Here is a 57,671-nt window from a genome sequence, read left to right as displayed (position 1 = left end):
TGAGGTTCAATATTGTCAAAAGGCAGATAGTTGTTCACGAACGACAGGGCTTTCACGACCAAAGGGTGTTCGAACAGAGTTTGAATGCCGCCGTGTGTTACCCATTGGTAGGTGTTCTGAGAGAACAGAGAACCTTGCTGCACAATAGCTGCAAACACCGCCAACAAAGGGATAACGATAATAAAGGTTAAGATGACACAAGAAAGCAGGGAGACCACGTTTTCTTTATTCGGTATCTTCTTTTCAAGCCACTCATGGATCGGGAACATTAAAAGTGAAATGATAAAGGCCATCACAATCGAGTTAACGTATGGTTCGATAAGCAGGTAACAAGCATAAGCCGCCGCAAGCAGGGCAATGATGATCACCCAGTGGCTGGAATTGATTTTGATTTTTTCTGACACGGTAATGGTCTCTATATTTGCGTTCTGAGTTTATAATGGCTGCAAAACAGAGAGTTAGCAATGAGGAGTTTTGATTATGGGATGCTGTGATAAAGATAAGAAATGCCAAGACGAACAACAGCAAACAAAAAAAGAGATCCCTTGGTTCAGAATGTTCCTTGGTACACTGATGTTGTTGGTTTTCCTTTTCTGGGAACGTTAGACGCTTTTCGTTAAATTTTCGAACAGATTGACGGGTAATCTAAGCGGAAATACTCGAGTTTAATTTAGTCGATGCATTAAAAAGGGCTGCGTTAATGCAGCCCTAAATTCAATCGGTTAGCGACTTATAAAGTGCTTTCGATTATTTGCTTTCAGCAGCAATGATAGCAAGAGAACGGTCAGCGGCTTCTAGTGTCGCATCCAGCTCTTTTGAACCATGAGCAAGAGAAGTAAAGCTTGCTTCGAATGCTGAAGGAGCAAGGTAAACACCGTGATCCAACATTAGGTGGAAGAAGCGCTTGAAGCGTTCTACATCACACTTAGTTACATCTTCGTAGCACGTTACAGTTTCTTGGTTTGTGAAGAAGAAACCAAACATACCGCCAACTTGGTGTACTAGCATCGGGATACCGTGCTTGTCAGCAAGTTGCTTAAAGCCATTCGCTAGCTGCTTAGTTTTTGAAGCTAGACGCTTTTCGTTGCCTTCTTCACGTAGAAGGTTCAAACATGCGTAGCCAGCAGCCATTGCAACAGGGTTACCAGAAAGCGTACCTGCTTGGTAAACTGGGCCAGTTGGTGCGATGTATTGCATTACTTCTTTACGACCACCAAAAGCACCCACAGGCATACCGCCGCCGATAACTTTACCAAGACACGTTAGGTCTGGTTTGATGTTGTAGTAAGCCTGCGCACAGCCTTCAGCAACGCGGAAACCTGTCATTACTTCATCAAAGATCAGCAATGCACCTTCTTGGTCACAGATTTCACGTAGACCTTCGTGGAAGCCTTCTACTGGTGGGATACAGTTCATGTTGCCCGCAACTGGCTCAACGATGATGCAAGAGATCTCGCCTTTATTCGCTGCGAATAGCTCACGTACTGAATCTAGATTGTTGAAGGTTGCAGTCAGCGTGTGCTTAGCAAAATCAGCTGGAACGCCTGGAGAGCTAGGTTGACCTAGAGTTAGCGCACCAGAACCTGCTTTTACAAGTAGGCTGTCTGCGTGGCCGTGGTAACAGCCTTCAAACTTAAGAATTTTGTCACGACCAGTGAAGCCACGAGCAAGACGAATCGCACTCATTGTTGCTTCGGTGCCTGAGCTAACCATACGTAGCTGTTCCATTGATGGAACCATCTCTGATACAAGCTCGGCCATTTTGATTTCAGTTTCGGTTGGAGCGCCGAAGCTAAGGCCGCGTTGAGCTGCTTCAATAACCGCATCACGGATAACAACGTGGTTGTGACCAAGGATCATTGGACCCCAAGAGCCAACGTAATCGATATATGCTTTACCATCAGCATCAAAAATAAGTGGGCCATCAGCGCGTTCAACGAAGATTGGAGAACCACCTACGCCATTGAATGCACGAACTGGAGAGTTTACGCCACCAGGAATAGTTTGCTGTGCTTTTTCGTACAGCTCTGCTGATTTGGTCATTGATATATCCTCTTTTGACTGTCGGACCAATTGCCACGCATTGTACCTATCCCTAATCCAACTAGGAATGCTTTCGCCCAGATAATCACCCGAATCTGGTTGTTTTGTGTGGTTACACGTTTTAATTGCCAGATATTGACGAGTTTACAGCAGTAAAAGGAAGGATCCGGTGGTGAATACTTGAACGTTTCAGTCAGGTATTAGATAATCACCCGAATATAAGAAAATACTCAACAACACTGGTCTCGAATTAGATTTGTATCATGTTGTTTTTGACACAGGTAAGAGAGGTTGTCGTGAGCGAAGTAAATATCCCATTGTCTTTTTCTGATGCAGCAGCTACCCGCGTACAAACGCTAATCGCTGAAGAAGAAAACCCAGAACTAAAACTACGTGTATACATTACAGGTGGTGGTTGTAGTGGTTTCCAATACGGCTTCACATTTGATGAAAAAGTAAATGATGGCGACACTACGATTGTAAACAGCGGTGTAACGTTGGTTGTTGACCCAATGAGCCTACAATACCTTATGGGTGGCATGGTTGATTACACAGAAGGCCTAGAAGGCGCACGCTTCTTTGTGAACAACCCGAACGCTACAACAACATGTGGCTGTGGCGCATCATTCAGCGTATAGCTTGAAAGATAGCTAGAGTTAAAAGACAGCTTTAGCTGAAAGCTACAAAGATGGTTGTAAACGCCGAACTTATGTTCGGTGTTTTTGTTTTTATATCCCCAAATTTCTCTTCATAACAAAGCTCTATTCGAGCAAGGCTCTTGTTTTTCACGCAGCCTCAAAATTGCTAAGACACATTAAGTCATTGCTTTTAAAACCATTCCAACCTTCTATTTTGTCATTTTTAGTACACGGCATATTTTTTAAACTGTCGATAGCGTCCAACTTCGTTTGGTTTTGGTCTGTTAAGGTTACCTATGTGTATCAGGAAGTTGCACATGACAGTGTTAAGCCATTTAGCGCGTCTTAATCACATCGGACAAAAGGATTTGCTATGCCCACTCTATTTTCTAACTCATCACTTTTTCAGAAACTGAAACAGCCGTGGCTAGTGTCTCTGATTTTAGTGATGTTGTTGTCTATCTGGCTTGGCCTAGGAGTGGGGCAAGCAGAAGAGTCGCCAGAGAAAAAAGCGACAGAAATTCCGTTGGCCAAGGTCTCCTTTCAAATATTCACCTCATCACCTACCTTTAAAACCATTGATTTATATGGTCGCACGGCACCCGACAGGCATGCTCGGTTAGGGGCGGAAGTTGCGGGAAAGATTGTTCGCTTGAACGTTGTGAAGGGCGATGTGGTTAAAGCAGGGCAGGCTATTGCTCAGATAGATAAAGGTGATTTGGAAATACAGTTAGAGCGAGCATCGGCTCTGTATCGTTTGAAGCAGAAAGAGTTCAAAGCGGCGCAGTCACTGAAGAAAAGAGGTCTGCAAGGTGAGATCGCTTATACAACCGCAGAGGCGTCCTTAACCGAAGCTAAGGCCATGATGCGCAATGCGGAGTTGGCTTTAAAAAATACTGTAATTACCTCGCCTTTTTCGGGTGTGGTTCAGGATTTGATGGTTGAGTTGGGTGATTTCGTTGGTGTTGGCGATCCAGTCGCAGGCGTGATTGACCTTGATCCTCTGGTGATTGAAGCTGATGTCAGTGAGCGCCATATCCAACATCTGCTAGTCAATCAATCTGCTTTGGTTCGCTTGCTAGGAAGAGAAGAGGCGGAAGGGCGCTTGCGTTATGTGTCTCGAATTTCTTCGGCCTCAACCAATACTTTTCCAATCGAGATTGAAATCGATAACTCTGAAGGTCTATTACCTGCAGGGGTTAGCGCTGAAGTGAAACTCAACCTAGAAACAAGAGACGCAATCAAAGTCACACCTGCGATGTTGGCTTTGGATGAGGCCGGCAACCTTGGGGTAAAAACATTGGTTTCAGTCGATGACTCACCCATCGTGAAATTTGTCGGTATTCAGCTAGTAAAGGCAGAACAAGATGGGGTGTGGCTTACGGGTTTAGGTCAACGGGTGGATATCATCACTGTGGGGCAAGGGTTTGTGCGTGATGGTGATTCGGTGATCGCGGTTGAGCAAGGTGCTGAACTCTCAAACGTAACAACTGAGTAGGAGATAACTGATGTATTCAATTATTGATGCAGCTTTGTCTCGTGCTCGAACAATGCTCTCCCTTTTGGCGCTTATTCTGGTTGCAGGTGTTATTACTTATATCACGATCCCCAAAGAATCGAGCCCTGACATCACCATCCCGATTATCTACGTTTCCGTCGGGCACCAAGGGATCTCGCCAACTGATGCTGAACGTCTGTTAGTTCGACCTATAGAGCAAGAGCTGAGGTCGATTGAGGGCGTAAAGGAGATGACAGCCACCGCAGCAGAAGGACATGCCTCTGTGGTGTTGGAGTTTAACGTTGGAGTTGATCTTACCAAAGCGATGGCGGATGTTCGTGATGCCGTAGACCTTGCCAAACCAAAGTTACCAGAAGACAGTGATGAACCAACCGTAAATGAAGTTACACTCGCTTCTGAGCAACCAGTACTTTCTGTGGTGCTATTCGGTACTGTTCCTGAACGTACTATCGTACAAATTGCCCGAGAAGTGGGAGATAAACTCGAAAGCTATCGCCAGATATTAGAGGTTGATATTGCGGGTGATAGGGAAGACATCGTTGAAATCATCGTTGATCCTCTATTGATGGAGAGCTACAGCTTAGATCAAGCTGATATCTACAATCTGATCGCTTTGAACAACCGAGTGGTTGCCGCGGGTTTTGTCGATACGGGCTATGGTCGTTTCTCGGTCAAGGTTCCTTCGGTGTTTAATTCCTTAAAGGATGTGCTTGAGCTACCGATTAAAGTGGATGGCAAACAGGTGGTCACTTTTGGTGATGTGGCGACAGTTCGTCGAGCGTTTCGAGACCCTGAAAGTTTTGCGCGTTTAGATGGTAAATCTGCGGTGGTCTTGGACATCAAGAAGCGTGCAGGTGAGAACATCATCGAAACGGTTGAGCTAGTCAAAGCTGTAATGGCCGGGGCTCAGCAGCAAGCTGAATGGCCAAATAACCTGTTGGTTAAATACACTTGGGACGAATCCAAAGATGTGAAGATAATGCTCAACGATCTTCAAAACAATATTCTATCTGCCATCATTCTGGTGGTGATCGTTATCATCGCGATTCTTGGAGTTCGTACCGCGTTATTGGTGGGTATCTCAATTCCTGGTTCATTCCTGACGGGGCTATTGGTTCTGTCTGTATTCGGCTTAACCGTTAACATCGTGGTGTTGTTTTCTCTGATTATGGCGGTGGGGATGTTGGTTGACGGCGCTATTGTGGTGACTGAGTTTGCCGACCGGAGAATGCAAGAAGGAGAAGGGCGTAAAGCGGCCTATCGAGATGCAGCCAAGCGAATGGCATGGCCAATAACGGCATCAACAGCAACAACCTTGGCGGCGTTTGCTCCACTGCTGTTTTGGCCTGATGTGACGGGCGAATTCATGAAGTTCTTGCCGCTAACTCTGATCGCTACGTTAACTGCTTCATTGATTATGGCGTTGTTGTTTGTGCCAGTGTTGGGCGGCTTAATTGGCAAGCCGCAATACGTATCGTCTCATAGCCAAGCTCGAATGGTGGCTTTGCATAATGGTGATTTCTCACAGGCGACTGGCTTAACCAAGGCGTATTACCACACATTGTCGATTGCGATTAAGCACCCATTTAAGATTCTGTTCAGTGCGATATTACTCGCGGTTGCAGTTGGTTTCACCTATTCAAAAGCGGGACTCGGTGCCGAATTCTTCCCTGAAGTTGATCCACCATTCTTTAACGTTAAAGTTCGCTCGCACGGTGACCTTTCTATTCAAGAAAAAGATGACATCATACGCGATATTGAACAGATGATGCTGAATCATGACGAGTTTGATACGGTTTATACGCGTACTGGCGGTGACGACCAGATTGGTTTGATCTCGATTACACCTGTCGATTGGCAATACCGCCGTAGTGTTAAAGCGATTATTGATGAGTTAAAGGTGAAAACCGACCAATACGCTGGTGTCGAAATTGAATACAAATTCCCAGATGCTGGGCCTCCGGTTGAAAATGACTTGGTAATTGAGCTGTCGGCTAAAACACCTGAGCAACTCAATCAGGCGGCAAAGATCGTAAGAAGTTGGGCGGATGGCAATCAAGCACTAACCAATATTAGCGACACTGCAAGCAAAGACGGAATCGACTGGACGGTGGATATCCGTCGAGACGATGCCGCCCGTTTTGCAGCAGACGCGACCTTGGTCGGCAACACCGTTCAGTTTGTGACTAACGGACTAAAGATTGGGGATTATCTGCCCGATGACTCATCAGAAGAAGTCGATATCTTGGTGCGTTACCCGAATGATAAAAGGGATATTGGACGCTTTGACCAGCTGAGAGTGAAAACGCCAGCAGGCTTAGTACCAATCACAAACTTTGCTCAGATTGTTCCCGATCATAAGCAAGATACGATTAAGCGCCTCGATGGTAAGCGAGTCGTGAACATCATGGCGGATATGGAAGAGGGTTATAACCTTGCGCTCGAGCTGCCAAAGATCGAGCAAGCGTTGAGTGAGTTGGGACTACCGAGTATTGTTGAGTTTCGTATCCGCGGCCAAAACGAAGAACAAGAAAACTCTTCAGCCTTCTTACAAAGCGCGTTCTTGGTGGCTTTAGCGGTAATGGCTTTGATTCTGATAACTCAGTTCAATAGTTTCTATCAAGCGTTCTTAATTTTGAGTGCCGTGCTGTTTTCAACCGTTGGTGTGTTTGTTGGGCTGCTTATCTTCCAGCGCCCGTTTGGCATCGTGATGTCGGGTATCGGGGTCATCGCACTAGCAGGGATTGTGGTGAACAACAATATCGTACTGATTGATACCTATAATCAGCTAATTAAAAGAGGCTTGGACAAGCGAGATGCGATTCTGAGAACCGGTGTTCAGCGTTTAAGGCCAGTAATGCTCACTACGGTCACAACCATTTTAGGTTTGATGCCGATGGTGCTAGAGATGAATATCGATCTGATTAATCAAAAGATAGAGTTTGGCGCGCCAAGTACACAATGGTGGTCACAGCTAGCGACTGCTATTGCCGGTGGGCTAGCATTTGCCACGGTACTGACCTTGGTACTGACACCATGTCTATTGATGTTAGGTCGAGAAAAGAAGCCTGAAAAATAACAGAACATGTGGATTCAGCGAAAATAAAAAGAGCGCCCATCAAGGCGCTCTTTTTATTGTTTTATCGTGATTAGACTTTCAATCTAATTAGTTGCGAGCAACTGACCGTATCGCTCAAGGTTCCTGAGTCGAATCTCTGAATTCGCAATGAAAGTAGCTTTTGCTTTACCGGTTAACGACTTAGATTGTGGCAACTTCACGGTACGCGCATTCTTGTGAACGCCATTAACCAAGAATTCATAGTGTAAGTGCGGGCCAGTCACACGACCTGTGCCACCCAAAGTACCAATGGTTTGGCCTTGTTTTACTCGCTGACCTGTTTTCACCATGCGTCGCTTCATGTGCAAGTACTTGGTGATGTAGGTGTTGCTGTGGCGAATGAACACGTAGTTACCATTGAACTGGTTGTAACCCGACTTCTGAACGATACCATCACCCGCCGCCCAGATAGGCGTGCCAACAGGGGCTGCGTAGTCAGTACCACGGTGAGCACGAACCTTACCAGTTACTGGGTGCTTTCTGCGTGGGTTAAAGTTCGATGTTACACGACGGAAATCAATCGGAGAGCGCAGGAAGGCTTTCTTCATTGCTCGACCATTTTCATCGAAGTAGTTGCCGCTCTTGTCATCCAGTACCGCGGTAAATGAATCACCTTGGTTTTTGAACACCGCCGCCATGATCTTGCCGCGACCAATCACTTCGCCTTCAACCACTTTCTCTTGGTACAAGATCTTGAAACTGTCGTTCTTACGAATATCCAACGCAAAGTCGATATCCCAACCGAAGATCCCCGCCAATTCCATAATCTGGTTTGCAGTTAGGCCGGCACTGACACCTGCATTCCAGAAGTTAGAGGTGATGTTGGCTTCGGCATAGTTGTATTGGTAGGCCACTTCCTTCTTGTCGAAGCTAGAAGAAAATGAATCGCCAGATTTAGTGATCTTGAAGCTTTCAAAGGCACTAAGTTGTCGTTTTAACTGAATAAGGTCGTTGTTTTCATCAAAGCCGAATTGCAATACATCACCAGGTCTTAGGTTCGACAGCTGCTTCTTAATATCATTATTGGTATTGAGTAGCGTGATTAACAGACGGTATGAGAGGCCAATACGCTCGAATAAAACAGAGGTGCTTTCGCCAGAACGAACGGTGTATTTTTCCCAATTGAGTACTGCCGTTGGTGGTGCGTCACTTGAGCTAACAAGTGCAGATGCATCGATAGTCAGTGGATAATGTTTTCCCACCACTAAAGCTCCCGAGTCGTCACGCAAACTGTTGACGTCGGGGAGTAAGAAAATCGCGACGAAAATTACGGCACTAAAAAATGCGATAAAAGCCCGGTGCAAAATAGGAAGGCGTGCAAAAATAGACAACATGTTCCGGTTCGTTCTGTAAATATTATGAAAATCGACGACGGAATAGTGTAACTGGTTTCAAAATACATCGCTATTCAAGTAAGATGTCTAATTAATGTATTTTTGCCAAATCTGTGGGAGTGAACAAGAATGGCGAGTATTGAAGCTGCACTAGCCGAGATCAAACGTGGCGTAGAAGAACTGATTCCAGAAGACGGACTGATTGCTAAATTAAAAGAAGGTCGTCCTTTACGCATTAAGCTGGGTGCCGATCCAACAGCTCCAGATATCCACCTAGGCCATACGGTTATCTTTAACAAGCTTCGTGCTTTCCAAGAGCTTGGTCATGAAGTGACATTCCTTATCGGTGATTTCACTGCAATGGTTGGTGACCCATCAGGTAAAAACTCAACGCGTCCACCGCTAAGTCGTGAAGACGTATTGAAGAATGCTGAAACTTACAAAGAGCAAGTATTCAAGATTCTAGACCCTGCAAAAACGCAAATTCGTTTCAACTCTGAGTGGCTATCTGAACTTGGTGCTGAAGGCATGATTCGTCTTGCGTCTAACCAAACTGTTGCTCGTATGCTTGAGCGTGACGACTTTAAAAAGCGTTACGCTGGTGGTCAACCGATCGCTATCCACGAATTCATGTACCCACTTCTTCAAGGTCACGACTCTGTTGCACTAGAGAGCGACGTTGAGCTTGGCGGTACTGACCAGAAGTTTAACCTGCTAATGGGTCGTGAACTGCAAAAAGCAGCAGGTCAAAAACCACAAGCGGTACTGATGATGCCACTACTTGTTGGTCTAGATGGTGTGAAGAAGATGTCTAAGTCTGCGCACAACTACATCGGTATTAGCGAAGCACCAAGCGAGATGTTTGGCAAGATCATGTCTATCTCTGACGATCTAATGTGGAGTTACTACGAACTACTGTCTTTCCGCCCACTTGAAGAAGTTGCGGAACTGAAAGCTGGCGTTGATGCAGGTAAAAACCCGCGTGACGTGAAAGTGCTTCTAGCGAAAGAGATCATTGCTCGTTTCCACTCTGAAGCGGATGCTGATGCAGCTGAGCAAGAGTTCGTTAACCGTTTTGCTAAGAACCAAGTGCCAGATGATATGCCTGAATTCGAATTCGAAGCAGGCCTACCAATTGCTAACGTTCTAAAAGAAGCGGGTCTAGTAAACTCGACTTCTGATGCGATGCGTATGATCAAGCAAGGCGCAGCTAAGCTTGAAGGCGAGAAGATTGAAGACAGCAAATTTGTACCTGAAGCAGGTACTGCGGTTTACCAAGTAGGTAAGCGTAAGTTTGCTCGTATTACTATCAAGTAATAACGCTCATCAATAATTGAATAAAAGGCATCTACGGATGCCTTTTTTATTGACAGAAAGTTGACGAAACTTTGAAACGCCTATTGCTACACTATGCGCGCTGTCAAATTGACAGTAATTCTGGAGATTTTTATGAACAATACCGACCATCCTCCTAGTTTGAATGGAGAAGAATAAGCTGTCTCGGTATTGATCTATTGTCCTGCCGTTCAGGTAGGGTATCTTTGTTTTCCCCCTCATTCTTTTCCACACTCTAGATTCTAACAAGTAGACACGCCAGTAGTTTTCAGCTCTTGGTGAGACTAGTTATACGCTCTTGGTGCGCATGGCTACACCCTCTTGGTGCGCATGGCTACACCCTCCTGGGATAAAAGCTATATGCCCTTGGTGTATTAGCTCTAGGCTATTTGTTTTGATGGTCGTTACCTTTGCCAATCGGGAGATTCGCCATGACGGTAATGAACAACACTTTTTTATCTATTGAAGCTCTGTACTCAGAGCAAGACATCCAAGCTGTATCGAATGCATTTCAACAGTACGGACGTGAGCAACAAGTTAACCTTTTGAACCGCATGCCGCTTGAAGATGCGGTGCTAGTACTTGGGCAATGTTCTCTTAGTACGATTCAGACTTTACTTAGTGAGTTAGAAGAGCAGGGCTTTGAGAAGCGCTCTCGACATCTAGCTCACCAACTAGGGCTGATCTACTCAGAGGTTGAGCCTCAACAGGGTTACCTTTCAACTGGGGTGATGAGCCATGTTAGGCAGCGCATCGGGTGGATTATTGCCTTAGCATTACTAGGTATCGTTTCTGGGCTTATCATCGCTCAGTATGAAGACATCCTTAGCCAGTTAGTACTTCTAGCTATTTATATGCCGGTAATCGCTGCTGCGGGTGGTAATACAGGAACACAAGCTGCGACTCTAGTGATTAGAGCCTTAGCCACCGGCGAGTTGAAAAAACGCCAATGGGCTAATGTTCTGTGGAAAGAGTTTAGAGTTGCTATCTGTTTAGCTCTGGCGATTGCAGTGGTGATGATTGGACGGATCTTGTTGTTTAGCGAAAACCAATCAACTGGCGGTTATGACATCAACATGATTGCTTTAGCGATTGCCGTAGCACTGTTTATTCAGGTGACGATATCCACGGTGCTCGGTGGTGGGTTGCCGATCGTTGCTAGGCTATTCAAGCTGGATCCGGCTGTGTTAGTGAGCCCAGTACTTGCATCGATAGTCGATATCTCAGGAATGTGGATCTATTTCACAGTCGTGAACTCATTCCTCGGTATCGCTTAGTTCCTATAAAAATAACTAAAAACACCTTAGAAGCAAAAATGGCGCTGAAGATTCAAGATCTTCAGCGCCATTTTTCATGTTTAATTAACCACTTACAACAAACTGAACGCTACTGAGATTTGCCCTGTGTTTGACTAAACTCGACCACATCTTTATAGAAAGCGCGTTCGAACTGAGTGATCGGTGCTTCCACTGGTTTGTCAGGATCTGGCTTTGCAGGGAAATAATCACGAACAAACTGCACGAAGATCGAATTTGGATTACCTGATTTATCTAAACCAAACCCCGCCATATTGTAACTGCCGTATAGAGAACCACTCTTGGCAATGATGTTGCCTTTAATCGGCGCTTTTCGCATGCTTTGACGATACTTAAGCGTTCCATCAATGCCTGACGTTGGCATTGCATCAATTAGGTTGAGTTGTTGATCGTTTTCCCAGATATAACGAAGCACCTGTGCCATGGTCTGCGACGTCATTCGGTTATTTCTAGATAACCCTGAACCATCGACTAGCTGCGCTTTGCTGAGATCGATGTTGGCCTTAGTCAGTAAGATCTGCTTTATCGCTTCAGTGCCGTTATTGAAGCTGCCCGGTTGAACATAAAATGTCGCACCTAGCGTCTTGGTAAGGTTGTCAGCAATTAGGTTGTCTGATTTCTTCAGCATGATATCGAGCAGTTCGGGAAGCTTTTCAGAATGGTGACTAGCAACTAGTGTCGTTTTGTCTGCTGTCTCTTTTTTACCAAGGATCACATCACCCTTTACTTGGATTTTCAGCTCTTTAAGCAGTGAGGTCACGACTTGAGAAGTATAAAGCTCTGGATTTTGAATCGCAAATTTGAGTGGCAATGGTTTCTTACGCTCAACCAAGCAACCGGAGAGCTTGTAAGCGTTGTCTGGGGTAGTAATGAGCTCTAAGTCGCATTGTGTAGCCTTTTGCCCTGAGCGCGTTACGGTGGCAGCAGTGGTTGTCACGTCTATCGGATAATGTGCAGGGATATATACGCGTGTTGTCCCGTTATCTTTTGTATAAATAGAAGCTTGCGCGCAGTTGCTGTTTAACGTCATCGCACTCGAAGGCGCGCTGTAACAAACGCCTAGAATGTCCCAAGGCCAACCAACGGCACGTTGATAGCCCGTATAAGCCGAGTCATCGAGGTATAAGTTGCCTTTAATGGTTCTAGATTGCGACTTAGCGTATTGAGCTAAAAGGCTTTTTAGATCTTCTCGTTGTAGTGTTGGGTCACCGCTGAATGAGATCACAACATCCTTATTGGAACGGGCAATACTGGTTGTGTAGTGAAACTCATCTCCTAACTCCAATTTAGCCGCTAAAGCTGTAACCAGTTTTAAAGTGCTGGCTGGTGGATAAAAGCCATCACTGTTGGTATTCATTTCATTTGAACTGCCACTTAAAGATTCTAAGATCAGGCTTGTGTTACTGCCATCGGGCAGTTTATCTAAAGGGGCGTATGCGAAAGCGTTAATAGAGAAAACGCTAATGGAAAAACTACATAAAAGTAGAGTAGGTAGAAGGCGCATAGAAGGTTTTCTTGGATGGCTGATTTTTTCAGTATACAGATATAAAAAACGCCCGCTAGATAGCGGGCGTTTTGATTCTCAATTAACTAATTAATCAATTAGGTAACCAGAATTAGAAGTCGTAACGTAGACCTAGAGCTAGCTCGTCTTCAGCGTCTGCTTTAGATGCAGTACCGTTACCCAAACCTACAGTACCAATTGTGTCATTTTCACTGATTAGGTTGAAGTTGTACGAGATGTACGTACGGAAGTTCGGCTTGAAGTAGTAAGTCGCATCGATTGCAACGTTGTCAGCTGAAGTTTCACCGTCAGTTTCTGCGTTGTTGTACGTTAGTGTGAATGCAGTCTTGTCTAGTGTGTAAGCTGTCGCGAATTCGTAACCAGTGTAATCACCGTTTCTCTTCGCAAGCTCACCGTCTGTGAACGTACCAGCAAAGTATAGCGTTTCAGTGCGGTAAGATGCAGCAAGCATGTACTCGTTTTCTACGTCTTGATCAGCGTAGCCAGCACCTAGTTTAAAGCCAGTATCACCGATTGAGTAGATACCAGATAGAGAGTAGCCATCTTCGCTGTTGTCTGAGTAACCGCCGTCAACTGAATCTGTACGGTCTGCGAAGCGGTAGCTTGCTTTTACTGCTAGGTCTTGGAATTCGCCTTTGTAAGAAAGCATGTTGTCAGTACGGTCTGCTGCAGCAATTTTGTATGCTGCTGAGTTACCGTGGTAAGACATGATATCCGTGAAGTCTGTGATTACGCCTAGTGCGCCGTCGTTTTTACCGTAAGTAACTTCACCGAATGCACCGCCGATACCAGCGTAAGTGTAACGGTGATCAATATCGCTACCAGAAGTAGCTTCGCCGTCAACAACAACAGTGTTGTCAGCTGTAGTGTATTCACCTTCGTAGAAACCAACGCCGTATAGGCCGTCTTGGATTTCAACTTTACCTAGGAAGTTAAGACGTACACGAGAGTTGTCTTGTGCTTTACCGTCTTTTAGAGATAGACGAGCTTCAGCACGACCACCGATCTCTAGAGAAGTGCCGTTTGAGCTGTATACAGAAGTACCGTCGATACCACCAGCTTGTTTACCGTCCGCTGCCACTGCGTTAGTAGCAAGAGCTGCAGCAGATACAGCAAGCGCGATCATAGTCTTGTTCATGTTATTATTTCCTAATTACTGTCCATAGAAGTTTTATCAAGGATTTGAACCCTTTTGTGTATTGCCTGTATTAATCAGACTTCATAACCATGATTAGAACAGAAGTCTGAAAAATGCCAGTGCAATCCATGGGTTACTTTTTACCTCTAAAGTTCCATAGTCAGTTAGTAAAATGATATAAAACTAAAAAATGAACACTGTTTTATTACATTCTTTGTTATTTAAGTGTTTGTTTTTAAATGTATTTTATAAAAGTGTGATCTGCGTTTATTTTGTTTATTTTTTGTTTTTTTATGTATTTATTTGTCGTCTTATTGATTGAGTTGTAATTATTCATTTTTGTGATGTCTGTAATTTAGACCTAGATACAGCTTTTATAACGCAAAGTGGAATAAAGGTGATTTAGCCATAAAGTTTGTTTACACTAAGCCAAATCGTTTTGTTTCTACTACCCAATAAATACGTTGGGTGTATTTATGTTCGCCAAAGAAAGTTTTGGCATAGAGGTAAAAAATGGAAAAGGTTCCAATGACAGTACGTGGCGCTCAGCAGCTACGTGATGAATTAGATCGCCTACTTAAGCTGCGCCCTATTATTTCAGCAGCGATTGGTGAAGCACGTGAACTGGGCGACTTGAAAGAGAACGCAGAATACCACGCGGCTCGTGAAGAGCAGGGTATCTGTGAAGCTCAAATTCGAGATATCGAATACAAGCTATCACTTGCTCAGATCATCGACGTAACTCAGATGGATAACACTGGTAAGATTATCTTTGGTACGACAGTGACTTTGATTGATGTGGATACGGATGAAGAATTCCGCTACCAAATCGTTTCTGAAGATGAAGCTGACATCAAGACTGGCCGTATTTCTGTGAAATCGCCAATCGCTCGCGGTCTTATCGGTAAAATGGAAGGCGACGAAGTGATGATCTCTACCCCAGGTGGTGACAAAGACTTCGAGATCGACAAAGTAGAATATATCTAATTGAATTTTCTTTGTTTCTGATAAGTAAAAAGGTCGCTTAATGCGACCTTTTTCGTTTCTCACGCTACACTAAAAGATAAGCGCAGTGGCTTTCTCTTGGTGAAGTTAGCTTATATTAAGCTCTTATTTACGTGGAATCTCGATTTTACGTGCTTCTGACTGACGGAACAGTACTAGAACTTTACCGATAGTCTGTACTTTCTCAGCTTTAGTTTCACGTACAATTGCATCGATAATCAGTTGCTTAGTCTCACGGTCTTCTGATGCAACTTTAATCTTGATCAGTTCGTGGTGGTCTAGAGCTAATTCGATTTCCGCTAGAACAGCTTCAGTAAGTCCATTTGCGCCCATTAGCACTACAGGTTTTAAACTGTGAGCTAGGCCCTTTAGATGCTGCTTTTGTTTGGTACTTAGGTTCATTACGCGGCCAATTTTCTTTACTATTAGGGTTGAAAAAACCTATTTTAACGCCATCTAAAGCTGAAGACTATAATTTATTCAGCAATTAGTACTTTCCTCCAATTTAGGTATCCAATGAGCAAACAGAAACACTCGGCCAGTTCAGGCCGTTGGTTGAAGGAACACTTCGACGACAAGTATGCAAACGAAGCAAGAAAGAAAGGCTATCGTTCACGTGCTTATTTCAAAATGGAAGAGATTCAAACGAAAGATAAATTGCTGTCTCCTGGGATGACCATTGTGGATTTAGGTGCAGCGCCTGGCGGTTGGTCTCAATATGCTGCTAAGATTGTTGGAGACAACGGACAAATCATTGCGTGTGACTTGTTACCAATGGATCCGATTGCTGGCGTTAGCTTCTTACAAGGCGATTTTCGTGAAGACGCTGTGCTAGAAGCTCTATTGGAACGTATACAACCAAACATGGTTGATGTGGTGATGTCAGATATGGCGCCTAATATAGCAGGCAACAATTCTGTGGATCAGCCAAGAGCTATGTATTTAGTTGAATTAGCTTTGGATATGTGTCGACAAGTTCTAGCTACCAATGGTAGTTTTGTTGTAAAAGTATTCCAAGGCGAAGGCTTTGACCAATATGTTAAAGACGTCCGTGAGATGTTTAAAACAGTCAAAGTTAGAAAACCCGACTCTTCTCGTGCTCGATCTCGTGAAGTGTTCATCGTAGCCACTGGTTACAAAGGTTAACGATTCTCTTCCAAGAGTGAGAGTTAACAACATGGCTACAGGTTACAAACTGTAGTACCCTACCTTTAATTACAATTAGTTATCGAGAGGCTTACACCTTGAGTGACATGGCAAAAAATTTAATTCTGTGGCTTGTTATCGCGGTAGTGTTGATGTCGGTATTCCAGAGCTTCGGCCCTGGGGAAAGTAACGGCAGAGCAGTAGATTACACCACGTTTGTACAGGAAGTTGGCCAAGGCCAGATTCAAGACGCACAGTTCAATAACAGCGAAATCACTTTCACACGTCGTGGCGGTGGTTCTAAGTATGTAACTTACATGCCTGTTTATGATCAAAAGCTACTTGATGACTTAATTAATCAAAACGTAAAAGTTCAGGGTACACCACCTGAAGAGCAGAGCCTGCTTGGCACTATCTTCATCTCTTGGTTCCCAATGATCTTACTGATTGGTGTGTGGATTTTCTTCATGCGTCAAATGCAAGGCGGCGGCGGCGGTAAAGGCGCGATGTCTTTCGGTAAGAGTAAAGCTCGAATGATGAGCGAAGAACAAATCAAAACGTTGTTTGCGGATGTTGCTGGTTGTGACGAAGCAAAAGAAGACGTGAAAGAGCTTGTTGATTACCTTCGTGACCCAAGTCGTTTCCAAAAACTGGGTGGTAAGATCCCGACAGGTATCCTGTTGGTTGGTCCTCCTGGTACTGGTAAGACATTGCTTGCAAAAGCGATTGCTGGTGAAGCGAAAGTACCGTTCTTTACTATCTCAGGTTCTGACTTCGTTGAAATGTTTGTTGGTGTTGGTGCATCTCGTGTACGTGATATGTTCGAACAAGCGAAGAAAGCGGCTCCTTGTATCATCTTTATCGATGAAATCGATGCGGTAGGTCGTCAACGTGGCGCTGGTGTTGGTGGTGGTCACGATGAGCGTGAACAAACACTAAACCAAATGCTGGTTGAGATGGATGGTTTCGAAGGTAATGAAGGTATCATTGTTATCGCTGCGACGAACCGTCCAGACGTACTAGACCCAGCACTACTTCGTCCAGGTCGTTTCGACCGTCAAGTTGTGGTTGGTTTACCTGATGTACGTGGTCGTGAACAGATTCTTAAAGTACACATGCGTAAAGTTCCACTATCGGGCGATGTTGAACCATCTCTGATTGCTCGTGGTACTCCAGGTTTCTCTGGTGCAGACCTTGCGAACCTTGTGAACGAAGCGGCTCTATTTGCTGCTCGTGGTAACAAGCGCAATGTCTCTATGGTTGAGTTTGAACTTGCAAAAGATAAGATTATGATGGGTGCAGAGCGCCGTTCAATGGTTATGTCTGAAGAAGTGAAAGAGTCAACGGCTTACCATGAAGCAGGTCACGCGATTGTTGGTCGCTTGGTACCTGAACACGATCCAGTGTACAAGGTGTCAATCATTCCACGTGGTCGTGCACTTGGTGTGACTATGTATCTACCTGAGCAAGATCGCGTAAGCATGTCTCGTCAACATCTAGAATCAATGATTTCTAGCTTGTACGGTGGTCGTCTTGCTGAAGAGCTTATCTACGGTAAAGACAAAGTGTCGACTGGTGCGTCTAACGATATCGAACGTGCAACTGATATTGCTCGCAAGATGGTAACGCAGTGGGGCTTCTCTGAAAAACTGGGTCCTCTTCTTTATGCTGAAGAAGAAGGTGAAGTTTTCCTAGGTCGCGGCATGAGCCAAGCGAAGCACGTTTCTGACGATACAACTAAGCTGATCGATGAAGAAATTCGTATTCTAATCGACCGCAACTATGCTCGTGCGAAGCAAATTCTTGAAGAGAACATGGATATCATGCACTCGATGAAAGATGCGCTAATGAAGTTTGAAACGATCGATGCAGGTCAAATTGATGACTTGATGGAACGTAAAGACGACATTCGTGAGCCAGCTGGTTGGGGTGATCAGGCGAAAGCAGAACCTGCAAAGGAAGAAGCTAAACCTGAAGCTAAATCAGAAGAAGCTGCAGCCGAACCAAAAGCTGAAGAGTCGAAAGTTGAAGAAGTTAAATCTGAAACAGATGATGCTCAAAACAAAGATTCTTAATCGCTAAGTTATAAATTAAAACCCTGAGTACGCTCAGGGTTTTTCTGTTTATAGCTCAAGATGTTTTTACCTTTTAAGACCCGCCTTTCATGATATTAAAAGCACACAATAAAACACTCGTTCTAGATCGCCCACATGTGATGGGTATCCTTAATGTCACGCCTGATTCTTTCTCTGATGGCGGAAAATTTGATTCACTAGATAATGCATTACTGCAAGCAGAGCGTATGATTCAAGCTGGCGTGAGCATTATTGATATTGGCGGTGAATCGACTCGTCCCGGTGCTCCTGACGTTTCCCTAAAGGAAGAGTTAGCTCGAGTTATCCCTGCGATTAAAGCGATTCGCGCTAAGTTTGATGTTTGGATCTCTATTGATACCAGTAAAGCGGAAGTGATGCGTCAAGCTGTTGAAGCGGGTGCAGATTTGATCAATGATGTGCGCGCGTTACAAGAGCCCGGAGCTTTAGAAGCTGCCGCTGATGCGAAGGTTCCGGTTTGCCTGATGCATATGAAAGGCCAACCAAGAACCATGCAAGCAAATCCGAGTTACGACGATGTTCTAACAGATGTGGAAGCTTTCTTACAAGAAAGGGTTGAAGCTTGTGAGGCTGTGGGTATCTCAAAAGAACAGCTGATTCTAGACCCAGGTTTTGGTTTTGGTAAAACTATCGAGCACAATTACCACCTATTAGCGCACCTTGAGAAGTTTCATACGTTGGGCTTGCCTGTCTTGGCGGGAATGTCGAGAAAATCGATGATCTTTAAGCTACTAGACAAGGCGCCTGCAGATTGCATGGTGGCAAGTGTGACTTGCGCGACCATTGCTGCGATGAAAGGTGCACAAATTATTCGCGTTCACGATGTCGAAGATACATTAGAAGCGATGAAGATAATCGAAGTGATGAATAACAATCACTAATCATAATTAAGGAAATCAACATGTCTGATAAAAGACGTTACTTCGGCACAGATGGTGTGCGTGGCAAAGTAGGCCAGTACCCGATTACACCTGATTTTGTTCTGAAGCTTGGCTGGGCTGCAGGTCGTGTTCTTGCAAAACAGGGCACAAAGAAAGTGATCATTGGTAAAGATACTCGTATCTCTGGCTACATGCTTGAATCTGCTTTAGAAGCAGGCCTTGCTGCTGCTGGCCTTCAAGCTACATTTACTGGCCCAATGCCAACACCTGCAGTTGCATACCTGACACAGACATTCCGCGCAGAAGCGGGGATTGTTATCTCTGCATCGCATAACCCTTATTACGATAACGGCATCAAGTTTTTCTCTTCTGAAGGTACAAAACTTCCAGACGACATCGAGTTGGCGATTGAAGCTGAACTTGATAAAGACATTGAGTGCGTTGATTCTTCTGAGCTAGGTAAAGCAGTACGTTTAAACGATGCGGCTGGTCGTTACATTGAATTTTGTAAGAGCACATTCCCAAATCAGATGACGCTTGCTGGTATGAAGATTGTTGTCGATTGTGCGCACGGTGCAACTTATCATATCGCTCCTGCGGTATTTAAAGAGTTGGGCGCTGAAGTGATTGCTATGGGCGTTGAGCCAAACGGCACCAACATCAACCATGAAGTTGGCGCAACCGATGTGCGCGCTCTGCAAGCAAAAGTGGTTGAGGAGAAAGCAGCACTAGGACTTGGCTTTGATGGTGACGGCGACCGTATCATCATGGTTGATGAGCTAGGCAACAAAGTTGATGGTGACCAAATCGCTTACATCATTGCACGTGATGCACTGCGTCGTGGTGAGCTGAAAGGTGGTGTTGTTGGTACACTAATGACCAACCTGGGCATGGAAAACGGCCTTAAGCAGTTAGGCATTCCATTTGTGCGTGCCGCTGTTGGTGACCGTTACGTGATGGAGCAACTTCTAGCTAAAGGTTGGAAGATAGGTGCTGAAAACTCGGGTCACGTTATCTTGTTAGATAAAGTGACAACAGGTGATGCTATCGTTGCTGCGCTGCAAGTTTTGGCTTCGGTTGTAGACAGTGAAATGACACTGAACGAGCTTTCGCAAGGCATGACGCTATACCCTCAAGTTCTAGAAAATGTTCGTTTTAGCGGTGATTCAAACCCACTAGAAGCAGAAGCGGTGAAAGCTGCGGTTGTTGAAGTAGAAGCTGAGCTTGGTGAAAAAGGTCGTGTACTATTACGTAAATCTGGTACTGAGCCATTGCTACGTGTGATGGTTGAAGGTGAAGATGCCGATCTCGTTCAAGCATCTGCACTTAAGATTGCTGATGCAGTAAAAGCAAACTGCTAATTTAACCTTTTATTGAATAGGCGTAGTGAATAGCGCCTGTGATTTGAAGTGATTGACTTATATAACGGTCAAGAGATATAACGGTCAAAAGAGACGTAAATGAGTTTTGTGTCGCTTTTGACCTTTTTTTGACCATTCACTTGGTAAAGGCTTATTTTTTAGCAAATTCTCCTTGTCAGCCATCGTCGCATTCGCTAGTATTGCTCGGCCTTCAGTTAGGAGGTCGCTAGCCTTGTTCTTAAAAATAGTTTTTTGAACGGCGCTGGCTCAACAATTAGGAACATAGGTGGAAAAATGTTTACAGTTCTACTTGTGATTTACCTGTTGGCAGCGCTTGGTGTAATTGGCCTAGTGTTGATTCAACAAGGTAAAGGCGCAGATATGGGAGCCTCTTTCGGTGCTGGCGCTTCAAACACTGTGTTTGGTGCTGGTGGCTCAGGAAATTTCCTTACCCGAATGACTGCAATTTTTGCAACTACATTTTTTATCCTTAGCTTAGTGCTTGGTAATATGTCTACACATAAGACTGAGTCACAGTGGATTGATCCGACCCAAGGTCAGGTAATTCAGCAAGCTGATGATGCAGTGAGTGAAGTTCCATCGCAAGGCGATGAAATTCCACAATAATCTGTAAAGATTTGATGCCGAGATGGTGAAATTGGTAGACACGCTAGCATGAGGTGCTAGTGCCTTAGGGTGTGAGGGTTCGAGTCCCTCTCTCGGCACCATGTTTACAAACTTGTAAAACATCTTGTTGGGCGTATAATGCTCGCAAGTCGGACGCGGGATGGAGCAGCTTGGTAGCTCGTCGGGCTCATAACCCGAAGGTCGTCGGTTCAAATCCGGCTCCCGCAACCAATTTCAATGCTATTATATAGCTTGTATTGGTAGCAAGTTTGCACAGTGTGAACCTCACTGTGAGTTAAGTGCGATATCGAATGTGATGGCACTTAGCATATAAGGGTCCAGCAACAAAAACCCCGGCTTATACGGGGTTTTTTGTTATCTAAGCATTTGTAAATGTATTTAGATAATGTTTGCTTGGAATTTAAATTGGGCTTTGAGCCCTTTTTTTGTTTCTGGAGTGGTTAAATGACTGGTTTAGAAAGACAACTTACTGAAATGCTTGACGCTCCAGTAGCAGCATCAGGTTATGAGTTAGTTGGATTAGAATTTATTCGTGCTGGTGAGCATTCAACGCTACGTATTTACATCGATTCACCAAACGGTATCAATGTAGATGATTGCGCTGAAGTTAGTCACCAAGTAAGTGCCGTAATGGACGTTGAAGATCCAATTTCAGTGGCTTATAACCTTGAAGTGTCTTCACCAGGTTTAGAGAGACCACTGTTCAAAGCAGAGCATTACCAACAATTTATTGGTCACGAGGTAAGCATCGTTTTGAAAATGGCTGTCGGCAACCGTCGCAAATGGAAAGGTGATATCCAATCTATTGAAGGCGAGACAGTAAAAGTATTGGTTGAAGGACAAGAAGAAGAATTCGTCCTGAGCAATATTGCGAAAGCGAACCTGATCCCTAAATTTTAGTTCTCCTAGAGAGAAGAGCTTAAGAGGCTAGATTAATGAACAAAGAAATTTTGGCGGTAGTAGAAGCTGTTTCTAACGAGAAAGCAGTTCCTCGTGAGCGTATTTTTGAAGCGCTTGAAATCGCGCTTGCAACAGCAACTAAAAAGAAAAGCGAACTAGAAATTGAAGTTCGTGTTGAAATCGACCGTAAAACAGGTGATTTCGAAACTTTCCGTCGCTGGGAAGCTGTTGAAGAAGTTGAATTCCCAACGAAAGAGATCTCTCTTGAAGCTGCAAAGTACGATGATCCAGAGATCGAACTTGGCGGTTTCATCGAAGACGACATCGAATCAGTTACATTTGACCGTATTACGACTCAAACAGCTAAGCAAGTTATCGTACAGAAAGTACGTGAAGCTGAACGTGCTCAAATCGTTGAACAGTTCATCGACAACGAAGGTGAGCTAGTAACGGGTGTTGTTAAGAAAGTTAACCGTGACACTATTATCCTAGACCTAGGTAACAACGCTGAAGCGGTAATCCTTCGTGATGACCAACTTCCTCGTGAGAACTTCCGTCCAGGTGACCGTGTTCGTGGTCTTCTATACGCAGTTAAACCTGAAGCTCGTGGTTTCCAGCTATTCATTACTCGCTCTAAGCCTGAAATGCTTGCTGAACTATTCCGCGTTGAAGTACCTGAGATTGGCGAAGAGCTAATTGAACTTAAAGGTGCTGCACGTGACGCTGGTTCTCGTGCTAAAATCGCTGTGAAAACAAACGACAAGCGTATTGACCCTGTTGGTGCGTGTGTTGGTATGCGTGGTGCACGTGTACAAGCTGTTTCTGGTGAGCTTGGCGGCGAGCGTATCGATATCGTACTTTGGGACGATAACCCGGCTCAGTTCGTAATCAACGCAATGGCTCCTGCTGACGTTGCTTCTATCATCGTTGATGAAGATGCACACTCTATGGATATCGCTGTTGAAGCGGATAACCTAGCACAAGCTATCGGCCGTAGCGGTCAAAACGTACGTCTAGCATCTCAACTGACTGGTTGGGAACTAAACGTAATGACGGTTGAAGACCTTCAGAAGAAACACCAAGAAGAAGCAGTTGCTTCTATTGAAAACTTCATGAAGCACCTAGACATCGAAGAAGACTTTGCTCAACTGCTTGTTGAAGAAGGTTTCTCTACACTAGAAGAAGTGGCTTACGTACCAGTAAACGAACTTCTTGAAGTAGATGGCCTAGACGAAGGCATCGTTGAAGAACTTCGTAGCCGTGCTAAAGATGCACTAACGACTCTAGCACTAGCGAAAGAAGAAACTTTCGACGGTGTTGAGCCTGCTGAAGACTTGCTAGCTCTTGAAGGCCTAGAACGTGAAATGGCTTACAAACTGGCAGCTAAAGGCGTGGCAACATTGGAAGACCTAGCTGACCAAGGCGTTGATGAACTAGAAGGCATTGAAGACCTAACTGCAGAGCGTGCGGGCGAGCTAATTATGGCTGCGCGTAACATCTGTTGGTTCGGCGACGAAGAATAATTCAGCAAGGAGAGAAAGCGGTATGACACAATTAACAGTTAAAGCACTGAGTGAAGAGATTGGTACGCCAGTTGACCGCTTAATTGAACAACTTGCTGATGCAGGCATGAAGAAATCAGGGTCGGATCAAGTAACTGATTCAGAGAAGCAAACATTGCTAACGCACCTTAAAAAGGAGCATGGCGATACTTCTGGTGAAGCAGAGCCGACTCGTTTAACTCTTCAACGCAAGACCCGCAGCACGCTAAGTGTTGCCGCTGGAGGCGGTAAGAGTAAGGATGTTCAAGTAGAGGTACGTAAAAAACGTACTTACGTGAAGCGCAGCGCTATTGAAGACGAAGCGAAACGTGAAGCTGAGGATGCAGCATCACGTGAAGCGGAAGAGAAAGCACGTCAAGAAGCTGAAGAGCTTGCGAAACGTGAAGCTGCAGAGAAAGCACAGCGCGAAGCTGATGAGAAAGCAAAACGTGAAGCGGATGCAAAACGTGATGCTGAAGAAAAAGCTCAACGCGCACAAGCTGAAAAGGCTAAAAAAGACATGAATTCAAAAAATGCAGACGCTAACGCACAAGCGAAAAAAGAAGCGGATGAACTAAAAGCTCGTCAAGAGCAAGAAGCAACTCGTAAAGCAGAAGCTGAAGCAGCTAAGCTTGTAGAGGAAGCTCGTAAGCTAGCTGAAGAAAACGAAGCTCGCTGGACTGAAGAAGAGAAGAAGAAGAAAGAACAAGAGAAGTCTGCGGACTACCACGTGACTACTTCTACTTACGCGCGTGAAGCTGAAGATGCAGCGGATCAGAAAGAAGAAAAAGCGCCTCGTCGTCGTAAAAAGAAAGCAGCTCCAGCTAACCAACCTGGCAACAACCGTGGTGGTCGTAACCAACGTGGTCGTGGTGCTAAAGGTAAGCTTGCGAAACCAACTTCAATGCAGCAAGGCTTCGATAAGTCAGCAACTGTTGCTAAATCTGACGTTGCTATCGGCGAGACTATCGTTGTTTCTGAACTGGCTAGCAAGATGTCAGTTAAAGCAACTGAAGTTATCAAAGTAATGATGAAGATGGGCGCTATGGCGACTATCAACCAAGTGATCGACCAAGAAACAGCACAACTTGTTGCTGAAGAAATGGGTCACAAGGTAATCCTACGTAAAGAAAACGAACTTGAAGAAGCAGTACTAGCTGACCGTGATAGCGATGCAATCGCTGAAGGTCGTGCTCCTGTTGTTACTATCATGGGTCACGTTGACCACGGTAAAACTTCAACACTGGATTACATTCGTAAAGCACACGTTGCTTCTGGCGAAGCTGGCGGTATCACGCAGCACATCGGTGCTTACCACGTAGATACTGACAACGGCATGATCACTTTCCTTGATACTCCTGGACACGCGGCGTTTACAGCTATGCGTGCTCGTGGTGCTCAAGCGACAGATATCGTTGTACTAGTAGTTGCAGCAGACGATGGAGTAATGCCACAAACAATCGAAGCAATCCAGCACGCGAAAGCGGCAGGCGTTCCTCTGATTGTTGCTGTGAACAAGATCGATAAAGAGGGTGCAAACCCAGACAACGTTAAGAATGAGCTAGCTCAATACGACGTAATCCCTGAGGAATGGGGCGGTGAGAACATGTTCGTTCACATCTCTGCTAAACAGGGTACAAATATCGATGGTCTTCTAGAAGCTATCCTTCTTCAGTCTGAAGTTCTTGAACTGACAGCTGTTAAAGAAGGCATGGCGTCTGGTGTTGTTGTTGAATCTCGTCTTGATAAAGGTCGTGGTCCAGTTGCAACAGTACTAGTACAGTCTGGTACTCTAAACAAAGGCGACATCGTTCTTTGTGGTCAAGAGTACGGCCGTGTTCGTGCAATGCGCGATGAGAACGGTAAAGAAGTAACTACAGCGGGTCCTTCTATCCCTGTAGAGATTCTAGGTCTATCTGGCGTTCCTGCTTCTGGTGATGAAGCAACTGTTGTTCGTGACGAGCGTAAAGCACGTGAAGTAGCGAACTACCGTCAAGGTAAATTCCGTGATGTTAAACTAGCTCGTCAACAGAAAGCTAAACTAGAGAACATGTTCGCGAACATGGCTGCTGGTGAAGTTGCTGAACTGAACGTAGTACTAAAAGCTGACGTTCAAGGCTCTGTAGAAGCAATCGCTGATTCTCTACTGAAACTGTCTACTGACGAAGTTAAAGTGAACATCGTAGGTTCTGGTGTTGGTGGTATTACTGAAACTGATGCAACACTTGCAGCAGCTTCTAACGCTATCATCCTTGGTTTCAACGTTCGTGCTGACGCAACTGCGCGTAACACGGTTCAGAACGAAAACCTAGATCTACGTTACTACTCAATCATTTACCAACTGATCGACGAAGTGAAACAGGCAATGGGCGGTATGCTTGCTCCTGAATTCCGTCAAGAGATCATTGGTCTTGCTCAAGTTCGTGACGTATTTAAGTCGCCTAAACTTGGTGCAATCGCTGGTTGTATCGTTACTGAAGGTACGATTAAGCGTAGCAACCCAATTCGTGTACTTCGTGAAAACGTTGTTATCTACGAAGGTGAGCTAGAGTCACTTCGTCGCTTTAAAGACGATGTTCAAGAAGTTAAGAATGGTTACGAGTGTGGTGTTGGCGTTAAGAACTACAACGACGTACGCGTTGGTGACCAGATCGAAGTATTCGAAATCGTTGAGGTTCAACGTACTCTAGACTAATCAGTCTGTACGACTCGACATATTGACTAAGGTTACTAACATTACTAGTAAAGGTAATAAGTAATCGGTTGTTGAATACACCATGGGGGGCTGGTAATTACCAAGCCCCCCATCTTTCTAAGTGAGAAAAGAAAATGTCAAAAGAATTTAGCCGCACGCAGCGCGTGTCTCAGCAGCTTCAAAAAGAGCTAGCACTTATCCTACAACGTGAAGTTCGTGACTCACGTATCGGTATGGTAACGATCTCAGACGTAGAAGTGTCTCGTGACCTTGCTTACGCAAAAGTATTTGTTACTTTCCTATGTATTGGCGAGCAAACACCTGAATCATGTCTTGCTGCTCTTAAAGAGCACGAAGTGCCAATCCGTATGGCGCTAGGCAAGCGTATTCGTCACCGTCTAACGCCTGAAGTTCGTTTTACTTACGACAACACACTAGTAGAAGGCATGCGCATGTCTAACCTAGTAAGTGAAGTGCTAAACGATGATAAGCGTAAGCAACAAGAAGCTGGCCGTACTGACGAAACTCAGTCTAAGGGCGAAGAGTAATGGCTCGCCGTCGTAAAGGTCGCCCTATTAACGGGGTAATTCTATTAGATAAGCCAACAGGCATTTCGTCTAATGATGCACTGCAAAAAGTAAAGCGTATTTACTTTGCAGAGAAGGCAGGGCACACCGGTGCTCTGGATCCTCTTGCGACTGGCATGCTGCCAATTTGTCTTGGTGAAGCAACGAAGTTCTCTCAGTTTCTTCTAGATTCTGATAAGCGCTACGTAGTGATCGCTAAGCTTGGTGAGCGTACCAATACCTCTGACTCAGATGGTGAAGTGGTAGAGACACGTGATGTAAACGTGACTCAAGAACAACTTGAGCGTTGTATCGAAACCTTCAAAGGTGAAACTGACCAGATCCCTTCAATGTTCTCTGCATTGAAATATCAAGGTAAGCCTTTGTATGAATACGCACGTGCAGGTATCGAGGTTCCTCGTGAGTCTCGTAAGATCACGGTGTACTCTATTGAACTGCTTCGCTTTGAAGGCGATGAAGTTGAGATGGAAGTGCATTGTTCAAAAGGTACTTACATCCGCACAATCACCGACGATCTTGGTGAGATGCTAGGTTGTGGTGCTCACGTGACTATGCTTCGTCGTACAGGTGTAGCAAAGTACCCTTATGAGCGTATGGTAACCTTGGAACAACTGAACGAGATCTTAGAGCAAGCGCAGGCGCAAGAAATTGCACCGAAAGAGCTGCTTGATCCACTGTTGATGCCAATGGACACTGCTGTTGAAGACTTACCAGAAGTAAACCTGAATGCGGAACTGACTGACCTAGTTCAGCACGGTATGCCTGTTCAGGTTGCTGGTGCCCCAACGGAAGGTACGGTTCGCATGACAAGCGGTGAAGAGAAGCTGTTTGTTGGCGTTGCTCAAATTGCTGAAGATGGCCGTGTAGCACCGAAACGTTTGGTTGTTTTCAGAGATGAAGAACCACAAGCGAGTGCTTAAATCGAGTGAGATATTCGCGCTGAGTCGTTAAAGACGAGCAAATAAGAAAGAAAGCGGACGCTGAATTTAGGCGGTTCGCTTTTTTCGTTTTTAAGGCGTTCGATTGTTATTGCACCAACTGACAAACTTCCCTATAATCCTCGGCTCGCGTAGCGGCTGAATCAGAGATTGGCTGCTACAAATATTAAACTACTCTTATCAGGAGAGAATTATGTCTCTGAATGCAGAAACTAAAGCAGCAATCGTTGCAGAATACGCACGCGCTGAAGGCGATACTGGTTCACCAGAAGTACAAGTAGCACTACTAACTGCTTCTATCAACCACCTTCAAGGTCACTTCAAAGCACACAAAGGCGATCACCACAGCCGTCGTGGTCTTCTACGTATGGTTTCTAGCCGTCGTAAGCTTCTTGACTACCTGAAAGGTAAAGACCTTTCTCGTTACCAAGATCTAATCAAGCGCCTAGGCCTACGTCGCTAATAGCGATGTCTGCAAAGACTGTTTGAAGAAAAGGAGCATTTATTGCTCCTTTTTTTGTGCCTGAAAGACAGAGTTTGAAGTAATTCACGGAGCTTTTTCAGCGCGAAAATATCCCTGTATATAAAAATAGTTTATACTATGCCTCGCCTGTACAGCTATCTGTATAGGTATTATACGACCCAGAAGTTACAGTCACAGATGTCGGCCAATAGGTCGCGACTATTCAAAGTGGATGCTCGTTGTATTTTTGATATAACGAATCAATTCCGTCTGCTTTGACTAGTCGCGATTGGTGATTTTTGGGTTCCAACTTACTGACTCTAAAGAGCACTCTTTAGATAAAGGAAATACAATGTTTGAGAAACCAGTTGTAAAAACGTTTCAGTACGGTAACCACACAGTTACTCTAGAAACTGGCGTTATTGCTCGTCAAGCTACTGCAGCAGTTATGGTAACAATGGACGATACTTCAGTATTCGTATCTGTTGTTGGTAAAAAAGAAGCGGTAGAAGGTCAAGACTTCTTCCCTCTAACAGTTAACTACCAAGAGCGTACATACGCTGCTGGTAAAATTCCAGGTGGCTTCTTCAAGCGTGAAGGTCGTCCATCTGAAGGCGAAACACTAACGGCTCGTCTAATCGACCGTCCAATTCGTCCTCTTTTCCCAGATTCATTCAAGAACGAAGTTCAAGTTATCGCTACAGTAATGTCTGTAAACCCAGACGTTCAACCTGACATGGTAACAATGATCGGTACTTCAGCAGCTCTTGCTATCTCTGGTATCCCGTTCAACGGTCCAATCGGTGCTGCACGTGTAGGTCACATCGACGGTCAACTTGTTCTTAACCCAAGCACAACTGAACTTGAAACTTCTAAACTAGACCTAGTGGTTTCTGGTACTGAAGGCGCGGTTCTTATGGTTGAATCTGAAGCTGATAACCTAACTGAAGAAGAAATGCTTTCTGCAGTTGTTTTCGGTCACGATCAACAGCAAGTTGTTATCAACGCTATCAACGAGTTCGCAGCAGAAGTTGCTACTCCAGCGTGGAACTGGGAAGCACCAGTAGTAAACACTGAGCTTAAAGCTCGTGTTGCTGAGCTTGCAGAAGCTCGTCTATCTGACGCTTACCAAATCACTGAAAAAATGGCTCGTTACGAGCAAGTTGGCGCAATCAAGAACGACGTTGTTGAAGCACTACTAGCTCAAGACGAAGAACTAAACGAGCGCGAAATCCGCGGCATGCTTGGTTCTCTAGAGAAAAACGTTGTACGTAGCCGCATCATCGCTGGCAACCCACGTATCGACGGTCGTGAAAAAGACATGGTTCGTGCGCTAGATGTACGCACTGGTGTTCTTCCACGTACACACGGTTCTTCTCTATTCACTCGTGGTGAAACTCAAGCTATCGTTACTGCTACTCTTGGCACACAACGTGACGCTCAAATCATCGATGAGCTAACAGGCGAACGTAAAGACAACTTCCTACTACACTACAACTTCCCTCCATACTGTGTTGGCGAAACTGGTTTTGTAGGTTCTCCTAAGCGTCGTGAAATCGGCCACGGTAAGCTAGCTAAGCGTGGTATCGCTGCAGTAATGCCTTCTGTTGATGAGTTCCCATACACAGTTCGTGTTGTATCGGAAATCACTGAATCTAACGGTTCTTCTTCAATGGCTTCTGTATGTGGTACATCTCTAGCGCTTATGGATGCTGGTGTTCCAATCAAGTCTTCTGTTGCGGGTATCGCAATGGGTCTTGTTAAAGAAGGCGACGACTTCGTTGTTCTTTCTGACATCCTTGGCGACGAAGATCACCTAGGTGACATGGACTTTAAAGTAGCAGGTACTAACGAAGGTATCACTGCTCTTCAAATGGACATCAAGATCGAAGGTATCACGAAAGAGATCATGCAAATTGCTCTTAACCAAGCGCAAGGTGCACGTAAGCACATCCTTTCTGTAATGGATGAAGCTATCTCTGGTGCTCGTGAAGATATCTCTGAATTCGCTCCACGTATCCACACAATGAAAATCAGCTCTGATAAGATCAAAGATGTTATCGGTAAAGGCGGCGCAGTTATCCGTGCTCTTTGTGAAGAAACGGGTACTACAATCGAAATCGAAGACGATGGCACAATCAAGATTGCTGCTACTGAAGGCGCAGCTGCTAAAGAAGCTATCCGTCGTATCGAAGAGATCACAGCTGAAGTTGAAGTTGGCCGCATTTACCAAGGTAAAGTTGCTCGTCTAGCTGACTTCGGTGCATTCGTAACTATCCTTCCAGGTAAAGATGGTCTAGTACACATCTCTCAAATCGCTGACAAGCGCGTTGAGAAAGTGTCTGACTACCTAACTGAAGGTCAAGAAGTGCCTGTTAAGGTTCTTGAAATTGACCGTCAAGGCCGTGTACGTCTAAGCATGAAAGAAGCAGTTGAAACGCCAGCTGAAGGCGAAGCACCTGCTGCTGAGTAATTCTCAGTGTGTCGATGGTGATATCGCTTTTTAGTGATTTCTAACCTATCGTCAACAAAGCATGTTATAAAGGGGAGCATATCGCTCCCCTTTTTTATTGCGGTCATAACAGGAGTAATTATTTGTGAAATGGTTTCAAACCGCGAGTATGTGTTTACTGCTTGTACTAACTGGTTGTGCAACAACATCAGATAACGCCTCACGTTGGGTTTACCCACCAATGGCTGTGCCACTGCAACCAAGCGTTCAGCAAGAAGTTCAAATTGCACGCCTTAGTCAGTTATTGCAGCGCCCAGATTTGAACGATGAAGTTAGAGCTAAGATGCTGTTTGAACGTGGTAACTACTACGATAGTGTTGGTCTGCGTGACTTAGCGCGCCTCGACTTCAATCAATCTCTTTCATTGAACCCTGCACAACCAGATATCTTCAATCTTTTGGGTGTTTACTTTACGCAGGTAGGGGAGTTTGATGCGGCTTACGAATCTTTTGATTCTACGCTAGAGCTTGATCCTGCAAACTCTTATGCAGAAAGAAACCGCTCTATTGCTCTCTACTATGGTGAACGTTACGACTTAGCCAACGAAGAGATGATGAAGCACTACGCCGATGATCCTAGCGATCCGTTCCGTGCTCTATGGTTGTACATCATTCAACATGAACTCACGCCAGAACAAGCGAAACTTGATTTGCAAAAGCGTTACGAAAGCCGTGATGAGCAGTGGGGCTGGGTGTTAGTGGCTATCATGCTCGATGACATCACCGAAGAGCAGGCTTTCAAGGCGATCTTAACCGGTACTCGTGACAACACGTTACTTGCACAGCGCCTAACTGAGACTTACTTCTACCTAGCGAAGCGTTACCACATGAATGGTGACTACGCGAATGCGATCTCTTTGTATAAGCTGTCAGTGTCTTTCAACGTGTATGAATACGTAGAGCACCGCTACTCTTTCTTAGAGTTAAGCCGTATCTTTACTACGCTTAAAGCCGAACATCTCGCTCAAGCTAAATTGGCAGAGGCTGAAGAAGAAGCTAACGCTCGATAAGCAATACATCATGAATATTAAGAAGCCGCTGCCTGTCAGCGGTTTTTTTATGATCTTCATCTCGTTTTGATTGCTTTTTATTTAAACAATATTAAAATAGTTAGTCTTGCTAACTAAATGCTATTCTTTGATTGGGTGAGTATGCTAAACCAGAATTTAGAAAAGATTGAGCGCTTCGCTTCTAAGATATGGCGCACTCAGGTGAATGAAGATCCTATCTGCCAATTGAGCTTCAACGAATATGACTATTTGAAGGTCATACAGGCTTCTCCAGAGCCGATTCGATTGACTGATCTTGCCATTGAAATGCAGGTGACTAAGCCCTCAGCGACCACTATGGTGCAAAGGCTTGAGAGAAAAGGACTGGTTGAGCGCAAGGCGTCACTTGAAGATGCAAGATCCAAATTAGTGGTATTGACCAACAAAGCGGAGTTGGGTTTAGAAGAAGAGAGCAAGATCTACCAAGTAATGGCTCAAATACTAGAAAGCCGTTTATCTGAGCAAGAATCTAAGCAACTGAACCTATTATTAGACAAAGCTTTGAAGTAAATAATTTAGATATTTAGTTAGTCTTGTTAACTAATTTTTCGAGTCATATCTCGTTGATATGCGACTCACAAATGAAAGTAGAGTAAGAAATGAGTAGCTCAATTAGTCGTCAATTTTGGCGATACACAATCCCTACCGTGGCGGCGATGTTGGTTAATGGCCTGTACCAAGTGGTGGATGGCATTTTCATTGGCCGCTATGTTGGCGCTGATGGACTCGCGGGTATTAACGTCGCGTGGCCTGTGATTGGTTCGATTCTCGGTATTGGTATGCTGGTGGGCGTAGGTACTGGTGCGCTTGTCTCGATCCGCCAAGGTGAAAAAGACACTCAAGGTGCTAAGCAGATCCTGGCGACTGGTCTAACTTTGCTACTGGCGATAACACCGGTTGTTTCCGCGTTACTGTATCTGTTTGCCGACAACTTTTTGCTTTGGCAGGGTGCTAAAGGGCGTGTGTACGAACTTGGTCTGCAATATTTACACATCCTGATTGGTGCCAGTGTCTTCACTTTGGGTTCTATCGCGATGCCGTTTCTACTGCGTAATGACGACAGCCCGAACTTAGCCACGATACTGATGATTGTCGGAGCGGTGATTAATATCGTTCTGGACTATCTGTTTATCGCTCAGTTTGGTTGGGAACTAATGGGCGCGGCACTAGCAACAGCCATTGCACAATTTGTGGTAACGGGCTTGGGCCTAGCTTACTTCTTCTCACGTCGAGCAAATTTACGCTTACGTTGGAATGAGTTGCGATTGAAGCTCTCGGTTATCCCACAGATCTTCGCGATTGGTACATCAAGCTTCTTTATGTACGCCTATGGTTCGATGATGGTGGCGTTGCACAATGCGTTGTTCTCTCAATATGGCGACCAGCTGATGATTGGTGCTTACGCTATCTTGGGCTACATCGTGACGGTTTATTACCTCACGGCTGAAGGTATCGCAAACGGTATGCAACCATTAGTGAGCTACAACCATGGTGCGCGTAACCAGGCGAATATTCGTAAGTTACTTAAGATTGCGATGCTGAGTTCAGTCTTGATTGGTGTGGCGTTTGTGTTGCTTCTCAATGCGTTCCCACGTGAGTTTGTGTCAGTCTTTAACTCAGACGAACCACAGCTAGTAGAGTACACAGTGTTGGGTATTCGACTACACATGTTTGCATTGGCGCTTGATGGTTTCTTAGTGGTTGCGGGGGCTTATTATCAAGCTGTGAACAAGGGCAGCAAGGCGATGTTTGTGACGATAGGCAATATGCTTATCCAACTGCCTTTCTTGTACATCATGCCTAAGTTGTACGGTGTGCCGGGGATCTGGATTGCATATCCATTGTCCAACATTGCGTTAAGCGTAGTGGTGATGGTGATGCTCTACAAAGACGTAAAGAAGCTCGATACTTCACCGATGGAAACAGCGACGGCATAGGTCGTGTTTCTTGAGCTGAATTAAAAAGGTCTAGCGAATGCTAGACCTTTTTTGTACCTGTTGCTGATAGGTTCAATTATCGAACTAGATGTTTTTTACGTCTAAACCTGCAAGTTGATGCCAGTAACCATTACATTGGCGGCTTTCAATCTTCATCGGTTTTTGACCTTGTTCGTTAGCTCTGAAGTTATTAATTTCAGAGAAGGTATCGATGCCGAGCGGGCTTAAACGAACCACATCAACTAAGTCGTGCATGTAGGGTAAATCATTCACTAGGTTGTAGCAGTAACCCGATTGGGTCTGGATACCATTAAGGTTGAATACCGATTGGCCTTCTTGGCTCTCGACCTGCAGTCCGGTCGGGTACTTGATACAGCAGGTTTCACAGTCGTCTTTGGCTTTGTTTTCTGCGCGAGCCGTAAAGCAGCGTGCTGAGTAAGCAAGAGGTAAGTAACCGTGGCTAAATACTTCGACTTCGAACTTGTTACGAATATTGAGCTCTTCACACTGTGTCATGACGTTGCTTAGCCATTCACGAGAAAGCTCAACAGGCATACACCAACGTGTCATACCTTGCTTCAAGAATAGGTTCAGCGTGCGCGCGTTGTAGGTGTTTACCGCAGGGCCGACAACGAAAGGGACTTTGCTTTCGCTTGCCAGTTGAATGGCAGACACGTCATTGGCTTCAATCGCGAAGTCACCGTTATCAATGTACTTCTTCATGATGTTGACTTCGCTTGGCGCTTCCAGCAATGCCATGGTCGACAATACAACTTGCTTACCTGAAGCAGACAGCTCTTTAGCGATGTCCATCCAGTGTTTCGCTTTCATCTCACGACGCTTTGAACACACGGCTTCACCGAGGTAGATGATATCAGCAGAGCTTGATTTCGCTTGCTCATAGAAGCTTTCAACATCTTGTTTTGGCCAGAAATAAAGTAGAGGGCCTAATGCGTATTTCATTGAGTTCTCCATTTGGCTCTATTGCCATTTACGGTGATAAGCGCCAAGCGTGGTTTGTGTACCTTCCGATACATTCGCCAGTGTCGCGTTCCAAGCTTGTTCTACTTGGTACTGTTCAGGATTTGCTAAGTAGCGGTCAATGGCTGCGCGCCAAGTGCGAGTTACTTGTTCTACATAGGCTGGGCTACGCTGACGACCTTCGATCTTCACCGAAGCAACATTCGCGGCGAACAATTCAGGAAGCATTGATAGTGTGTTAAGGCTAGTCGGCTCTTCAAGTGCGTGGTAGCGCTTACGTTCACCGTCGATCTTCGCTTCGAAGCGACCTTTACACAGCGTTGGGTAGCCCGCGTTCTCACCTGCTTCATACTTATCGATCAGGATTTCGTTCAAGCGAGACTCTAAGCCTGTTTCTGTCTCTTGCCAGCGAACGTATTTCGCAGGAGAACAAGCGCCTACTGTGTTTGGTGATTCGCCCGTCATATATGAAGAAAGGTAGCAACGACCTTCTGCCATGATGCACAAACTACCGAAAGCGAATACTTCAAGGTCAACGTCAGAAGTGATGTTACGAGAAAGCTGTTTGACCTGATGAATCGATAATACACGGGGTAATACCACACGCTTAACGTTGAAGTTTTTATGGTAGAAGTCGATAGCAGCGGCATTGGTCGCAGATGCTTGTACAGACAAGTGCAGTTCAAGGTCTGGATATTTGTTTGCAGCATATTCGAGTACTGCGATGTCTGCGATGATCAGCGCATCGACACCCAGCGCAGCTGCGTTGTCTACAGCATTAGTCCAGCGTTCGAAGCCATTTGGGTGAGCAAACGTATTTAAGGCAACATGAATTTTCTTGTTGCGGTCATGCACATACTGCACAGCACGATCGAGCTTTTTACCCGCAAAGTTTAGGCCTGCAAAGTGTCGGGCATTGGTATCGTCTTTGAATCCGATATAGACAGCATCCGCACCGCAATCAATGGCGGTTTTCAAAGCAGGTAAGTTACCCGCTGGGCATAAGAGTTCCATTTGCTCACTACCAGTAGAATTAAGTTGAAGCGAGCATTTTATGAAGAATTGTGAATGACGGAATTGATGTAAGGCAGGTTTAGATGGATAAATCTGCTTTTACTCCGTTTGAGGTACTGACGAGCGGTGGTTTTGTGTGTTGCTTTGGCTTTGAAGGAGGTGTGTATTCGAATCGTCTAATTAGTTCTTATGACGGCGGTTTTGTGCGAACAGCTCTTCAACATCTTGTTTAGGTTGTGGGCGATAGAAGTGGAAACCTTGAATGGAGCTACAGTTGAGGTTCGACAGCAGCGTCGCTTGCTCACTGGTTTCGACACCTTCTGCAACTACAGTTAAATCGAGAGATTTACCCAAGTTGATGATGTTTTCAATCACAGTGATTTGCTTTGGCAGGGTATCGATATCCGAGATGAAAGCACGGTCGATCTTAAGCTCATCAATTGGGAAGCGAGCAAGGTAAGACAGAGAAGAGTAACCGGTACCGAAATCATCAATCGATAGGGCGAAGCCGAGTTTCTTGATGGCGTTGAGCATTTGCAGCGTGTGTTCACTGTCACTCATCACTGCACTTTCTGTCAGCTCAAACGTAATTGCACTTGGGTCTAGCTCTGTCGAACGCAGCAGCTTTTCCATGTAATCAATCAGCTTTGGATTACCAAACTGTTCCGGAGAAAGGTTGATTGCCACACGTCCTGGCAGGATCCCCTGCATCTTCCAGCGTTTAACTGTTGCGAATACTTCACGCATCACCACACGACCAAGCTGCTCGATAAGACCGGCACGCTCTGCGACAGGGATAAATGCAGCAGGGCTAATATAGCCTTCTACTGGGTGTTTCCAACGTACTAGAGCTTCTGCACCGTTGATGGTGAAGTCACGGGCGTTTACTTTTGGTTGGTACCAAACCTCGAGTCCGTTTTGTTGCAGCGCCTTCTGAAGCTCTATCTCAAGCCACAGTCGCATACGCGCTTCTTTGTTCATCTGTTCGTTGAACTTGATCAGGCGATTACGACCACGATCTTTCGCCTCATACATCGCAGTGTCGGCATTTTGTAGCAGGATGCGAGCATCCGTACCATCTTGAGGAAAACTCACACTACCAATAGAGCAGGCTAAGCGTTTACTGAAGTGGTGAAGATCGAAGGGTTGATTGATCAAGGAAATGATCTTTTCAGCGAGCATTTCAGGTGTTCGTTGATGTTCAGGCTCTGGCAGAATAATACCAAATTCGTCACCACCTAAATGACCGATAACTGCTTGACGAGGTAGCAGGCGCTTTAAGCGGGAAGCGACCTCTTTAATCACTTTGTCACCGATGTGATGACCCAGTGAATCATTGATATTTTTAAAGTTATCAATGTCCAAGTAGAGCATGACAACAGGCGTATCGTTGTGAATGAACTGCTCAAGGCGTTTGGTAAACCCAACTCGGTTATAGAGCTTGGTTAACGCGTCGATGTAAGCGTCTTCATTGTTTGCCGGAGTGTATTGTTTTGCGGTTTCTTGCGCGTCTTGGATAAGCACAAGTTGGGTGCTACTGCCGAGAATTGCCGTTGAGTCGATGTTGAGTTGAACCTTACGTTCAAAGCCACATCGAGCGCCCGTTAAGCAAACCAAACCAGACTCAGAAATAATAGAGCTTAGGCTATTATTGAAGACTGTTTTGGTTTGTTCATCGATAAATAAGCGGCCTAACTCTTCGCCAATCAACTCAGTGGTGGAATTGAAACCAAGCAAGCGAGCTGCTGCTGGGTTGGATGACAAGATGTAGTCGTTCTCAACCAACAGTAATCCGTCTGGGAGTAGGTGAGAGAGCTTATGAAACTTCGCTTCTGACTCTTCTAAAGAGCGGACAAGGACTTGGTTCTCTGATGTATCGAAGGCATGGAAGACGATGTAGTCGGTTTTGTCGCCGTTTGCTAGAGGAGATAAACTGAAATGAAGGCTGGTATCGAGGTCAGTTTCGTTGAGGGTAACTTCGGCCTCAATTGTTTCGCCATTGAAAGCACGCTCATAGTAAGGCTTAAGGTGTTGGTAGAATTGCTCGCCTAAGGTTTGACGGTCATTCATGCCTGCAAGCTCTGTTTGGCTCAAACCAGCAATATCGCAGTAACGCTCATTCACCATAAAATAGTTATGTTGAGCATCAAGTACTGCAAAAAAGAACGGACTATTTGCAGTTAGCTGGGTAAACCAATGTTGTAGTTGCTGGGGAGGCATCAAAGTACTACCAATTCTCCAAGAGCTTGAATATTCACTATCGATAAATATTTATTACTTTTTGTGTGGTTATCGATATTTACCTGTGAGTGCAGCGATCCGCTGTAATTCTCATTACCTGAGTTACTATAACTGTGATTTTCAGGATATTAAAGGTCGAGTATCAAACAGAAGTTAATTTGATACATAACAGTAACTGAGATCTCAACATCATCTATGATGCATTCCATATTATTGACAAAGTTACGGATAAGTCACGTGATAAACAAGATTCGCACTCAACTAGTTCAAAATGCCGCATCAATTTTGCGATCTCCAGTCCAGTTATTGCCTAAAACAGTACAAAAAAGAGCCTTATTAGAAGCGCTGAAGAATGTCTTCAAGGAAGCTTTAGAAGACGGTGACTTTGAGTTCTTAGAAGATAAGTGGCTGAAAGTTTCAATAAAAGATATGGGGTTAAGTTGGTGTATTAGTTACGAAAATGAGCAACTGGTTGTAGCTGATAAAGAAGTCGCTGAAGATGTCAGTTTCAGCGGAAATCTTAACGATCTTGTGTTGATTGCGGGACGTAAAGAAGACCCAGATACGCTTTTCTTCCAACGTCGACTGTCTATTGAAGGCGATACAGAGCTCGGTTTAGAGGTCAAAAACTTGATGGATAGCGTAGATTTGGACTTATTGCCGACTCCTATGAAAACTTTGTTAAATCAATTAGCTGATTTTGTGCAGAAGGGAGTACAATCCCCAGATACACAAAGTGAGGTAATGAATGCTTATTCGAACTGAAGCACCGGCAGATATACTTGTCATTGATCGTCTATTGAAATCTGTTTTTGAAACGGATGCAGAAGCTAATTTGGTTATGAGCTTGCGTGAGAATAGTCATTTAACGCTATCACTGGTGGCTTGTTCTGACGAAGGCGAGGTGGTTGGTCACCTGATGTTTAGTCCAATTACCCTTAAAGGTGAAGATCACAACTGGCAGGGGCTTGCGCCACTTGCTGTGAAAGAAGAGTTCCGCAACCAAGGCATTGCTAAATCATTGGTTGAAGATGCTTTCTCTACTTTGGTTGATTTCGGTTACCCAGCCTGTGTTGTGCTTGGTGATCCTGCCTATTACGGTCGCTTTGGTTTCAAGGCTGCGAGTGAATTTGGTTTGAGCTGCACTTGGGATGTACCAGAGGGTGCTTTCCAAGCTATCGAGTTAGTTGAAGGTGCGCTTGCGGGACATTCTGGTGAGATTGCTTATAGTCCTGAGTTCAGCGACTTATAAGCCTATTTCCCACGCAATATAATGCAAACTGATTTAGTCTAAATAAAGGAGCTTGATGCTCCTTTATTTTTTGTTAGTATCAGCCCAACTCTGATGAGCTCGTTTTAACTCTGCTCTAATAAGCCACCCACTATCAACCTAAGGTTACACTGCTAGATATGTCACAAACACACGCACAATACCTGCAAGAGATGGGCATTAGCCAATGGGAGCTTAGCCACCCAGAGCGTTTGGCGGGCTATGAATCTGAATTGACTCCGCTCTCTAACGATTGCAAGTTACTGTTGGTATCGCCTGAAAAGCCTCAGGAAGACCTCGCCGTGATGTTTGAGCGTGTACTCAAAAGTATCAAGCTCGACTTATCTCAAGCCTTACATATTCAGCCTCAACACCTATCTTCTATCGAACTTGGTGATGTTGAATGGGTATGGTTTGCAGGTTGTGAGTCCGCCCAAGAGCTGAAAGCAAAAACATTACAATCGCCATTACTGTCTGACATCAATGGTAATAATCAACACCGCCGCGACTTATGGCAACAAATTTGTGCTTATGACTAATCAATTTTTACCTACTTCACAACAACACCTAGACGCTATTTGGCAGATAGAGCAGACCGCGCATTCTCATCCTTGGTCTGAAACCATGATTCGCGATCTCGATAGCCGAGGTGCTTGCCACCATGTACTTGAAGTTGATGGGCAAGTTGTCGGGTATTTCTTCGCGCAAAATATCGTTGGTGAAGTTACGCTGCTTAATATTGCTGTCGACCCAAGCCAGCAAGGTAAAGGTTATGGCAGAGCGCTGACCGAGCGTTTTCTTGATATGTGTGAACAGGCTGACGCGGAAAGTGCTTGGCTGGAAGTGCGCGAAAGTAACGTGAACGCGTTTAACTTGTATGAGAAAGTCGGTTTCAATGAAGTCGATCGCCGCCGTAACTACTATCCGACTAAGCAAGGCAATGAAGATGCGATCATTATGAGCTATCTTTTTATGTCTTTTAGCTAGTCATCTTGTGGCTTTTCGCTAAGCAGATAATTAGCCATAAAATAGGGTGTAAACTGACCCTTTAGAAAGTGACACGCTTTCTGTATAATCCGCACACAGAATTCAAGGGCAAGTATTATCTACTTGCCCTTTTTACGCTTTAGATCAGCAAAGGGCGACTATGTCTTTCCAACAAGAAGTGAGCAAACGTAGAACGTTTGCAATTATCTCTCACCCGGATGCGGGTAAAACCACGATTACTGAAAAAGTTCTTTTATTCGGAAACGCGATTCAGAAAGCGGGTACCGTAAAAGGCCGTGGCTCTAACCAGCACGCTAAATCTGACTGGATGGAGATGGAAAAAGAACGTGGTATCTCGGTAACTACGTCGGTAATGCAATTCCCATACAATGATTGCCTAGTAAACCTACTAGATACTCCAGGACACGAAGATTTCTCGGAAGATACGTACCGTACACTAACTGCGGTTGACTCTTGTTTGATGGTTATCGATGCTGCGAAAGGTGTCGAGGATCGTACTCGTAAACTCATGGAAGTAACACGTCTACGTGATACGCCAATCGTAACGTTTATGAACAAACTTGACCGTGACGTTCGTGATCCTATGGAAGTGCTTGATGAAGTGGAAAGCGAGCTGGGTATGGCTTGTTCTCCAATCTCATGGCCAATTGGCTGTGGTAAAGAGTTTAAAGGTGTTTACCACATTCACCGTGATGAAACGATCTTGTACGAATCTGGCCACGGGCATGAAATCCAAGAAGTGCGCATCATCAAAGGTCTAGACAATCCTGAGCTAAATGAAGCGGTAGGTGACGATCTTGCTGAAAGCGTGCGCGAAGAGCTAGAGCTTGTTATCGGTGCTTGTCCTGAATTTGATCACGACTTGTTCCTTGCTGGTGAGCTAACGCCTGTTTACTTCGGTACTGCACTGGGTAACTTTGGTGTTGACCACATGCTAGATGGTCTAACGAAGTGGGCGCCTGCACCGCAAACTCGCCAAGCGAACGAGCGTGATGTTGTGGCGACAGAAGAGAAGTTCTCTGGCTTTGTATTTAAGATCCAAGCAAATATGGATCCTAAGCACCGTGACCGTATCGCATTCATGCGTATCGTATCGGGAACTTACAACCAAGGTATGAAGATGAACCACGTTCGTACTGGCAAGAATGTAAGTATCTCTGATGCGGTAACCTTCATGGCGGGTGACCGTGCACGAGCTGAGAAAGCGTACGCGGGCGATATCATCGGTCTTCACAACCACGGCACAATCCAGATTGGTGATACCTTTACTCAAGGTGAAAGCCTGAAGTTCTCAGGTATTCCAAACTTCGCACCTGAGCTATTCCGTCGTATCCGTCTACGTGATCCACTGAAGCAGAAACAGCTTCTAAAAGGCTTGGTTCAGCTATCAGAAGAGGGCGCTGTACAAGTATTCCGTCCAATGCAGAACAACGACCTGATCGTTGGTGCGGTTGGTGTACTTCAGTTCGACGTGGTTGTAGCGCGCTTGAAAGCAGAATATAACGTAGAAGCTATCTACGAAGGTGTTAACGTTGCAACAGCTCGCTGGGTTGAGTGTGACGACGCTAAGAAACTGGAAGAGTTCAAACGTAAGAACCAATCTAACCTAGCGCTAGATGGCGGTGACAACCTGTCTTACATCGCACCAACTATGGTGAACTTGAACCTAGCTTCTGAACGTTTCCCTGAAGTTCAGTTCCGAGCGACGCGCGAGCACTAATTACTCCGCGCTCTATTCGAGTTAAACAAAAACGTCTATTGTTCTGCAATAGGCGTTTTTTAATGCGTGTCATTTTAAGTAAGAGACGTGAGGTTTATATGTTCGGTTGGATAAAAGTTTGGATTAAGAAATACGATAAGTGGTGCGAGGAGCTTGGTTTAACACCTGAGAATAAGCGCAGCTGTGTTGCTTATCGTCGTGATCCTCAAGGACAGCAAACAGAGAGTGGGGAAAATGACACCAGAATTAAGTGACTTTCCGCTGTTTGATACTCATTGCCACGCGGATTTTGAGGCGTTTGAGCAAGGTTTTTCAGTTGAGGAAAGCCTTGATGGTTACCTAAAAGAAGCGAAACAAGCCCAAGTTGAGAAACTGTTGATTCCTTCTATTGGTCAAAATAACTGGGGGAAACTCGAAAAAATCGCTCAATCTCACCCAAATATTTACTATGCATTAGGCTTCCACCCGTACTTTTTAGAGCAAGCGGATGAGGCGCAATTTTCAGAACTTCGCCAGTTACTCTCTTCAAAAAACAGCCAATGTGTCGCGATAGGTGAGTGTGGACTCGACTTCTTTGTCGACGTCGAAAGGGAAAAACAAGAGCGTTTTTTTATCCAACAAATAGAGCTTGCGAAGGCGTTTGACTTGCCTTTAGTCATCCATGAGAGGAAGTCATACAACCGACTTATTGAGCTAATAAAGCAGCACAAGTTCACCTTAGGTGGTGTGATTCATGGTTTTTCGGGGAGTGAACAGCAGGCTTTGGCATGGATTAAGCTCGGTTTCTATATTGGCGTCGGTGGAACGATAACTTATCCAAGAGCACAAAAAACACGCACAACCATCGCAAAATTGCCTCTTGAATACTTGGTATTGGAAACGGATGCTCCGGACATGCCCATGCATGGAAACCAAGGAAATGTTAATCATTCCAAATATTTAGTTACGATCTTAAATGAACTTTTTTTGCTTAGAAAAGAGCCAAAGCAATCGATTGCAGCGCAAATTTGGCAAAATAGCCATCGCGCATTCGGTATATGTGAATAAAATCGAAGGTTTTTGTTTATCGTTTGCGTAAATTGCACTGAGCTTGTGATTTGGGTCACATTTGCGTGTGAATGGTACATGAATCTTCTACGAAAGTGTGAGGACGGCATTACTTTATTAGTGGTCGCATGAGTATAATTGCCTCCGCTTTATAGCCCCATTTTGTAACACGCCAATAAATAACTAATAAGGAAGTCATAAACTATGAGCCTGTTTATGAGCCTAGTCGGAATGGTTGCACTGATCGCAATCGCAGTACTACTATCTGACAACCGCAAAGCTATTAATCTAAGAACAGTGGGTGGCGCTTTCGCTATCCAATTCGCACTTGGTGCATTCGTACTTTACATCCCTTGGGGTCGTGATCTACTTGCAGGTTTCTCTGCTGGTGTAGCAAACGTGATCGACTATGGTAAAGACGGTACTGGTTTCCTATTCGGCAGCCTAGTTAACTTCTCAGTTGACGGTATCGGTTTCATCTTTGCTTTCCAAGTACTACCAACTCTGATTTTCTTCTCTGCACTTATCTCTGTACTTTACTACATTGGTGTTATGCAAATTGTAATCAAAGTTCTTGGTGGTGGTCTTCAGAAAGCTCTAGGTACTTCTCGCGCCGAGTCTATGTCTGCAGCAGCAAACATCTTCGTTGGTCAAACTGAAGCACCTCTAGTTGTTCGTCCATTTGTTCCTAAAATGACAAACTCTGAACTATTCGCAGTAATGTGTGGTGGTTTGGCTTCTGTAGCTGGTGGTGTACTAGCAGGTTACGCATCTATGGGTGTGCCTCTAGAGTACCTAGTTGCAGCGTCATTCATGGCAGCACCTGGTGGTCTACTATTCGCTAAAATCATCAAGCCTGAAACTGATAAGCCAGACGACAACATCGCTGACGAAATGGACGGTGGCGATGACAAACCAGCTAACGTTATCGACGCAGCAGCAGGTGGCGCATCAGTTGGTCTACAACTAGCTCTAAACGTAGGTGCAATGCTACTAGCATTCATCGGTCTAATTGCTCTAATCAACGGTATCCTAGGTGGCATCGGTGGTTGGGTTGGTATGGAAAACCTAACTCTAGAACTTCTTCTAGGTTGGATCTTCGCACCACTAGCATTCATCATCGGTGTTCCATGGGAAGAAGCAACTATCGCTGGTTCTTTCATTGGTCAGAAGACAGTTGTTAACGAATTCGTTGCATACCTAAACTTCGTACCATACGTTGGTGAAAACGCTCAAGTTGTTGCAGCAACTGGCCAAGTGATGTCTGAGAAGACTCAAGCAATCATCGCATTCGCACTATGTGGTTTCGCAAACCTTTCTTCTATTGCGATTCTTCTAGGTGGTCTAGGTGGTATTGCACCAAGCCGTCGCCACGACATCGCACGTATGGGTGTTAAAGCGGTAATTGCTGGTACTCTATCTAACCTGATGGCAGCAACAATTGCTGGCTTCTTCCTATCTTTCTAATCAAGTAGATTTAGATATATAGACGCCATAATAATATCGCCCCGTAGCAAGAAATTGCTGCGGGGCTTTTTTGTTTTTAGGCCTAGTGATTCTTTGGCATAAGCATCAGCTTGAAGTCGATTAATAGGTCTAGAATGTTTTTTTGAGATACAAACCGTTTGCGTTCTAAGGAGCACTACAATTTATTGATGGATACCTATAATGTATAAGCTTAAGGGATAGGATGTCTCTTTTGGCAAGAAAGTGACCGCTTGGATTCGTCCAAAGGTTATTCTTCTGGGATTAAGCCAAACTTAGCGATACGCTATAGATGTTAGACACAACATGACTGATTTGTTGTGCCATAGACCAAACTGGTACTGTGCGGTGACAAGGATTGCAATTGGTAGCGAAAGTTATCAAGTCTTCAGGGAACCAAGTCCGTTCATTTGTGACTACTGAGCATTACTAAAATATCCATCTATACTGGATGGAGGGCGAAGTAGTTAACTATTTGAATATATTGATCGGAGATAGAAATGAGCGATTTAAAAGCAGCAGCTCTACGTGCACTTAAACTTATGGACCTAACTACGCTAAATGACGACGATACTACTGAGAAAGTAGTGGCGCTTTGTCATGACGCGAAGACTGCAGTAGGCAACACAGCTGCAATCTGTATTTACCCTCGCTTTATCCCAGCAGCTAAGAAAGCGTTGCGTGAGCAAGGTACTCCAGAAGTACGCATTGCGACTGTAACTAACTTCCCTCATGGTAATGACGACATCGAAATTGCTGTTGCAGAAACAAAAGCAGCAGTAGCGTACGGCGCAGATGAAGTTGACGTAGTATTCCCATACCGTGCTCTTATTGCTGGCAACGAAGAAGTTGGCTTTGAGCTAGTTAAGCAATGTAAAGCAGCTTGTGGTGACATCACGCTTAAAGTGATCATCGAAACAGGTGAACTGAAAGAAGAAGCACTGATCAAGAAAGCTTCTCAAATCTGTATCGAAGCAGGTGCAGACTTCATCAAAACTTCAACAGGTAAAGTGCCAGTAAACGCGACTCCAGAGTACGCGCGCATGATGCTTGAAGTTATTCGTGACATGGGCGTTGCTAAAACAGTGGGTTTCAAACCTGCAGGTGGCGTACGTACTGCTGAAGATGCAGCACTATACCTAGCAATGGCTGATGAATTACTAGGCGCTGAGTGGGCAGACAACATGCACTACCGTTTTGGTGCTTCAAGCCTACTAACTAACCTTCTTAATACATTAGAAGTGACAGACCAAACTGCTGATCCAGCAGCATACTAATATCCCAATCGGGTGTAACAAGATTTAGTCTGTTTGATGGAGTGGCGTTAAGCCACTCCATATTACCTCTTTCCCCTACAAACCATACTCACTAGAGTTTGGGAGGCACTAATGTATCTACCTCAAGAAATTATTCGCAGAAAACGTGATGGCGAAGTCCTAACTGCTGAAGAAATTAACTTCTTCATTCAAGGCGTAGCTAAGAACACGGTTTCTGAAGGCCAAATTGCAGCATTCGCAATGGCTATCTTCTTTAATGAAATGACAATGCCAGAGCGTATCGCACTAACGTGTGCAATGCGTGATTCAGGTATGGTGATTGACTGGAGCCACATGAACTTTGATGGCCCAATCGTTGATAAACACTCTACTGGTGGTGTTGGTGACGTAACTTCTCTGATGCTTGGCCCTATGGTGGCAGCATGTGGCGGTTTCGTTCCAATGATCTCTGGTCGTGGTTTAGGCCACACTGGCGGTACGCTAGACAAGCTTGAATCTATCCCTGGTTATAACATTACACCAACCAACGATGTGTTCGGTGAGGTAACTAAAGATGCTGGCGTGGCGATCATCGGTCAAACAGGCGATCTAGCACCTGCTGATAAGCGTGTTTACGCAACTCGTGATATCACAGCAACCGTAGATAATATCTCGCTAATCACGGCTTCAATCCTATCTAAGAAACTGGCTGCTGGCCTTGATTCTCTAGTAATGGATGTAAAAGTAGGTTCAGGCGCATTCATGCCGACTTACGAAGCGTCAGAAGAGCTAGCGAAATCGATCGTTGCAGTAGCAAACGGTGCAGGTACTAAGACAACAGCAATCCTAACGGACATGAACCAAGTTCTGGCTTCTTCAGCGGGTAACGCAGTAGAAGTACGTGAAGCGGTTCAATTCCTTACGGGTGAATACCGTAACCCACGTTTGCTAGAAATTACGATGGCATCGTGTGCTGAAATGCTGGTGTTGGGTAACCTTGCAAAAGATTCAGATGAAGCGCGCGAAAAACTAATGGCTGTACTGGATAACGGTAAAGCAGCAGAGTGCTTCGGTAAAATGGTAGCGGGCCTTGGTGGTCCAGCAGATTTCGTAGCGAACTACGATAACTACCTAGAAAAAGCAGAAATTGTTAAACCAGTGTACGCGCTAGAAAGCGGTGTGGTATCAGCAATGGATACTCGTGCAATTGGTATGGCTGTCGTTGGTATGGGCGGTGGTCGCCGCGTAGCAACGGACAGCATTGATTACGCAGTCGGTTTTGATCACTTCATTCGTCTTGGCGAAGTGGCAAGTGAAGATAAACCATTAGCAATGATTCATGCTCGCAACGAACAACAGTGGCAAGAAGCTGCAACAGCATTACAAAATGCAATCACTGTGGGCGGAGAATATACAGCAACGCCAGACGTTTACCGTCAGATTCGTTCTGAAGACGTGTAAATAACAGGTATCGGCATACCTAGTGTATGCCGATAAACAGAGTTCTGGTGCAAAGAGCAATAAGTTGGTGAAGAAAATGAAAAGAGCATTTATTTTAGTTTTAGATTCATTCGGTATCGGTGAAACAGCGGATGCAGACAAATTCGGTGATGTAGGTTCAGACACTATGGGTCACATCGCAGATCATTGTGACAAAGGTCTTGCAGACAACGCAGATCGTCAAGGTCCTCTGACGCTACCAAACCTGTCTAAGCTAGGCTTAGCTATGGCTCATAAAGAGTCTACAGGTCGTTTTGCTCCGGGTATGGATGCAGACGCTGAAATCATTGGCGCATACGGTCACGCTGCTGAACTGTCTTCTGGTAAAGACACGCCATCAGGTCACTGGGAAATCGCTGGTGTACCAGTATTGTTTGACTGGGGCTACTTCACCGACAAAGAGAACAGCTTTCCAAAAGAGCTGACTGACCGCATCCTTGAGCGTGCTGGTTTGTCTGGTTTCTTGGGTAACTGCCACTCATCAGGCACTGAGATCTTAGATAACCTAGGTGAAGAGCACATGAAGACTGGCCTGCCAATCTTCTATACTTCTGCGGACTCTGTTTTCCAGATCGCTTGTCATGAAGAGACATTCGGCCTACAAAACCTATTAGACCTTTGTCAGATTGCTCGTGAAGAGCTAGAAGACTACAACATCGGTCGTGTTATCGCGCGTCCATTCGTTGGTCCGGGTAAAGGTCAATTTGAGCGTACGGGTAACCGTCGTGATCTTTCTGTTGAGCCACCAGCGGCAACTATCCTGCAGAAACTTGCTGATGAGAAGGGCGGTAACGTTCACTCAATCGGTAAGATCTCTGATATCTACGCAGGTTGTGGTATTACTCAGAAAACCAAAGCAACAGGTATCCCTGCGCTATTTGAAGCAACAAAAGAAGCGATCAATGAAGCGGGCGACAACACGATTGTGTTCACTAACTTCGTTGACTTCGACTCAGCTTACGGCCACCGCCGTGATGTTGCGGGTTACGCAGCGGCACTTGAGTACTTCGATGGTCGCATTAATGAAATCATCGATATGATGAAAGAAGATGATGTACTAATCCTAACTGCAGACCACGGTTGTGATCCAACATGGCCAGGTACAGACCATACTCGTGAGCACATCCCTGTGATTGTTTACGGTCAGAAGGTTCCAGCCGGTTCTCTAGGCCGTCGCGATACGTTCGCTGATATCGGTCAAAGCTTAGCGTCATACTTTGGTACATCGCCAATGGGACACGGCACAAGCTTCCTATAATAGTTAACTAAGAGAGAGGGAAACCTCTCTCTTCTTTTTTTGTTTTGAGATTAAGGATATTTTCAATGGCTACTCCACATATTAATGCTGAAATGGGTGATTTCGCTGACGTAGTTCTAATGCCTGGTGACCCGCTGCGTGCTAAATACATCGCTGAAACCTTCTTAGAAGAAGTGGTTCAAGTGTGCGACGTTCGTAACATGTTTGGTTACACCGGTACTTACAAAGGTCGTAAGGTTTCGGTAATGGGACACGGCATGGGCATTCCATCTTGTTCTATTTACGCGACTGAGCTGATCAAAGACTTTGGTGTGAAAAAGATCATTCGTGTTGGTAGTTGTGGTGCCGTGAGCGAAGATATCAAAGTGCGCGATGTGGTTATCGGCATGGGCGCATGTACTGACTCAAAAGTGAACCGTATTCGTTTTAAAGGTCACGACTTCGCAGCTATCGCAGACTACAAAATGGTACGTGCAGCCGAAGATGCAGCCAAAGCGCGTGGTGTTGATGTAAAAGTCGGTAACTTGTTCTCGGCTGAGTTGTTCTACACGCCAGATCCTGAAATGTTTGAAGTCATGGATAAATACGGCATTGTCGGTGTAGAGATGGAAGCGGCAGGTATCTATGGTGTGTGTGCTGAATACGGCGCAAAAGCTCTGACTATCTGTACTGTGTCTGATCACATCAAAACCGGTGAGCAAACTACATCGGATGAGCGTCAAACAACCTTCAACGACATGATGGTTATCGCGTTAGATTCGGTGCTTCTTGGTGACCAAGAGTAATTGTTCTTCACTGTAGCTTGATAAAGTAACAGATAACAAAAAGCCCCGTCGCTGCCTGAGCGTCGGGGCTTTTTATTGGATCTTTTGAACTGAGTCGTTATGAGTTTACGTTTTTCAACAGTAAGTTCTCGCCTGACTTCGTTGGTCTTCTACGAATCAACATGATGAACAGCACACCACTGACGAAGCCCATTAAAACCATACCAATCATGTAACGATCGCTCTTGCGGTAGTGGTGGTCTGAAATCGCCGTCATTTTACCAGTTTCGAAGGTCACACGAATAAAGCCAATGATCGTATGTTCTGCAGAGTAAATAGGTTCGACTAATTGCTGTCTACCGATACTTGCGGTTGAAAGTGGCGTGTCTAAGCCAAGAATCTCACGTACAGAGAGCGCTTTTTCGCTCGAAGCCAGTCGAATACCCTCAGCATCGTAGATGGTGGTATCGAATACCAGTCTGTCTTGAGACAGCTGATTGGTTAGATCAAGCAGTCGTTCTTGGTCTTGTTGTGTGATCATTTTGCTGGCTGAAAGTGATGCCTGAGATATTAGCAGCTTGGTAAGAGTTTCCAGCTGTTTCGCTTGGATCTTCTCGTTACCTTTACTGATCACGACCGTATTTTTAATCGTTACAACGAACATGGTAGCCAACAAAATGAGGGCTAGCATTCGTAAAGCGTTACGTATTGAGAACAATGATTCATTCATGTTTCACGAAGCCTGAAATAAACAAATGTTATGATTAAGACATATTGAGACTTGCGTTTTCAAATTGCAATAGGTTAACGTTTAGCATAGTTAATTAGGAATCATACACATGGACGCTCAGAAATATCTGCCGATTAAAAGGCATACTACATTATTAACTCGACTCCCCGAGACTCGTTTCGCATCTCAACTCGCTAAGGCAAAGGCCAATTGGATTGTATTTGGCGAGTACCTATCTCCACAATATTTTGATGACATCGACTTTTTCACTGGCACTTACAACACCATTCTTGATACATGGAAAGTTGGGCATTATGAAGTGGCACTGATGTCTGGAAACTTAACGCCTGCCCACGAAGAAATCCTACAAGCATTGAAGCTTGATTATGCTTGCCTTAGCGAGGTCCCAGACTTATCTAAGCCAGGTTTGATTGTGATGGATATGGATTCCACAGCGATTCAGATTGAATGTATTGATGAAATTGCAAAGCTGGCTGGAGTAGGAGAGTTAGTCTCTGAAATCACCGAACGAGCAATGCAAGGTGAACTCGATTTTGAACAGAGCTTACGCCAACGAGTGGGCGCACTGAAAGGTGCCGATGAAGCTATTCTGGAGCAAGTGCGTCAATCACTGCCATTCATGCCTGATCTTGTTGGGCTGGTGAACACGCTGAATAAGCTTGGCTGGAAAACAGCTATCGCATCTGGTGGCTTTACTTACTTCTCGGATTACTTGAAAGACACGTTAGACCTAGACCACGCTCAGTCGAACACTTTAGAAATCGTCAAAGGCAAACTGACGGGGGAAGTTCTTGGTGATGTGGTTTCAGCGCAAACCAAAGCTGATATCTTAGTGGAACTGGCTGAAGAGTATGAGCTGGAGTTGCACAATACAGTTGCTGTGGGCGATGGCGCGAATGACTTGGTGATGATGGGTTCTGCAGGTTTAGGTATTGCCTATCATGCGAAACCAAAAGTCGAGCAGCAAGCTCAAACCGCTGTGCGTTACGCAGGTTTAGGCGGGGTGCTTTGTATCTTGTCGGGTGTATTGGCTAAGCAGCAAAAAATCAGCTGGCAGGCCAAACCTTAAGGTTTGCTTAGTAAGTTCTACTAGCTGGAACTATAGTAGAGCTCAGATACAAAAAAGCAGGCGATGGGCCTGCTTTTTCTATTTTCAAATCCAGTAAATGGATGCAGACCTAACGAGTCAGTTCTAATCGAATCAGCACTTCATCGGTGATGTCTTCAATCTCACCATAGCCGATAAAAGCGGTGATCTCGTTCTCTAGTTTCTTCGCTTGGTGCATGCTAATTCGTGCCAGTTCTTCTAAGTCCGATTGGAACAAGGTGGTCAATGGATTAAAGATTGGCGCGGTTGTCACACGAAGCACATACACATCACCCAAGTGCTGCGCCTTCTTGATGAATAAGATGCGTTCTTTTGCCGAAGCGAAATCTTTTACCAACTTGGTATGCACGGATTGGATCTTGTCACCAAACTTCACCGCAGCAATATACACGTCGTGGTGTTTAGGCTCTGCGCCTTCGATTCTTTTCAGTGGTTCAGCCAGTAATGAGCTAGTGTGACCCTTAAAGATCGGCTCTAGTGAGAACTTTTGGTTGTGCCCAAGCTTAGCCAGTAGAGTGAGGTGCTTATTCAGTGGGAAGTTCACACCAATGATCTTACAACGCAGTGTTGAACTTGGCTTATCAATGAAGATAGGGTTACTGACCATCTTGCTCAGCAATATATTGTGCAACGATTCGAGCAACGAGTTGGTTGGCAGTATCTCTTTCTTCTTAATCAGTTTGCTTTGGTTTTGATCGATAAGCCCGTTAAGGAACGCGATAGTACGCATTGTCTTGGCATTCTCAGCAATAACCAATTGTACGTTTCGACCATTCGGGCTTACGCGAATCACATGATAAGGCACTGTGCTCAGTGGCAAGTTTTTATCATAGAGTTGTAGCTCATTGAAGTTGACTAATACAGGGTCATTAATCTTAAGTACCATTGGGTGCTCAAGGGTAATGCTGAGTCCGCGCTTCGAGATGTCTAAGGTGTGCCCGTTCGCTGCTGCACCATCTTGTGAGGTGAGTTGCAACGGTGATTTAAACTGGTATCTCGGTTCTTTACGACGAGTCTGAGAGTCAAAATAGATACTTTGAATGTTCCCAACCACAGTGCGTGGGTGACGGAAACGGTTCAGTTCACTGCTTGGAATGCGTGGCTTTTCACTCAATAGATAATCTGCCGCACTTTCGTGATCGCCAATTTCTTGCAAGATGCCGCAATGCGTCAGTTGCGCTGAGCTTTGAGCCAACGTGTCTGAGTGTTTAGCTAACGCTTGTCGCTCTGTATCAGAGAGTTCAAACACCGAGAACTTGAACGCCTTCCAACTTTTACGTTTACCACCAATGTGCCAGAACAGTTGTCTTTGCTCACGAGAGGCTTCAGGGAGCATCATCGAGTAGAACAAGGTTTTGTTCTGATGTTCGTGGGTAAACGAATAGATGACGTTACTGGTGCCTTTAACGCCAGGTTTCGCCAATAAGTTCATTCGTTGTTCGTTGAACAGGGTACCCAGAGCTTGTTGGTTACGCTCGTCGTGCCAGTATTGCCACAACGGATGGTTGTTATCCGTAAGTAATGCAAGCTTGAGTTCGCTACCATTGAAGAATAAAGGAAGGTTACAGGTGTGTTTTAGATAGGTGTGTTCAATGCCTCGTGTGCGAGTTCGAATGATCCTATCTTGGTTCTCATGGCTGGTTTTCTTACTGGTGCTATTTAAAGACTCATCAAGTAAGCGAGCCACAATATTGGTGTCGCTTACCTTGATAGTTCTCAGAAATTTAACTGCGTTGTTCTCGTATGATTCATCAATACCCAGAACGCGAAATTCTACGGCTTGGTTAACGTCGTTTTCTTGAGACTTTTCGACAAGTTCTGTGAATTTGACGCTGATGATTTCACCAAGGTTATAGCGAAAGGCACTTGGCACCTTAAATTTTGCACCTGAAGGGGAAATATCGACCGTAACACCGTGTAGGCTTTGCCCTTTCGATGTGGTGATCTCAACCTGTGAACTAATCTTGAGTCTGTTTTCTTGGCGCTTTAAGTCGTAACCTAGGTTAATGGCTTCCGCTTCAAACGGGCTGTTAGCGCTTGTGATGTCGTGGCTATCTTGAGACGAAGTATTAACAACACTGCGAAGGGGCTGAGTTCGCGGAGTCATTACTAACTCCCATGCGCCCTCGGTGTAACCTTTAAACTTTTTTGTACCACGTTGATACGCGTTCAAAGCAATGTCATCGAGCCAGTGCTTACGGCCATCGAGAGTGAACTGACGACACTCATTATCAATACGCCCGCGTAAATCAATGCTTTTTGTACACGGAGCCATGATACGATTCAGTTCCATTTTAACGAGCAGCTTCAGAGACGGCGATTCCCCTTCTGTCATTTGAGAAAGAAGGAATTCGAAATCTTCGGCGTGGTAAGCCGGGATTAAACGTTCTGCTACAGATAGAATTTCAGATTGCTGCATACTTTTCTTGTTAGAATGGACGGTGCGTTTATGTTATCGACTAGTTTAAATCGATCTTTAAGTATAAGTGGTATGACTGCAACTTTTATTTTCATCCGTACGGTCAAATAAGTCACAAATTGACAACATCATTGTGTAATTGAGTAAATTATTGAGGTTTTATGGCTAAGGCAAAGCGAGCTTATGTGTGTAATGACTGTGGTGCCGATTTTCCACGTTGGCAAGGGCAGTGCAATGCATGTGGTGCTTGGAACACGATTACAGAAGTTAGGTTAGCGGCTTCCCCTCAGGTTGCACGTAATGAACGGTTGAGTGGTTATGCGGGCGGTGCAACTGAATCTTCGGTTCAAACGCTGTCAGAAATCGACCTGCAAGAAGTACCGCGTTTTAGCAGTGGCTTTAAAGAGCTCGACCGAGTACTCGGTGGTGGTGTCGTACCGGGCGCTGCGATCCTGATTGGTGGTAATCCAGGTGCCGGTAAATCAACGCTGCTATTACAAACCATGTGTCAGCTTTCTTCTCAATTACCGACTCTCTATGTCACAGGAGAAGAATCCCTACAGCAGGTCGCGATGCGTGCGTCTCGACTTGGATTGCCAAAAGAGCACCTAAAGATGCTCTCAGAAACGAACGTGGATAAGATCTGTCAGGTTGCCGAAAAAGAACAACCTAAGATCATGGTTATCGACTCGATCCAAGTTATGCACGTTGCGGATGTTCAATCTTCTCCGGGCAGTGTTGCACAGGTTCGTGAATCGGCAACCGCATTAACGCGCTACGCGAAACAGAATAACGTTGCTGTGTTCTTAGTTGGACACGTAACTAAAGACGGTACCTTAGCGGGGCCAAAAGTACTTGAGCACATTATTGACTGTTCTGTTCTATTAGATGGCGGAACCGATAGCCGTTTTAGAACGCTGCGCAGCCACAAAAACCGTTTTGGTGCAGTGAATGAACTGGGTGTGTTTGCGATGACAGGCCAAGGGCTAAAAGAAGTCAGCAACCCATCCGCTATCTTCTTGTCTCGTGGTGAAGAAGAAACCTCGGGCAGTTCTGTCATGGTGGTGTGGGAAGGTACGCGTCCACTTCTTGTCGAAATCCAAGCGCTGGTGGATTATTCACAGCTGGCTAACCCACGTCGCGTCGCTGTCGGCCTAGAGCAGAACAGGCTTTCACTGTTATTAGCGGTGCTGCATAAACACGGCGGCTTACAAATGGCTGACCAAGATGTGTTTGTGAATGTCGTCGGTGGTGTTAAAGTAACCGAAACCAGTGCTGATCTTGCGTTGGTGATGGCTCTACTTTCTAGTTTTAGAGACCGCGCATTACCAAAAGATGTCGTAGTTTTTGGTGAAGTAGGCCTAGCGGGTGAGATTCGACCTGTACCGAGCGGACAAGAGCGTTTAAATGAAGCATTTAAACACGGCTTTAAGAAAGCAATCGTACCGGCAGCGAACATGCCTAAAGGTGGCATTCCAGGAATGCAGATCCACGGTGTGAAAAAATTATCGGAAGCAATTAATGCTTTTGATGAGTTGTAATTGAACTCACTTCAGCTACTCTATACAGCAGCAATTCAGCCTAACCTTAACGCCGATTAGGCTTTAGGTTAGCACTATAATTAACAATCATTTAGATTGTTACTACTGAGTGCCTTTTTCTATATGTTAGAAAAAGGCAAAGTTTTTTAGTCCCAAATGCATGCAAAGCTATCAGTCTTCACAGATTGTGATATACTCTGCGCGCATTTTATATCCTATTAACAGAGTAAGACAATGGCAGATTTATCGAAATACAGAAACATTGGTATTTTCGCGCACGTTGATGCGGGTAAAACAACTACCACTGAGCGTATCCTTAAGCTAACTGGTCAAATCCACAAGACTGGTGAAGTACATGATGGCGAATCAACGACTGACTTCATGGAACAGGAAGCTGAGCGCGGTATTACTATCCAATCAGCAGCTGTAAGCTGTTTTTGGAACGATCACCGTCTAAACGTTATCGATACTCCTGGACACGTTGACTTCACAGTTGAAGTATACCGTTCTCTTAAAGTTCTTGATGGCGGTATCGGTGTATTCTGTGGTTCTGGTGGTGTTGAACCTCAATCAGAAACTAACTGGCGCTACGCTAACGAATCAGAAGTATCTCGTCTGATCTTCGTTAACAAACTAGACCGTATGGGTGCAGATTTCTACAACGTTGTTGACCAAGTTAAAAACGTTCTAGGTGCTACTCCTCTAGTTATGGTTCTACCAATCGGTCGTGAAGACGAATTCGTTGGTGTTGTAGACCTACTAAGCCGTAAAGCATACGTTTGGGATGACACTGGTCTTCCTGAAAACTACGAAATCAAAGATGTTCCTGCGGACATGGTTGATGACGTTGAGCAATACCGTGAAGAGCTAATCGAAACTGCTGTAGAGCAAGACGATGACCTAATGGAAGCTTACATGGAAGGTGAAGAGCCTTCTATCGAAGACATCAAGCGTTGTATCCGTAAAGGTACTCGTGATATCGCATTCTTCCCAACGTTCTGTGGTTCTGCGTTCAAGAACAAAGGTATGCAACTTATCCTTGATGCTGTAGTAGATTACCTACCAGCACCAACTGAAGTTGATCCTCAGCCTCTAATGGATGAGAACGGCGAAGAAACTGGCGAACACGCTATCGTTTCTACAGATGAGACTTTCAAAGCGCTTGCATTCAAAATCATGGATGACCGCTTCGGTGCTCTAACTTTCGTTCGTATTTACTCTGGTAAACTGAACAAAGGTGACACGATTCTTAACTCATTCACTGGCAAGACTGAACGTGTTGGCCGTATGGTTGAGATGCAAGCTGATGACCGTAACGAACTAACTAGCGCACAAGCTGGTGACATCATTGCGATCGTTGGTATGAAGAACGTGCAAACTGGTCACACTCTATGTGATCCTAAGCACCAAGTAACGCTTGAGCCAATGGTATTCCCAACTCCAGTAATCTCAATCGCTGTATCTCCAAAAGATAAAGGCGGTTCTGAGAAAATGGGTATCGCGATCGGTAAAATGGTTGCAGAAGATCCATCTTTCCAAGTTGAGACTGACGAAGAGACTGGCGAAACTATCCTGAAAGGTATGGGTGAACTTCACCTAGACATCAAGGTAGATATCCTTAAGCGTACATACGGCGTTGACCTAACTGTAGGTGCTCCTCAAGTTGCTTACCGTGAAACTATCACTCAAGCAATTGAAGATAGCTACACGCACAAGAAGCAATCTGGTGGTTCTGGTCAATTCGGTAAGATCGATTACCGTATCAAACCAGGCGAAGCAGGTTCTGGCTTCAAGTTCAACTCTGTAGTTGTGGGCGGTAACGTTCCTAAAGAATTCTGGCCTGCAGTTGAGAAAGGCTTCGCATCTATGATGGAAAACGGCGTACTAGCTGGCTTCCCAACTCTAGACGTTGAAGTTGAACTTTTCGATGGTGGTTTCCACGCAGTCGATTCATCTGCTATCGCATTTGAAATCGCAGCGAAAGGCGCATTCCGTCAATCTATGCCTAAAGCTGGCGCGCAACTTCTTGAGCCAATCATGAACGTTGACGTGTTCACTCCAGACGATCACGTTGGTGATGTTATCGGTGACCTTAACCGTCGTCGTGGCATGATCAAAGATCAACAAGCTGGCGTAACTGGTGTTCGTATTAAAGCTGACGTACCTCTTTCTGAGATGTTCGGCTACATCGGTCACCTACGTACTATCACTTCTGGTCGTGGCCAATTCTCTATGGAATTCGCACAATACGCACCATGTCCAACTAACGTTGCTGACGAAGTGATTGCAAAAGTTAAAGCAGAAAAAGAAGCTGGTAAGTAATTAGCCCTTTTCTCAATTAGCTAAAAAAGCCCCGCAAGTGAAAGCTTGCGGGGCTTTTTATTGCTTGTAACATACTACGAGATACGAGATGCGAGATGCGAGATGCGAGATGCGAGATGCGAGATGCGAGATGCGAGATGCGAGATGCGAGATTGATATGGTCCCGTATTAAGCAGATACGGGACAAATTTAGATAGAGCTAAAAAGAGAGGGACTAGCGTTTCAAATCAATGTAGATCTGCTC

48 protein-coding genes and 2 tRNA genes (2 of these 50 cut by a window edge) are annotated in these 57,671 nt (G+C 45.0%); 38 read left to right on the top strand and 12 right to left on the bottom strand.

The features are described from left to right. Together L0992_13080 and hemL are read right to left on the bottom strand one after the other, a co-directional pair. Positions 1-404 carry the 5' end (the start) of an AI-2E family transporter gene (locus tag L0992_13080; GenBank protein ID XGB66646.1) on the bottom strand. 682 nt of this gene lie to the left of the window's left edge, so the window shows 404 of its 1,086 coding nt (coding positions 1-404); the start codon lies at positions 402-404; its stop codon lies beyond the left edge, outside the window. A gap of 343 nt (positions 405-747) precedes the next feature. Beyond that, a complete protein-coding gene (gene hemL, locus L0992_13075) occupies positions 748-2,043 on the bottom strand; it encodes a glutamate-1-semialdehyde 2,1-aminomutase (protein XGB66645.1) in 1,296 nt (431 codons plus the stop codon). 296 nt (positions 2,044-2,339) lie between these two features. Here hemL and erpA point away from each other — a divergent pair, with 296 nt between their 5' ends. The 3 genes from erpA to L0992_13060 all read left to right on the top strand — a co-directional run bounded on the left by erpA (position 2,340) and on the right by L0992_13060 (position 7,279). Next, positions 2,340-2,681, top strand: coding sequence for an iron-sulfur cluster insertion protein ErpA (erpA, locus tag L0992_13070; protein ID XGB66644.1), 342 nt, complete (start codon positions 2,340-2,342; stop codon positions 2,679-2,681). A 373-nt stretch (positions 2,682-3,054) separates the two neighbouring features. After that, a complete protein-coding gene (locus L0992_13065) occupies positions 3,055-4,179 on the top strand; it encodes an efflux RND transporter periplasmic adaptor subunit (GenBank protein ID XGB66643.1) in 1,125 nt (374 codons plus the stop codon). 10 nt (positions 4,180-4,189) lie between these two features. Continuing rightward, positions 4,190-7,279 (top strand): efflux RND transporter permease subunit, encoded by a 3,090-nt coding sequence (locus tag L0992_13060; protein ID XGB66642.1) that lies wholly within the window; start codon positions 4,190-4,192, stop codon positions 7,277-7,279. An 83-nt stretch (positions 7,280-7,362) separates the two neighbouring features. Here the strand turns inward: L0992_13060 and L0992_13055 are convergent, their stop codons facing one another. Next, positions 7,363-8,652, bottom strand: a complete 1,290-nt coding sequence (locus L0992_13055; protein ID XGB66641.1) for a peptidoglycan DD-metalloendopeptidase family protein — start codon at positions 8,650-8,652, stop codon at positions 7,363-7,365. A gap of 129 nt (positions 8,653-8,781) precedes the next feature. On the opposite strand from L0992_13055, the gene tyrS reads away from it, so the two are divergent. Next, complete coding sequence (tyrS, locus tag L0992_13050; protein XGB66640.1) at positions 8,782-9,969, top strand: tyrosine--tRNA ligase; 1,188 nt, start codon at positions 8,782-8,784, stop codon at positions 9,967-9,969. 449 nt (positions 9,970-10,418) lie between these two features. Continuing rightward, on the top strand, positions 10,419-11,264 hold the full coding sequence (locus L0992_13045) for a magnesium transporter (protein ID XGB66639.1): 846 nt from the start codon (positions 10,419-10,421) through the stop codon (positions 11,262-11,264). A 109-nt stretch (positions 11,265-11,373) separates the two neighbouring features. Here the strand turns inward: L0992_13045 and dacB are convergent, their stop codons facing one another. Continuing rightward, the gene (dacB, locus tag L0992_13040; protein XGB66638.1) at positions 11,374-12,807 is read right to left on the bottom strand and encodes a serine-type D-Ala-D-Ala carboxypeptidase; all 1,434 of its coding nucleotides are present in this window, start codon (positions 12,805-12,807) and stop codon (positions 11,374-11,376) included. A 112-nt stretch (positions 12,808-12,919) separates the two neighbouring features. Next, positions 12,920-13,966 carry a porin gene (locus L0992_13035; GenBank protein XGB66637.1) on the bottom strand — a complete coding sequence of 349 codons (1,047 nt, stop codon included), beginning with the start codon at positions 13,964-13,966 and terminating at the stop codon, positions 12,920-12,922. Between the two features lie 513 nt (positions 13,967-14,479). Here L0992_13035 and greA point away from each other — a divergent pair. After that, positions 14,480-14,953: a transcription elongation factor GreA gene (gene greA / locus L0992_13030; GenBank protein ID XGB66636.1), complete on the top strand. Its 474-nt coding sequence runs from the start codon at positions 14,480-14,482 to the stop codon at positions 14,951-14,953. Positions 14,954-15,076: 123 nt separating this feature from the next. Here greA and yhbY read toward each other — a convergent pair whose 3' ends face one another. Next, positions 15,077-15,373: a ribosome assembly RNA-binding protein YhbY gene (gene yhbY / locus L0992_13025; protein XGB66635.1), complete on the bottom strand. Its 297-nt coding sequence runs from the start codon at positions 15,371-15,373 to the stop codon at positions 15,077-15,079. 114 nt (positions 15,374-15,487) lie between these two features. On the opposite strand from yhbY, the gene rlmE reads away from it, so the two are divergent. From rlmE to L0992_12940, 17 genes are all read left to right on the top strand, one after another. Continuing rightward, complete coding sequence (rlmE, locus tag L0992_13020; protein ID XGB66634.1) at positions 15,488-16,117, top strand: 23S rRNA (uridine(2552)-2'-O)-methyltransferase RlmE; 630 nt, start codon at positions 15,488-15,490, stop codon at positions 16,115-16,117. A 107-nt stretch (positions 16,118-16,224) separates the two neighbouring features. After that, positions 16,225-18,192 carry an ATP-dependent zinc metalloprotease FtsH gene (gene ftsH, locus L0992_13015; protein XGB66633.1) on the top strand — a complete coding sequence of 656 codons (1,968 nt, stop codon included), beginning with the start codon at positions 16,225-16,227 and terminating at the stop codon, positions 18,190-18,192. An 89-nt stretch (positions 18,193-18,281) separates the two neighbouring features. Further along, on the top strand, positions 18,282-19,112 hold the full coding sequence (gene folP / locus L0992_13010; protein ID XGB66632.1) for a dihydropteroate synthase: 831 nt from the start codon (positions 18,282-18,284) through the stop codon (positions 19,110-19,112). Positions 19,113-19,132: 20 nt separating this feature from the next. Continuing rightward, a complete protein-coding gene (glmM, locus tag L0992_13005) occupies positions 19,133-20,473 on the top strand; it encodes a phosphoglucosamine mutase (GenBank protein XGB66631.1) in 1,341 nt (446 codons plus the stop codon). Between the two features lie 294 nt (positions 20,474-20,767). Further along, positions 20,768-21,100: a preprotein translocase subunit SecG gene (gene secG / locus L0992_13000; protein ID XGB66630.1), complete on the top strand. Its 333-nt coding sequence runs from the start codon at positions 20,768-20,770 to the stop codon at positions 21,098-21,100. A gap of 16 nt (positions 21,101-21,116) precedes the next feature. Then, positions 21,117-21,201, top strand: a tRNA-Leu gene (locus L0992_12995). 53 nt (positions 21,202-21,254) lie between these two features. Further along, positions 21,255-21,331, top strand: a tRNA-Met gene (locus tag L0992_12990). A gap of 234 nt (positions 21,332-21,565) precedes the next feature. Beyond that, entirely contained in the window at positions 21,566-22,021 is a 456-nt protein-coding gene (gene rimP, locus L0992_12985) for a ribosome maturation factor RimP (protein ID XGB66629.1), read from the top strand. Positions 22,022-22,056: 35 nt separating this feature from the next. Beyond that, complete coding sequence (gene nusA / locus L0992_12980) at positions 22,057-23,544, top strand: transcription termination factor NusA (GenBank protein XGB66628.1); 1,488 nt, start codon at positions 22,057-22,059, stop codon at positions 23,542-23,544. Positions 23,545-23,566: 22 nt separating this feature from the next. After that, positions 23,567-26,257 (top strand): translation initiation factor IF-2, encoded by a 2,691-nt coding sequence (gene infB, locus L0992_12975; protein ID XGB66627.1) that lies wholly within the window; start codon positions 23,567-23,569, stop codon positions 26,255-26,257. Between the two features lie 134 nt (positions 26,258-26,391). Further along, positions 26,392-26,805, top strand: a complete 414-nt coding sequence (gene rbfA / locus L0992_12970; GenBank protein ID XGB66626.1) for a 30S ribosome-binding factor RbfA — start codon at positions 26,392-26,394, stop codon at positions 26,803-26,805. After that, positions 26,805-27,764, top strand: coding sequence for a tRNA pseudouridine(55) synthase TruB (gene truB, locus L0992_12965; GenBank protein XGB66625.1), 960 nt, complete (start codon positions 26,805-26,807; stop codon positions 27,762-27,764). The genes rbfA and truB overlap by 1 nt, the downstream gene beginning before the upstream one ends. 211 nt (positions 27,765-27,975) lie before the next feature. After that, positions 27,976-28,245, top strand: a complete 270-nt coding sequence (gene rpsO / locus L0992_12960) for a 30S ribosomal protein S15 (GenBank protein ID XGB66624.1) — start codon at positions 27,976-27,978, stop codon at positions 28,243-28,245. 352 nt (positions 28,246-28,597) lie between these two features. Continuing rightward, a complete protein-coding gene (pnp, locus tag L0992_12955) occupies positions 28,598-30,718 on the top strand; it encodes a polyribonucleotide nucleotidyltransferase (GenBank protein XGB66623.1) in 2,121 nt (706 codons plus the stop codon). Between the two features lie 124 nt (positions 30,719-30,842). Next, positions 30,843-31,766, top strand: coding sequence for a lipoprotein NlpI (nlpI, locus tag L0992_12950; GenBank protein ID XGB66622.1), 924 nt, complete (start codon positions 30,843-30,845; stop codon positions 31,764-31,766). Positions 31,767-31,907: 141 nt separating this feature from the next. Next, positions 31,908-32,315: a MarR family transcriptional regulator gene (locus L0992_12945; GenBank protein ID XGB66621.1), complete on the top strand. Its 408-nt coding sequence runs from the start codon at positions 31,908-31,910 to the stop codon at positions 32,313-32,315. An 89-nt stretch (positions 32,316-32,404) separates the two neighbouring features. Beyond that, positions 32,405-33,742 carry an MATE family efflux transporter gene (locus L0992_12940; GenBank protein XGB66620.1) on the top strand — a complete coding sequence of 446 codons (1,338 nt, stop codon included), beginning with the start codon at positions 32,405-32,407 and terminating at the stop codon, positions 33,740-33,742. 84 nt (positions 33,743-33,826) lie between these two features. On the opposite strand, the gene L0992_12935 is transcribed toward L0992_12940, so the two are convergent. The 3 genes from L0992_12935 to L0992_12925 all read right to left on the bottom strand — a co-directional run bounded on the left by L0992_12935 (position 33,827) and on the right by L0992_12925 (position 37,957). Beyond that, positions 33,827-34,705 carry a U32 family peptidase gene (locus L0992_12935; GenBank protein XGB66619.1) on the bottom strand — a complete coding sequence of 293 codons (879 nt, stop codon included), beginning with the start codon at positions 34,703-34,705 and terminating at the stop codon, positions 33,827-33,829. Positions 34,706-34,723: 18 nt separating this feature from the next. Continuing rightward, positions 34,724-35,737: a U32 family peptidase gene (locus tag L0992_12930; GenBank protein ID XGB66618.1), complete on the bottom strand. Its 1,014-nt coding sequence runs from the start codon at positions 35,735-35,737 to the stop codon at positions 34,724-34,726. A 180-nt stretch (positions 35,738-35,917) separates the two neighbouring features. After that, complete coding sequence (locus L0992_12925) at positions 35,918-37,957, bottom strand: EAL domain-containing protein (GenBank protein ID XGB66617.1); 2,040 nt, start codon at positions 37,955-37,957, stop codon at positions 35,918-35,920. A gap of 216 nt (positions 37,958-38,173) precedes the next feature. Between L0992_12925 and L0992_12920 the strand changes: the two genes are divergently transcribed. From L0992_12920 to deoD, 12 genes are all read left to right on the top strand, one after another. After that, on the top strand, positions 38,174-38,743 hold the full coding sequence (locus L0992_12920) for an SCP2 domain-containing protein (protein XGB66616.1): 570 nt from the start codon (positions 38,174-38,176) through the stop codon (positions 38,741-38,743). Then, entirely contained in the window at positions 38,727-39,230 is a 504-nt protein-coding gene (locus tag L0992_12915) for an N-acetyltransferase (GenBank protein ID XGB66615.1), read from the top strand. The genes L0992_12920 and L0992_12915 overlap by 17 nt, the downstream gene beginning before the upstream one ends. A gap of 158 nt (positions 39,231-39,388) precedes the next feature. Then, the gene (locus tag L0992_12910; GenBank protein ID XGB66614.1) at positions 39,389-39,787 is read left to right on the top strand and encodes a DNA polymerase III subunit psi; all 399 of its coding nucleotides are present in this window, start codon (positions 39,389-39,391) and stop codon (positions 39,785-39,787) included. Beyond that, positions 39,780-40,235: a ribosomal protein S18-alanine N-acetyltransferase gene (gene rimI / locus L0992_12905; protein ID XGB66613.1), complete on the top strand. Its 456-nt coding sequence runs from the start codon at positions 39,780-39,782 to the stop codon at positions 40,233-40,235. Before L0992_12910 ends, rimI begins: the two co-directional genes overlap by 8 nt. Positions 40,236-40,395: 160 nt before the next feature. After that, positions 40,396-41,976, top strand: a complete 1,581-nt coding sequence (gene prfC / locus L0992_12900; protein ID XGB66612.1) for a peptide chain release factor 3 — start codon at positions 40,396-40,398, stop codon at positions 41,974-41,976. Positions 41,977-42,074: 98 nt separating this feature from the next. After that, a complete protein-coding gene (locus L0992_12895) occupies positions 42,075-42,230 on the top strand; it encodes a DUF5363 domain-containing protein (GenBank protein ID XGB68733.1) in 156 nt (51 codons plus the stop codon). Next, positions 42,211-43,023, top strand: coding sequence for a TatD family hydrolase (locus L0992_12890; GenBank protein ID XGB66611.1), 813 nt, complete (start codon positions 42,211-42,213; stop codon positions 43,021-43,023). The genes L0992_12895 and L0992_12890 overlap by 20 nt, the downstream gene beginning before the upstream one ends. Positions 43,024-43,227: 204 nt before the next feature. Next, entirely contained in the window at positions 43,228-44,490 is a 1,263-nt protein-coding gene (locus tag L0992_12885; protein ID XGB66610.1) for a NupC/NupG family nucleoside CNT transporter, read from the top strand. A 518-nt stretch (positions 44,491-45,008) separates the two neighbouring features. Then, positions 45,009-45,785, top strand: a complete 777-nt coding sequence (gene deoC / locus L0992_12880) for a deoxyribose-phosphate aldolase (protein ID XGB66609.1) — start codon at positions 45,009-45,011, stop codon at positions 45,783-45,785. A 111-nt stretch (positions 45,786-45,896) separates the two neighbouring features. Beyond that, entirely contained in the window at positions 45,897-47,225 is a 1,329-nt protein-coding gene (deoA, locus tag L0992_12875) for a thymidine phosphorylase (protein ID XGB66608.1), read from the top strand. 76 nt (positions 47,226-47,301) lie between these two features. Next, positions 47,302-48,522: a phosphopentomutase gene (locus L0992_12870; protein XGB66607.1), complete on the top strand. Its 1,221-nt coding sequence runs from the start codon at positions 47,302-47,304 to the stop codon at positions 48,520-48,522. Positions 48,523-48,587: 65 nt separating this feature from the next. Next, entirely contained in the window at positions 48,588-49,307 is a 720-nt protein-coding gene (gene deoD / locus L0992_12865) for a purine-nucleoside phosphorylase (GenBank protein ID XGB66606.1), read from the top strand. 97 nt (positions 49,308-49,404) lie between these two features. Here deoD and L0992_12860 read toward each other — a convergent pair whose 3' ends face one another. Further along, positions 49,405-50,016: a YtjB family periplasmic protein gene (locus tag L0992_12860; GenBank protein ID XGB66605.1), complete on the bottom strand. Its 612-nt coding sequence runs from the start codon at positions 50,014-50,016 to the stop codon at positions 49,405-49,407. A gap of 109 nt (positions 50,017-50,125) precedes the next feature. Here L0992_12860 and serB point away from each other — a divergent pair, with 109 nt between their 5' ends. Next, entirely contained in the window at positions 50,126-51,106 is a 981-nt protein-coding gene (gene serB / locus L0992_12855) for a phosphoserine phosphatase (GenBank protein XGB66604.1), read from the top strand. A gap of 109 nt (positions 51,107-51,215) precedes the next feature. Here serB and L0992_12850 read toward each other — a convergent pair whose 3' ends face one another. After that, on the bottom strand, positions 51,216-53,564 hold the full coding sequence (locus L0992_12850) for a PilZ domain-containing protein (GenBank protein XGB66603.1): 2,349 nt from the start codon (positions 53,562-53,564) through the stop codon (positions 51,216-51,218). Between the two features lie 161 nt (positions 53,565-53,725). On the opposite strand from L0992_12850, the gene radA reads away from it, so the two are divergent. Together radA and fusA are read left to right on the top strand one after the other, a co-directional pair. Continuing rightward, positions 53,726-55,105: a DNA repair protein RadA gene (gene radA, locus L0992_12845; GenBank protein ID XGB66602.1), complete on the top strand. Its 1,380-nt coding sequence runs from the start codon at positions 53,726-53,728 to the stop codon at positions 55,103-55,105. 234 nt (positions 55,106-55,339) lie between these two features. Beyond that, on the top strand, positions 55,340-57,427 hold the full coding sequence (gene fusA / locus L0992_12840) for an elongation factor G (GenBank protein XGB66601.1): 2,088 nt from the start codon (positions 55,340-55,342) through the stop codon (positions 57,425-57,427). Positions 57,428-57,641: 214 nt separating this feature from the next. On the opposite strand, the gene L0992_12835 is transcribed toward fusA, so the two are convergent. Then, positions 57,642-57,671 carry the end of a VF530 family protein gene (locus L0992_12835; protein XGB66600.1) on the bottom strand. 183 nt of this gene lie beyond the right edge of the window, so only the last 30 of its 213 coding nucleotides appear in the window; the start codon falls outside the window, past its right edge; the stop codon is at positions 57,642-57,644.

It is taken from the genome of Vibrio pomeroyi, assembly GCA_041879425.1.
Lineage (GTDB): Bacteria > Pseudomonadota > Gammaproteobacteria > Enterobacterales > Vibrionaceae > Vibrio > Vibrio pomeroyi_A.
This window is presented reverse-complemented; position numbering and strand designations above follow the sequence as displayed.

Bases quoted from the DNA above. Each gene is read 5' to 3' on its own strand.
- hemL (XGB66645.1), bottom strand. From the start codon at position 2,043: ATGACCAAATCAGCAGAGCTGTACGAAAAAGCACAGCAAACTATTCCT.
- L0992_13065 (XGB66643.1), top strand. From the start codon at position 3,055: ATGCCCACTCTATTTTCTAACTCATCACTTTTTCAGAAACTGAAACAG.
- L0992_13060 (XGB66642.1), top strand. From the start codon at position 4,190: ATGTATTCAATTATTGATGCAGCTTTGTCTCGTGCTCGAACAATGCTC.
- L0992_13055 (XGB66641.1), bottom strand. From the start codon at position 8,652: ATGTTGTCTATTTTTGCACGCCTTCCTATTTTGCACCGGGCTTTTATC.
- tyrS (XGB66640.1), top strand. From the start codon at position 8,782: ATGGCGAGTATTGAAGCTGCACTAGCCGAGATCAAACGTGGCGTAGAA.
- L0992_13045 (XGB66639.1), top strand. From the start codon at position 10,419: ATGACGGTAATGAACAACACTTTTTTATCTATTGAAGCTCTGTACTCA.
- dacB (XGB66638.1), bottom strand. From the start codon at position 12,807: ATGCGCCTTCTACCTACTCTACTTTTATGTAGTTTTTCCATTAGCGTT.
- L0992_13035 (XGB66637.1), bottom strand. From the start codon at position 13,966: ATGAACAAGACTATGATCGCGCTTGCTGTATCTGCTGCAGCTCTTGCT.
- greA (XGB66636.1), top strand. From the start codon at position 14,480: ATGGAAAAGGTTCCAATGACAGTACGTGGCGCTCAGCAGCTACGTGAT.
- yhbY (XGB66635.1), bottom strand. From the start codon at position 15,373: ATGAACCTAAGTACCAAACAAAAGCAGCATCTAAAGGGCCTAGCTCAC.
- rlmE (XGB66634.1), top strand. From the start codon at position 15,488: ATGAGCAAACAGAAACACTCGGCCAGTTCAGGCCGTTGGTTGAAGGAA.
- ftsH (XGB66633.1), top strand. From the start codon at position 16,225: ATGGCAAAAAATTTAATTCTGTGGCTTGTTATCGCGGTAGTGTTGATG.
- folP (XGB66632.1), top strand. From the start codon at position 18,282: ATGATATTAAAAGCACACAATAAAACACTCGTTCTAGATCGCCCACAT.
- glmM (XGB66631.1), top strand. From the start codon at position 19,133: ATGTCTGATAAAAGACGTTACTTCGGCACAGATGGTGTGCGTGGCAAA.
- secG (XGB66630.1), top strand. From the start codon at position 20,768: ATGTTTACAGTTCTACTTGTGATTTACCTGTTGGCAGCGCTTGGTGTA.
- rimP (XGB66629.1), top strand. From the start codon at position 21,566: ATGACTGGTTTAGAAAGACAACTTACTGAAATGCTTGACGCTCCAGTA.
- nusA (XGB66628.1), top strand. From the start codon at position 22,057: ATGAACAAAGAAATTTTGGCGGTAGTAGAAGCTGTTTCTAACGAGAAA.
- infB (XGB66627.1), top strand. From the start codon at position 23,567: ATGACACAATTAACAGTTAAAGCACTGAGTGAAGAGATTGGTACGCCA.
- rbfA (XGB66626.1), top strand. From the start codon at position 26,392: ATGTCAAAAGAATTTAGCCGCACGCAGCGCGTGTCTCAGCAGCTTCAA.
- truB (XGB66625.1), top strand. From the start codon at position 26,805: ATGGCTCGCCGTCGTAAAGGTCGCCCTATTAACGGGGTAATTCTATTA.
- rpsO (XGB66624.1), top strand. From the start codon at position 27,976: ATGTCTCTGAATGCAGAAACTAAAGCAGCAATCGTTGCAGAATACGCA.
- pnp (XGB66623.1), top strand. From the start codon at position 28,598: ATGTTTGAGAAACCAGTTGTAAAAACGTTTCAGTACGGTAACCACACA.
- L0992_12945 (XGB66621.1), top strand. From the start codon at position 31,908: ATGCTAAACCAGAATTTAGAAAAGATTGAGCGCTTCGCTTCTAAGATA.
- L0992_12940 (XGB66620.1), top strand. From the start codon at position 32,405: ATGAGTAGCTCAATTAGTCGTCAATTTTGGCGATACACAATCCCTACC.
- L0992_12935 (XGB66619.1), bottom strand. From the start codon at position 34,705: ATGAAATACGCATTAGGCCCTCTACTTTATTTCTGGCCAAAACAAGAT.
- L0992_12930 (XGB66618.1), bottom strand. From the start codon at position 35,737: ATGGAACTCTTATGCCCAGCGGGTAACTTACCTGCTTTGAAAACCGCC.
- L0992_12925 (XGB66617.1), bottom strand. From the start codon at position 37,957: ATGCCTCCCCAGCAACTACAACATTGGTTTACCCAGCTAACTGCAAAT.
- L0992_12920 (XGB66616.1), top strand. From the start codon at position 38,174: ATGATGCATTCCATATTATTGACAAAGTTACGGATAAGTCACGTGATA.
- L0992_12915 (XGB66615.1), top strand. From the start codon at position 38,727: ATGCTTATTCGAACTGAAGCACCGGCAGATATACTTGTCATTGATCGT.
- L0992_12910 (XGB66614.1), top strand. From the start codon at position 39,389: ATGTCACAAACACACGCACAATACCTGCAAGAGATGGGCATTAGCCAA.
- rimI (XGB66613.1), top strand. From the start codon at position 39,780: ATGACTAATCAATTTTTACCTACTTCACAACAACACCTAGACGCTATT.
- prfC (XGB66612.1), top strand. From the start codon at position 40,396: ATGTCTTTCCAACAAGAAGTGAGCAAACGTAGAACGTTTGCAATTATC.
- L0992_12895 (XGB68733.1), top strand. From the start codon at position 42,075: ATGTTCGGTTGGATAAAAGTTTGGATTAAGAAATACGATAAGTGGTGC.
- L0992_12890 (XGB66611.1), top strand. From the start codon at position 42,211: ATGACACCAGAATTAAGTGACTTTCCGCTGTTTGATACTCATTGCCAC.
- L0992_12885 (XGB66610.1), top strand. From the start codon at position 43,228: ATGAGCCTGTTTATGAGCCTAGTCGGAATGGTTGCACTGATCGCAATC.
- deoC (XGB66609.1), top strand. From the start codon at position 45,009: ATGAGCGATTTAAAAGCAGCAGCTCTACGTGCACTTAAACTTATGGAC.
- deoA (XGB66608.1), top strand. From the start codon at position 45,897: ATGTATCTACCTCAAGAAATTATTCGCAGAAAACGTGATGGCGAAGTC.
- L0992_12870 (XGB66607.1), top strand. From the start codon at position 47,302: ATGAAAAGAGCATTTATTTTAGTTTTAGATTCATTCGGTATCGGTGAA.
- deoD (XGB66606.1), top strand. From the start codon at position 48,588: ATGGCTACTCCACATATTAATGCTGAAATGGGTGATTTCGCTGACGTA.
- L0992_12860 (XGB66605.1), bottom strand. From the start codon at position 50,016: ATGAATGAATCATTGTTCTCAATACGTAACGCTTTACGAATGCTAGCC.
- serB (XGB66604.1), top strand. From the start codon at position 50,126: ATGGACGCTCAGAAATATCTGCCGATTAAAAGGCATACTACATTATTA.
- L0992_12850 (XGB66603.1), bottom strand. From the start codon at position 53,564: ATGCAGCAATCTGAAATTCTATCTGTAGCAGAACGTTTAATCCCGGCT.
- radA (XGB66602.1), top strand. From the start codon at position 53,726: ATGGCTAAGGCAAAGCGAGCTTATGTGTGTAATGACTGTGGTGCCGAT.
- fusA (XGB66601.1), top strand. From the start codon at position 55,340: ATGGCAGATTTATCGAAATACAGAAACATTGGTATTTTCGCGCACGTT.